This is a genomic window from Nonomuraea terrae, assembly GCF_004348995.1.
GTDB classification, from domain to species: domain Bacteria; phylum Actinomycetota; class Actinomycetes; order Streptosporangiales; family Streptosporangiaceae; genus Nonomuraea; species Nonomuraea terrae.
Genome location: NZ_SMKQ01000012.1, coordinates 1 through 55,663 on the forward strand (window position 1 = coordinate 1; position 55,663 = coordinate 55,663).

Consider the following 55,663-nt stretch of genomic DNA (forward strand, 5'->3'; position numbering starts at 1 on the left):
GTGGACGACCTAACCGCGAGACAGGCAGAAACGGCCGCAGCCTGTCCCACTCCTCATCAGTGAGCTCATGACGCCGGATCACCACACCATGATCCACCATCTAGATCACTTTGAAAACACGGCCTAGCGCGGGTCCTGCGGCAGGGCGTTGTAGGTGCCGTCCTGCGGGCGGGCCTTGGCCCGCTCAAGCGTGGCCTGGGCGGTGGGCGGGCTGCCGCCGAACTCGCTTTCCGGGGTGGCGATCGACACCATCCGGATCGACATCTCGATTTTCGGGGTGTCGCCGTCGGTTACCTCGACGAAGCGGTAGTCGTTGGCCGGACGACGGGGCCGACGAAACCGAGATCCACCATCACTGCACTCCCGCATGATCGAGACGAACGCCGGCCACCTAACCACCGACGAGGTGGCAGGTAAGACCTGCCGTGAGCCTGTCACTCACCAAGACATACCCAGCAGGATCTCTAGTTCAGACGCCAACTGCGGCACGAGCCGTATCGCAAAGGAGTGAAGAAGCATGGGCGCCTTCGAAGGCCGCAAGCTGATCGCCGTCGGCGGCAGCAGCGGCATGGGACGGCAGAGTGCTGAAGACGTCGTCGCAGCCGGCGGCTCGGCCGTCATCATCGGCCGCGACCAGGCCCGAGTGGACGACACCGTCAACACCTTGTCCAAGAACGGGGAGGCATGGGGCATCACTGCCGATCTTGCCAACCGCGATGACGTCAGGCGGGTCCAGGACACCCTGGCGGCCGAGCACGCTGACGCCACCCTCCTGGTGAACTCAGCCGGCTTCTTCATCCCCAAGGCTTACCTCGCCTACGAGGGCGCCGACTACGACGCCTACCTCGAGCTCGCCAGGTCAGCCTTCTTCCTCACCCAGACCGTCACCCGAGGCATGATCAGTGCCGGTGGAGGCGCCATCGTCAACATCGGCTCGATGTGGGCACACCAAGCCATCGCCGCAACCCCCGCGACCGGTTACTCGATGGGCAAGGCGGCCCTCCATGCGCTCACCCACAACCTGGCCATGGAGCTCGCGGAGCACAAGATCCGCGTCAACGCCGTGGCGCCTGCCGTTGTCGCGACCCCCTTGTACGAGGCCTTCGTACCCAAGGACCAGTTCGAGGCCACGCTCAACAGCTTCAACGGCTTCCACCCGCTCGGCCGTGTGGGAACGCCCAAGGACATCGCCTCTGCGGTGACTTACCTGCTCTCCGACGATGCCGGCTGGGTCACCGGCGCGATCCTCAACGTCGACGGCGGTGTCATGGCGGGCCGGAATTAGGCCTCACCCGGCCACGCGAGGTCCGGGCGCAGAGCAGCACGGACTCCTTGGCGAACAACACGAGAAGGCAACGCTCACAGCGAGGAGCTAGCACGATGGCACAGTTATACGAGCGCACGCCCGAGGCAGTCGAGCGACCGACGCCACGACAGCGGGCGCTCACCCAGGACGACGTCACTGAGCCGCGCTTCGAGAACGAGTTCTGGAACTCAAAGGAGCCGGGCGTCTACGTCGACGTGGTCTCAGGCGAACCGCTCTTCGCGTCGGTCCACAAGTTCGACAGTTACACGGGCGGGCCCAGTTTCACCATCCCGCTTCGAGCCGGGCAACATCGTAGAGCGCACCGACACCAGCCATGGAATGGCCGCACACGGCGACAGCCACCTCGGCCATCTTTCCCAGACGGCCCAGTCGATGCGGGTGGCATGCGCTACTGCATCAATTCTGCCTCGCTGCGGTTCATCGCCGCCAAGGACCTCGAGACCGAAGGCCATGGCCAGTACGCGCACCTGTTCGACGCGGCTCCCGGCCCGGCGGCATCCGGGGGAGGCGTCGCATGATCAACCAGCCCCAGACCGCGATCCTCGCCGGCGGTCGCTTCTGGGGTAGGCAGGACCTGCTGCGCAAGAAGGACGGGGTGTTGTCGACTCGGGCGGGATGCACCGGGGGCGAGAACGCGTACCCCACTTATCGGAACCATCCCGGCCATGCCGAAGCAGTCGAGATCGCCTGAGTACCAGGACTACTTGATCAAGCATCATACGTTCGACCTCAGTGGCAGTTGCCCCACCAAGAACACGCCAGCTGATAGAACGAATTGCCCTTTGAGGATCTGCATCCCTCTGGGCGCTGTTGAGGCAGGCAGTCCAGCTGGTGTTCCCGGATGGAAGCCGTTGGGTAACCAGCTGGTGCGGCTCCTGAGTGCCTCACCCCGAGATCACTGCAATCGACAACCCCGGAACGACCAGGCCAGGAGCAGACTCCACGAAGATGCGGAGTGCTTCTCGTTGGCTGGACACTCTAGCTAGGCATCCAAGGTATGAGTCAACCAAGGTGGACGCGTGGAAATTGAAGCGCAGAACGCATCCGACGATCACTGGAGTGATCACTGGGCTCGACTGGACGCCTTTCTCCAGACCGATCCGCGCGACGCGGGCTGTGACGAAGCCATGGAGATGCTGGACGTCTACGCGGAGCTGCTTGCTGCGGGCAACGACCCGAGCGAGCGGTTCCCGGGCGTTCATGCGCACTTTCTGGCCTGCGACCCATGCGCCCAAGACTTGGCGGGCCTGCTATCGGCGCTCAGAGGGCCGGCCCCTTCTCGGCCCGACTCGCCGTAGCACGAGTTGGTCTATTTAGTCCAAAAATCCTTCCTCAATCCAGGCATAATGGCGCATTTGTGTGGACTTAATCGTCCAGTATACGGTGACGTAGGCGTGATGTCGGGGGTGACCTGACCAGCGCGTACACAGCTTGTGCTGCTCTGACGAAAGAGGTTGCAGTGGACGACGCGGAGATCGATCGAGAGAATCGCCGGTGGGTGCGAGATCTCGCCGCTGCGGGCCCACGGAAAGAGGCGACATGCGCCGAGTTGTATCCCCTGCTGCTCCGCGTCGCGACTTCTGAGGCTCGTCGACGCGCCCCCCTCCTCAAGCTGGACGGCCCAGAACTCGAGGACATCGCCCACCAGGCCGCCGCTGACGCGCTGATGGCGATCACCGAGCGTTTGGACAGATTTCGAGGTGAGGCGCGGTTCACCACGTGGGCGAGCAAGTTTGCGATCTTCAACGTGGCCGCCATGATGAACCGCCACTTCTGGCGTCGCCACGAGGTCCCCTACGAACAAGAGGATTGGTCCAAGATCGCTTCGCGGTTCGACGTCGGCCCCGAGGACGAGGCACAAGTCCGCGAGTTCGCGGCCGCCGTCTCATCTGCGGTCAAAGAGAACCTGTCCGATCGCCAGCGACTTGTGTTCGTTGCGACGGTCCTCAACGGCATGCCGATGGATGTTCTGGCCGACGAGCTGGGCTCCACCCACAACGCGCTGTACAAGGTGCTCTTCGACGCCCGCAAGAAGCTCCGCGTCGCGCTGGTGGCCGATGGCTACCTGCCCGAGGCATCTGCGGTTCGGTCGGCCTGAGTCGCCCGTTTCCGGACGCGACATCAGGTTGCCGACGGCCTCCGAGGGTGTCATGCCTGTCGGCGTCTTCTGGGCGGGAGCCTCGCCACGGCGTTGTCGGTGCGTGAGCGGGCTCAGGGCAGAGGTGTAGCCATCTTGCTCGAGAACGACCAGGCGTGAACCGGGATCAGCGTTCGACGGGGCCTGGCTCGAGCGCGGAGGTGTCCAAGTCACCCTTGCGGAGCCGAAAGACCTGAAGACGCAGGTTGTAGTACTTCTCCGTTTCTCCGACCCACTCCATCCCGATGCGACGGGCGGCGTGTGTACCGCGATCGTTCTTGGGCCGTACAACGGCGAAGACCTCTTCCTCGCCGTTGCTGAAGGCATAGTGGGCCAGAGCGTGACCCGCCTCGGCCGCCAACCCCCGGCCCCACGCCCATGGAGCGAGCTGGTAGCCCAGCTCCAGGTCGTCGCCCTCCGGCGGCAGCGGAAGGATCTGCCCCGAGCCGGCGACACGCCCGCTCTCGGTCTCCTCGATCACCCACCGGCCACTCGGGCGCCCTTCGGATCCCACAGGTGCGGCGATCCATCGGGTGATCACCGCACGCATCTGGTCGAGATCCTTGACGCGATCCATCGCCGGGGCCAGCCACCGGGAGACCTCCGAGCTGCCGTAAATGTCGAGCGCCTCGGCTGCGTCATCTTGATGCCACGGACGTAGCCGCAACCGTGGTGTGCTGATGGTCGAACCGACGATGGTGACCTCGTGAGTCAACGCTGCTCCTCGATGGGGACGGGACGCGCCCGATGGGGCGCTTAGCGGTTGATTACCCTACGCCGTATCGGACGAGGTGGTCCATCTAGACCGCCAGCCGAACTCCTGAGCACCTTCTCCTCCTCTCCCGAGAATGCGCCGGGCCCGAGGCAGGCCCAAGGCTTGGGACAGTCGGGACCACGAGCACACGCTTGCCATACGGTGCCGCGATAGCCTAATTTGGACGAAATCGTCCTGTTGTCTCCTGGTCGACGGATCGCCCGAATTCATCAGGCCAACCATCCGCCGCAATCCGAGGATGGAGCACGCAGGAGCCATCAGCCACGGAACCGACTGCGCCGATGCTCGAGTAAGACGGCGCGACGGACCTGACACCAACCAGGCGGAACAACCGTTCACGCCGGCACCGCGTATGCGGCACGGAAACGACAGCCCAGCCGCGGTGAACGCCGAACCGCATGAAGAAGGAGCGGGAGATGGACGACACCAAGCAGTCGGCCGAAGACCTGGCGATCCTCGAGCGACTCAACCTTGACTACAACCGTTCGGACCAGGCCGGCGACGCCAAGCGCTTCAGTGAATTCCTCGCCGAGGATTTCATCGTGCAGACACCGGGCGTCACTCGCAACCGTGAGGAGTACCTCGCATACATCGCCAAGCCCCGACCCTTCAAGGATCTGGTTCTGCACGAAGCCAAGATCCGCATCCTCGGCGATGTCGCGCTGATCCACGGCAGGGCGGCATACACCATGATCGCCGATGGAGTGGAGCAGGAAGCTCTGTACACGGACGTGTACCAGAAGCGTGAGGGCGCCTGGGTCTGCGTCTCGGCCTGCGCGATTGCCCCGGGCGCCTGACCCGCCGCCGCCATGTCTGACATTGCAGCCCAGGCGCGCTACGAACACTTCGTCGAACTCCACCGTGGCCCCGACACCTTCATCATGCCCAACGCATGGGACGGCCCGTCGGCCCTGCTCTTCAAGGAGGCCGGGTTCAAGTCCATCGCGACCTCTTCAGCGGCTTTCGCCGCGACACTGGGCCGGCTCGACGGCATCCACGCCGTCAGCCGTGACGAGCACCTGGACCATGCCGCCCTACTCACGACCATGAGTGGCCTGCCGATCAACGGCGACTTCGAGGACGGCTACGGCGAGACTCCCGAAGATGTCCGGGCCACTGTCGACGCTGCCGTTGCCCGCGGTCTCGCCGGCATCGGAGTCGAGGACACCACTGGTGACCCCTCCAACGCGATTCGTGACTTCGATGACGCGGTTCGCCGTATCGAGGCTGCCGCCGCAGCCGCGCACGGACGGATCGTTCTGACCGGTCGTACGGACAACTTCTTGTGGGGGATTTCCGACATCGATGACACCATCCGCCGCCTCTCCGCTTACGCGGAGGCAGGAGCTGACGTCCTCTACGCACCGAACCTGCCGGACATGGCCTCCATCAGCGCAGTCATCAGGGCTGTCGCCCCCAAGCCGGTCAACCTCCTCGTCGGCCCCCAAGATGCGGCTACCTTCGCGGAACTCCAGACGATCGGTGTCCGCCGGATCAGCCTCGGGGTCGACCCCTACACGCACGCCCTCGCGGCTACACAGGCGGCTGCGGCGAAGCTTGCGGACGGAGACCTGACGGCACTCGCATCACATCTCAACTTCGGCCACATCATCGACCTCATCAAGGGCTGACACGGCCGCGCAGCCGCGCACTGGGCTCATGGAGCTATGACTGCCCGCGTGACCCGCGCACATACACCCTGGGGTGCTTACAGAGCAGATCCCGGCCAAGAGCGTGCAATGAGCGAGGAAAATACATGATCGAAAACGAAGAGGCGACGCTGACACACCGCGCACCGCAGGTGCGCGTGGTCACGGCATCGTCGTGCAGCGCGGCCGTCCCGACCCAGCCGGCAGCCACCCGCGCTGCCGCCGCTGCTGCGGAGCCCGGTAGCAGGCGGGGCTGGGCGTCCGTCGGTGCGGTCGCGCTCGGCGCGTTCGTCATCGTCATGACGGAGACGCTGCCAGTGGGGCTGCTGCCGCAGATCGCCGACGGACTGGATGTCTCGCTCGGCCTCGCGGGGCTGATGGTGCTCGTGCCGGGCTTCAGCGCCGCGGTGTCGGCGCCACTGTTCTTCCTCGGCTCCGGCCGCTTCAACCGGCGCTCGGTCATCGTCGTCCTGGGTCTGACAGTGCTGGTGTCGAACGCGGCCGTCGCGGTGGCGCCGAACTTCATCCTGGTGCTGATCGCCCGTATGCTCTTCGGCGCCACCCTAGGAGCCTTCTGGACCGTGGTCTCACCGGTCGGACCCAAGCTGGTGGGCTCGGCCGGCGGCACCCGCGCCATCACCATCATCGCGGCCGGTATTTCGGGTGGGACGGTGGTGGGGCTGCCTGCGGGACAGTTCCTCGGCAACCTCGTCGGCTGGCGTGCCACTTTCGCCATCGCGGCGGCGGCGACACTGCTTGTCGTGGTTGTGCAGGCGGTCGTGCTGCCGGGTATTCCGCCGGACGGGCGTACGCACCTGCGTGATCTCGTGGGAGTCGTGAGGCGGCGGGCCGCCCGGTTCGGGATGGCAGCGGGCGCGGTGGTGTTCATCGGACAGTTCGCCGCCTGGACCTATGTCACCCCGTTCCTGATGGACCACACGCGTCTGTCCAGCGGCGTGATCTCCCTGCTGTACGTCATCTACGGCTTCGGTGGCATCGTCGGCTCACTCATCGCCGGATCGCTGTTCAAGCGCGGAGTGATCGGCAGCTTCGCCGGGGCGGCGACGGTGGTGGCCGCATTGCTCATCGGGCTGGCGAGCGTGGGCACCATGCCCTGGCCGGCTGGCCTGTTGCTCGTGCTGTGGGGCTTGTTCTGGGGAATCGTGAACCCGGGAACGCTGGTCTGGATACTCGACGCGGCCCCGGAAACCCCGGAGGCCGCGTCGGCGGTGAATGTGACGAACCTTCAGGTAGCCCTGGCGGCAGGGTCCGGCCTCGGCGCGATCCTTGTTTCGTCGACAACCTTGCAGACGGTGTTCCTCACGGCGGGCTTCATCGTCCTTGCCTCCGCCGTGCTCGCCGCGGTGGCGGGGCGGTTCGTCACACTCGTCCGGAGGGGATGAGGAGACCGAAGCGAGGCAAGGGTCGGGCGCTCAGCCCCCGGGCACACTCGGGAGCCACAGTGATCGGGCTCGCTGAAACGGATCTCGCTGTGCACGACGTCAACATCCGCATGTGACGTTGCTCTGATCCACGACCGCCGTACCTACGCCATGCTCGCGGATGGCGCGGAGCAGGAAGCTCTGTACACGGACACGTACCGGCGTAGCCGCCTCCTCGTGATCCTCCCCGGCACGCCCGGCTCCGGACGACGGAACACCTCCCGAGGACTCAGCTGAGGAAGCGCGCACGCGTGATGTGACGCCAGGACGCGCTCAAGCATGCCTGAGGGATCGCCTCAGTGCGGCCTGGCTCACCGCACGGTGCGCGGCTACGTCGACGTGCGCACCCCGAAACCTCCAGAAGCGCCGGCATGGTCCAGAACGAGAGAAAGACGGCTCGATGCAACACGTGATCCCAGCGACCAGCCTGGGCAGCCGGGACAGAACGCTCCGGCTGGCATTCGTTTCCGCGGTGGTCTCCCTGGTGGCCGCGTTCGCCGCAGTGGGCTCGACGATCCCTCTTTTCAACATTTACCGAGCCGAGGACGGGTTCACCAACGCCGGCATCTCGCTGACCGTCGTCGCCTACTCCGCCGCTACTCTTGGCACACTGCTGGTGCTGGGACGACTGTCCAATCAGGTGGGCCGACGGCCCACCGCGATCGCCAGCCTCGGACTGCTGGTACTGGGTTGTCTGCTGCTTTTGAACGTGCACGACATCGGCATCTTGATCGCCGGTCGGCTCCTGATGGGTCTTGGCGCCGGGCTGGCCAGCAGCAGCCTCACCGCCTACATCGTTGACGCCGCACCGGCCAGGCCGGCTTGGCTGGCCTCCGTCGCCTCCAGCCAGACAGTCATGCTCGGTCTTGCCGTCGGCGCCATCGCCTCCGGAGCCCTGGTCCAGTTCGGCCCCTGGCCGCGCGAGCTCATCTACCTAGTTGCCGTCGGTCTGCTCCTGCTGTCTGCCGCTCTCATCGCCATCAGCCCGGATACCGTGACTCCGGCGCCGGGCGGTTGGCGATCACTGCGCCCCAGCGTTCGCGTACCGGTCCGAGTCAGGCATCTGCTTCCCGTCGCGGCCGCGGTGTTCCTGGCCACCTGGGCGACCGGGGCGTTCTACCAGGCCCTCGTGCCCGCACTCGTCGGAGATCAACTTCACACCACCAGCCCGCTCATCCTCGGACTGGTGTTCGCCGCCTACATGGCCCCCAGCGCACTCGGCGCCCCCCTCGGCAGCCGGTTCACACCCGCGGCAGCCCAACGCCTCGGCATGATCGCCTTCCTGGCCGGATGGATCGGCATGATCACAGCGATCACCACCGGCGCACTGCCGTTGTTCATCGCCGCAACCATCGTTGCCGGGGCCGCTCAAGGCATCGCCATCGGCGCCGCCACCCGTGGCCTGCTCAGCGGCAGCAGGCTGACCGACCGCGCCCCGATCTTCGCCGTGGTCTATCTCCTCAGCTACAGCGGCGCGACCATTCCCAGCCTCATCTCGGCTCAACTCTCCAACGTCTTCTCAGTGCCGCACATCGCGCTCGGGTACGGCGCACTTGCCCTCATCGCCACCCTGTTCACCGTCATCGCCGCACGCGACCCGCACACGGCCACGACCAGCCCGCCAGATGAGTAAGCATGACAAACCTCACCGTCACTCAGACGTCACTCGACGCCGAGCAGCGCGCCGCCCGCACTCGTCCACGTTTGTCCATCGTCGCGCGGATCGCACGCGGCATGGCGAGTTCGCAGCGGAGTCAGCCGACTGATGCGCCCGTTATGTGTCGCTTGAGGAACGTGTGCTCTTCGCGTCGGGCAGCCGGAGCACCCATTCGCCTTTGCCCTGATTTTCTGGGCCCTTGCGCAACATCGTCGTCTTCGCCGGGTATGCAGCGCTGATGAGCACCACGCCCATCGCCGACCTCGCGTTGGTGTCCGATCGCCATTCCGCCGGTCTGATCAGCCGGGACGGATCGGTCGAGTGGCTCTGCTTTCCCCGGTTCGACGGGCCCTCCGTCTTCGCCCGACTGCTGGACGACGAGGCCGGGCACTGGGCGATCCGCCCGGCCGTCCCGTACGAGACGACGCGCCGCTATCTACCGCACACGATGGTGCTGGAGACCACCTTCCGCACCAGGAGCGGCACGGTGGTCCTCACCGACGCCCTGCTCACCGGCCCGGACGACGGCGGCCACCGGCTCGGCGCCGGGGTACCGCACCTACTCGCCCGACGGGTGTCCGGTGTCGGCGGCGAGGTGCCGATGGAGATCGAGTACCGGCCACGGCCGGAATACGGCCTGATCCACCCGATCCTGTCCGTCGTCGACGGCGGCGTGACCGCCCGCGGGGGCGCCGAGTGGCTCGTGCTGACCACGCCGGTCCCCCTCGCCATCGGCGACTGCGGACACGGCGTGTTCACGGTGCGAGAGGGCGAGACACGGCACTTCGGGATGCATCGCTCGACGCTGCAGGAGACCCCCGCACGGGTGTGGGGCCAGGCGGAACTGGCGGCCCGGCTGGACGACACGATCATCGCCTGGCAGTCGTGGTCCAGCCTCCACCAGGCCTACGACGGGCCGTGGCGCAACCTGGTGCACCACAGCGGGCGGGTGCTGGAGGCGCTGACCTTCCAGCCCAGCGGCGCGATCGTCGCGGCCGCCACGACATCGCTGCCCGAATGGGCCGGCGGTGAGCGCAACTGGGACTACCGGTACACGTGGGTACGGGACGCGTCACTGACCATGTACGCCCTGTGGGTCGCGGCCTGCCCCGACGAGGCGAGCGACTTCTTCGCCTTCCTCACCACCGCGGCCCCGTCCCTGGGCAAGGACCGCGCGCTGCAAATCATGTTCAGCGTCTGCGGCGAGCACGACCTGAGCGAGCGCATCCTGCCGCACCTGCGCGGCTGGCGCGGCAGCCGACCGGTACGCGTCGGAAACGACGCGTGGGGCCAGCAGCAGATCGACGTGTACGGCGAACTGCTCGATGCGGCCATGCGCCTCGAACACCAGATCAGCGACATCGACGACGACGTCCGCCGCTTCCTCCTCGTCTGCGCCGACACCGCGGCCGAGCGCTGGATGGAAAAGGACCGGGGCATCTGGGAGATACGCGGAGAGCCGCAGCACTTCCTGTACTCCAAGCTCATGTGCTGGGTGGCGCTGGACCGCGGCATCGCCCTCGCCGGCCTTCTGAGGGGGCAGGAGCGTGTCGAGTCCTGGCGGCAGACCCGCGCCGAGATCCGCGAAACGCTGCTGCGCGAGGGCTGGAACGAGCGAGTGGGGGCGTTCACGCAGGCCTTCGGTTCCGACGAGCTGGACGCCAGCACCCTCATGGTGCCGATCACCGGCTTCCTTCCCGCCGACGACCCGCGAGTGCTTTCCACGATCGACGCCGTCGCGGACCGGCTCACCGACGGCCAGGGCCTGATCTACCGCTACCGCACCGCGGGCGGCATCGACGGCCTCGCCGGCGAGGAGGGCGCCTTCCTGCTGTGCTCGTTCTGGCTGGCGCAGGCGCTCGCCATGTCCGGGCAGGTCGGCCGGGCCAGGGAGGCATTCGAACGAGCCGCCGCGCGCGCCAACGACGTGGGCCTGCTGTCGGAGGAGGTCGACTCCGGGAGCGGCGAGCTGCTCGGCAACTTCCCGCAGGCGTTCAGCCACATCGGGCTCATCAACGCCGCCTGGGCCATCGACGAAGCCGAACGGACCGCGCGGGCCGGCGCGGGTCGCGGGAACGGCAATGATCGGATGGCGTGAGGTCACCGCCGAGTTCGCCGGGACGGCGCTCCTGCTCATGCTCGTCGTCAGCGCGATCGTCGCAGGCTTCGCACCCGGCTCGCCGCTCGTCGATACGGTGCCGAACGAGGACCTGCGGCGGCTCGTGACGGGCGTCCTGTCCGCTACCGCGGCGGCGGCGATCGTCTACTCGCCGCTTGGCCGGATCAGCGGCGGCCACCTGAACCCCGCGGTCACGGCCGCGTTCTGGTTGCTGGACAAGATGACGTCCGGTTCGGCGCTGAAGTACGCCGCGGCACAGGTGGCGGGCGCGATCACCGGCGCGCTGGCGGCGCTTCTGGTGTGGGGCGGCGCGGCGGTCAGCGTGCGGGTCGGCGCGACCGTACCCAAGCTCGGCGGCGCGGCCACCGCGCTGGTCGTCGAGGCCGTGATGACGTTCCTGCTCCTCACGGTGATCCTCACCTTCGTCGACCGGCCGAGCCTCATGCCGTACACCGCGGCCGCCGCGTCATCGCTCGTGGCCGTACTGGTGTTCACCGAGGCGCCGGTGTCCGGGACCAGTCTGAACCCCGCCCGCAGCATCGGCCCCGCGCTGGTCAGCGCCACCTGGACGGGACTGTGGGTATACCTCGTGGCACCGACACTCGGCGCGCTCACCGCGGCGCTGCTGCACCGGCGCCTGTGGGGGACCGTGGCCTGCGCGAAGCTCATGCACGACCCCACCTACCCATGCCGCTTCCTGAACTGCGCCTACACCTCACCCGACGAGCGCATCCGGCGGCCCGTCCGCACCCGCTCCGCAGCTCTGTCGCCCCTCCTCGGCATCGGCCGGTGGCGACCGCGCGCCCGTCACCACCGCTCACGGAAGCACCGAAGATGAAGCCGATCGCCGTATATCCCGGAAAGGTGAACAACACCCACGTCAGGGACGCCACCTGCCTGCAGACCAAGGCGGCACACGGCCAGGAGCAAGGCCCGGCTGTCCCCGTTCGAGGAGCTCGTCACCGCCGCACATCGGGCGGCCCAACGCTGTTCGAGATGATCGAAGGTTCCGACCGGCTGGGAACCGATTCCGATGATCACGATCACCTTCGTATCGGCGGGGAGGTGCCCGGTCGTGCCCACGTCGCCACGTCGGGGTCAAGGGTTGCGATCAGCAAAGCCAGCGGGGCTGTTCGCCGGCGGCGAGCGCGCGGGGGCCGGCGGTTCGCCGGCTCATCCGTCGTGCACGCGAGCGGGCGCGGACCTTCAGGCTCCACCCTGTCCCTTGACGCCACGGCGCTGTACGGCTTCCGCCTGCGCGCTGCGGTGGGCGGACGAGTGCAGCCGGGTGAGGACGTCCTTGGCGGACGTGGCGTTCCGGGGCGTGGTATCAGCGAGGGACGGGATCGGGACGCGGCCGGCGCTGCGCCCGGCCCACTCCCCCAGGGCGACGGCCATCACCGAGGCGCCGGCGTTCACGAGTTGCCCCCGGTGAAGCGACGTCGCTTCGGGGCCCGCGATCACCAGCAGGCCGCCGACGACGGCCGCGGCGGCGCCAAGCCGTACGCCGTTACGGCTGACGCGCACGGCTCTGGGCAGGCAGCTCAGGAGCAGATGGGCGCCGGTGAGGTCGCCGGCCACGTGGGCGTCCCAGGGCACGGTCCCTGACTGGTCCATCACGCCGACGCCGATGTCGGCATGAACCAGGCCCTGACAGGACCCTCGTGACACCACGACGACGCAGTGCCCCTCGGACTGCAGCTCGACAACCGCGTCACCGAGCTCGGGACCGCCGGGAACCAGCCGCTCGATGGCGAGCCGCTGGGCGAGCGCTTCGTCGTCTCCCGCGAGCATCACGGTCGTCGCCGCCTTGGCCGTGTCGACGACGGCCTCAGCCATGGGGTCGATCTCGCGGGCCAGTCCGGCGACCGCGACCAGGCGGCCTTCCCTGGTCACTCCGATCGGCAGCAACCCTCGCGCTCGCCACTCGGGAGCCTCCGCCGGGAGGTGCTTGTCCAGATCGGCGACCGGTTCGACAACCGCGTCCTCGCCGGTCCGAGTCCTGGACGGGTCGGCGAAGTCGATCAGCGAACAGCACCGGGCATAGAGCTCGCCGGTGTCCAGGCCGGCGCTGAGAGACACCAGCCGGTCGATCGTCCACGAACCGGTGGTGATGGCGTCGGCATCGAGGATCACCGTGTCGACGCGGTCCATGTGGCGCAGCGTTTCGGTTTCCAGGACGATGGAGCCACGCCGCCCCAGCGCGCGGCTGACCGCGCACGCGAAGGCGTCGCGGCTGACGGCGGCGACCGTTGGCGTGGCCGAGATCAGGATGGCCAGAGCCCGCTGCCTGCTTCGCGTGGCGACCCGGGTGACGGCGTACCCGCCCGCCGCCGCCGGGCTCGCCACGTCCGCGTAACGCTCGATCGGGCCGTGGGGCCGGTGGCACGGCCGTGGCCGCGCCACCGTCTTGATGTGCCGGTAGGCGCCTGCCTGCTGAGCGAGCCGCTCCTCCAGCAGCTCCCAGGCCTGCCGGCCGGCTCGCGCCTCGACGTAGTGGCCGGCGGACACGAGCGCGTTCACGACCAGCGCGACCGGACGCAGCGTCAGCGTCTGCGTGATCATGGTCGCCGAGGTGAACAGGGCGTTCGTGGCGCGGCGGCCGAGGAGCCGGTCCAGTTCCTCGCGCAGGATCGGCGTGGAGTCCGCCAGGTGCAGCAGCGCAGGGACGGCAGGGGTGAGACGCGGGAGCCCGGCTGCCCTGCCGGCGAACGCCAGTCCGATCCCCGTGACGCCGGCGGCCAGCCGTATCGTCGCGCGTACGTGCTCCTCGGCCAGCCGGATCGGCGTGTGGCGCGCCCGCTCCTCCTGTTCGTCGAGTTCGGCGACGATCGCCATCAGCTTGTCCTGGTCGACCTCATCTGGATCGCAGCCCACGAATACGCAGCCGAGACGCCCGTTGACCTCCGCTCGATCGACTCCGGGTTGTTCGAGCAGCATTTCCTCGAGTCGCCCGGCCGCGGTCTCCGTACCGGGTCCGCCGATGCCGTGCAGGTCGATATGGAGCCCTCCCGGGCAGGTGGCCAGCCGCCGCGGGCAGGGGACCGCACCCCGTAGAGGGTCGGGCAACACCCCACGGAGCAGCGTCACTGACGTCATGAGAACGCGGGTCAGCAACACGCTGTTATCCTCCTCGCGGACGAGGGGGGCGTCCTGATGTGCGTGATGGTGCCGCCGGCGTGTGAGGCACCTCTGGTGTGCGGCCGTGCCGCCGTCCCTCATAGCTCTTCCTCGATCAGGTACGCCGGAAACTCCAACGGCCCACAAAGAGGACAAGCGGGTCAATGCTTATGGGCGGCCACCGGTCGGCCGTCGCTGGTCGGTTTGCCAGCCTGGTCACGGTGACCTGCATGCCCACCGCGTACCTGATGCTGACCATCCCGATGTCGACCAGGCGCGAGCACGCTGCCGGTGGCCGGTGGTCACCCCAAGCGTCGACCCATGGCACCGCCGGACCGCACCGGGATGTCGGGGGTACGCGACCTGCAGACGGTGCCCCCGCCCACGACAGCGAGCACGGCGGCTCCCGAGAAGGATCACAGACCTCACGATCCGTCTGAAGATTCGAGACGAGGCATCCCTCAACGCCGAGAAAACCACCATCAGGTGAAGCGTGCGAGGACGGGGCGAGCAACTGGCACACCCCGTCCCCGCCTTCGCCGGCATCGATCTCCTCCACGTGCGGACATGGCCGTGAGCACTACTCGTGCTCGGCGGTGACCGGATGGAGGGGAGCGGCGACGCACTCGGAGCTTCCCTCCAGCAGTGGCAGCCGGAGAACGAACCGGGCGCCGCGAGGAGAGTCCTCGATGCGCAGAGTTCCCTGGTGGGCGTGGGCGATGTCGCGGGAGATCGCGAGCCCGAGGCCGCTGCCGCCGGCCTCACGACGACGTCCGTCCTCCAGACGTACGAACCGCTCGAAAACTCGCTCACGGTCGGAGGGTTCGATGCCGGCCCCGTCATCGGCCACCACCAGGACCGCTTGGCCATGGGCCCAGGTGACGCACACGGCGACGTGGGTCTCGGCGTGCCGCCGCGCGTTGGCCACCAGGTTGCTCACCAGCCGGATCAGTTGGATCCGTGAGCCACTCACCCACACGTCACCGACCACCCGAACCTGCACCGGCACATCGTGCGAAGGCATGCCCGCCTCCTGCTCGACCAGCGCACCGAGGTCGATCGGCTCGTACGGCGTCAGCTCACCGTCATGCAGCCGGGCCTGCAGCAACAGGTCCTCCACGATCGCCTCGAGCCGGTCGCCGGTCGACAAGGCCCCGCGGATCGCGTCACGAGGATTGACACGATCGGGGTAACGGAGCGCCTCCTCCAGTTGCAAGCGCAGGCCGGCGATCGGATTCCGGAGCTCGTGGGCGGTGGTGGAAGCGAGCTGGTACTGCTCCTCCACCTGGTGCAGAGCCCGGCTCGTCATCCGCCACGTCAGCCGCCCTCCCACTACGGTCATCATGAGTGCGGCCACCGCGATGACGTATTCGAGATCATGCGCCATCAGGTAGGAGGGCTCAGCCGCTCCCGCGTAAACGACGGAGGCGTCGGCAGACGGTGAGATCCTGTCGGCCATCAGCAGGACACACCTCTTCCTCGAACACTCGGTCCGCCGCTGCAGCGGATGGGTGGGCGTCGGCCTCAACCCGCTCAGCGGCGGCCGACCCGCCGCCTGAGGGCTGGAGCCGACGACTTTGCCCCGGGCATCCACCAGTTGGATGAGATCGATGCCGGCGGAAGGAGGGATGGGGTGCGGCAGCTCACCAGCCCGCGCCTGGGCACTCCACCGGTCGGCGACCTGCTCGGCGTTGAGGAACACCTCGTCCCGAACCTTGTACCGGATCGCCAGCTCCAGGCTCACGCCGACCACGGCCGCGACCACGAGCACGAGCAGCGTCACCGCCGCTGTGTAGCGCACACGCATGGAGCGCAGCGGCAAGGTACTCGGCACCGCTCTTCCGGCGCGGCCGATCAGCCTGTCTGAGCGACCACGGCCCTGCGGCCCGGGGCCGGTCTCGGCCTGCCGGCACATCCACGGCCTCGTCTTCCCAGTTGATCGCTGGCCCATACCGGCGTCGATGGACTCAGGAACAGCCATCTGCGAACTCCTTGTCGGGTGGCCGCCACGCACAACACTCGGAGGAACCGCCTGTCGGCCGCGTCAGCCTGGATATGGGCTGGAGGTCCGCCGGGGACATCTGTCAGAGCTGCGTGGTCCTGACCACAGAGGCGCCCTCTCACCTGGTCGAAGCATCGCACCAGGTTACATTTTGGACGATTGCGTCCAGTTTGCGCGATTTACCCAAGCATGTCAAATGGAGTCAAGGTCGAGGCTGTGACGCGCCAGAGCTGCGCTGATGCGACGAAGGCCTCGGCAAGGCAGCTGGAGAGAACCACCCGTTGGTCGACTGCCTGCCCGACAGGCTGAACGGCGGCGTCGTAACGCGGCCGGCGAGAAGACAGGGTCGATCTCATCGCGCCTAAGACATCTCGATTCACCCGACCCGGATCGCCCGACAGATCAGGGCGAGCAGAATCGGAGCCGGCGGGCGAGCTCGTCGGCCGACTGGGCATCGGTAGCCACCCTGGCCGTCGTCAGGTCGGCGACCAGCGCATCACGCCACTTCTCGAGCTCCTGCATCGAGCGCAGCTGCTCAAGCATCTGCTTCTGCTCGGAGAGCATGCGGTTCGCCTGCAGCGCGATCACCTCAGCGACCGGCGCGTTCTTGTTCGGAAAGTACTGATACGACTGTGACTTGCTGATGCCGCGGGTGCCCATCACCTGTGCACTCAAGATCCACCCGTGCGCCCGGATGTATGCAGCCGTACGCGGCCGCCTCCTTGACCGGTGATCCGATCTGCCTTAAAACTGGCCTAAATCGTCCGTTTTTCCTCCGGAAGCGGTACAATCCCTGAAGCAAGTTCGCCCCTGCCGCGTTGAGGCATACGTAGCTGACACGCCGTGATGCTCGAGGGCAGCCGCCAAGGACACGTTGCCTGGCCAACCACGCAACATATGCAAAGGAGACCTCATGGACGACTACGTCCCGGGACTGCTGCCACCAGATGAGAGTCTCGATGACGAGGAACTCGGCGAGGACGGCGACGGCCCGGGTTACCTGCCGGTGGATCGCCCGATCGGAAGCCTGGCCTGGGGGTTGACCGCTGACGAAGCTCGCACCCATGAACCCTTCAGTCAGAGATTTGCCCGCGAGGTTCCCGACATCGCGGCTGATGAGGTCGGTGACGGGATCGGTGACGCATCCGATACTGATGGTGAACTCATCGACGACCAAGTTGGCAACTTGAGGGCGGGTCGGCTCGTCTGGGCCATCCAAGATGCCGGCGACCCGTCGTCGGATCTTCGAGCCGAGGACGTCGGCATCGATCGGGCGGGTGCTTCCGCGGAGGAGGCCGCGATTCATATCGTCTCCGACGACCCGTTCGAAGTGTAGGAGCTCAGCGCAGGGTCGACCGGATCCGCCAGAACGACACATGAGCTGTGGACCATCGCTCGCGAATGGGAGAACATGACGTCCGGCACCACCCGAGGATTCGTCGGGAAACGGCGGGATCGCGGCCAGGGTCTTCCACCGGGACAACACCTCACAGACGCATTCCCGGTGCTCTCGACTGGACCAACGCCACGAGTGAGCAGGAATGATTGGGAGCTCTTCATTCGCACGGGTCCCGACACATCGATGCGATGGACATGGCAGGACTTCATGGCACTGCCCATCAGCGCTATCGTCGCCGACATTCACTGCGTCACAAGCTGGTCAAAACTAGAAACTCGATGGCGCGGAGTCTCGCTTGACGTCCTCCTGAAGGATGTACAAACAAGTGATCACTACGTGATGGCGCACTCCTACGGCGGTTACAGTACGAACCTCGCGCTGGACGATCTTCGCGGCGACAAGGCATGGATCGTCTTCGAACACGATGGTGTTGAACTCACTGCTGAACATGGCGGACCGGCGCGACTTCTCGTACCGCATCTCTACTTCTGGAAGAGCGCGAAGTGGATTCATGGATTCGTTACGCAGGAGCGCAATATGCCCGGACTTTGGGAGCGTAACGGCTACCACCTGCACGCTGACCCATGGCGAGAGGAGCGGTACTCCCGTTGGTCGTAGAAATCACCGCCGCCATCAGAGGTGGCACTGTTACACACCCTCCAGCGATACGGCGGTAGCAGATGAACGGACACCTCGATGGGAACTCCCTCGCCGGCCGCTTCACCTGCGAAGTCCGCCACGGAAGGTCTTACTGATGCTCAACAAGCATCCGGCCTCCGACCGATCAGCTTGTGAACTACCGGCCCGACGAGAGGATCAAGCACATGGACGAAGGCTGGGATCAGGAGCTCGACACGCTGGTGAGGACGATCCCGGAGGGCTGGTCACGTGCGGAGATAGCTGGACAAGCTTGGGGCGTTACGCGTACTACGCACGCAGGAGGCAAGGTGATCTCGCTTAATGCGGAGCGACTCAGTGACACCGAGCAACTCGGGGCAAACGTGTGGATCACCTCTGAAGGGCTGGTCCTCAGGCCGTGTGAGGTGCCAGCAGAAAAGGTCATGCGGTTCCTTCGTGCTGCGGCGAAGGTGTACACCGATTAGGCGACTGGGTCCCCCGAGTGGCCGCTACGATGCCGCGTCCCGCTTGCCGCTCAGCATGTGCAGGTGCGCTATGGCCATGTCGATTGCGGAAGCCATTCGTGTGACGTCGCGGGATGCTTGCGCTATCAGGTAGCCACCCTGTACGGCTGCCAAGAGACCTGTGGCGAGTTGTGCAACGTCGGCTTCCTGCGGAAGGATGCCCGCCTTCTGAAACCGCCGGAGGAGATCTTCAAAGAGTTCCTGCCACGCCGCAAACAGGTCGTCGAGCTTCTTGCGCGCGATCTCGTCCTGATCAGAAACCTCGTTGGCCAGCGAACCCAATGGGCACCCGTACCTGCCCTCGTGCAGGGCGTTGTTCTCGACGAGGGCATCCCGCCAACGCCGCAGGCCTGTGAACGTCATCACCTTGTTCAGGCGTTCCCGTTCAACGGCGATCGTGCGCTCCCCCACAAACTCGATGACCGCCCGCACCAGCGCTTGCTTGTCTTCGAAGTGTCGGTACAGCTGGGATTTGCTGACGTTGCTCGCAACGACGACGTCGTCGAGGGTCGTGCCCCCGACACCTCGTACGCGCATCAGGTCGGCTGCCGTAGCGATGATTCGAGACCTCGTCTTCGCACCACGCGCCGTCAACCGCGCGACCGCAGTCTCGCTCGACCCCTCCTCCACAGTGTCATGCTACTGAAAGTTCTGGTGTACGAATCAGTCCAGTCATCGGTACCGGCCGTTGTAGCGGACTCCGCTCCGGGTATCAGTGAAGCTGACACCGACCGGCACTCCGGCCTCGACGATCCACTGGACCATGTACGTCGCCCGGTACGTCGGCGGCCAGAATGATGCGAAGGTCCCGTCATCGACGACAGACCACTCGCCAGCTGATGACAGACCCCTGTCGACGTAGGTCGTTCGCCCCTCCGCCGTGAACGTTTGAGTTGCACCGTCGGAGAACACGAACTGTGACGAGGTCAGGGCGGCGATCATGTCCACCGCATCGACCGGCTGGCCATCGGCAACGTTCCCATGGGAGGGAATGCAGTCCATCGAACTCTCCTGACATCGGGCACGACACGGGCTAAGGGGCAACACGGGGCCACTCGGTTACGCCGACCAAATACGGACGATATCGTCCACTATATGCCTCCGAAGAGGCGTCGACCCGGACAACCAGCGCATGACGAGGCTCCCCCTCGGTGGCGTCAAGCGCTCGAACCATACGATGCTTGCCGAAGAAACCACGGCAGCCTACGTTGGACGCAATAGTCCGTTTTGTAACACGGGCGCAAGCGCTGGAAAGGTGTGGATGGCGGGAGTGTCGCTGCCGGCCGGCCCAGCAGCCCGTTCTCCCAACCAGCTCCATGCCCTCGGCACGGACCTAATCGACCAGCCGGGCCACCCACCCCCGATCCGTCGACTCGTTCGGCTTCTTGCGCGCCGCTGCGGCGTCCTCCAGGTCGATCCCCATCGATGCCTGGATCACAGTACTCATCAGGTGTGCATCGCTGTGGAGGAGTGCACACCCTGTGACGCTCATGGTGCCTCTAGGAGCCGCTGATGTAGTCGGCGAGCCGACGCTCGAGCTCGGCCTTCGGGTGAGCGCCGAGGATCGTCTTCGCCAGGCTGCCGTTGTGGAACACCGCGATGGTGGGGATGGCCATGACGTTGTAGCGTGCGGCGGTCTTCGGGTTCTCGTCGACGTTGAGCTTGGCGACGGTGAGTTTGCCCGCGTGCTCGGCGGCGATCTCATCCAGGATCGGCGAGATGATCCGGCACGGGCCGCACCACGCAGCCCAGAAGTCGACGACGACAGGGAGATCTGCCGCCAACACCACCTTCTCGAACGAATCGTCGGTCACCGTGATCACCTGCGTTTCCATCAGGGTCTCTCCTCCGTTTCGGCCTTGGACATCTGCGGTGCGCAGAACCTCTACCTCGCTCGAATCTCACCGAGACGACACCTGACGTTCGAGCGTGGCAGCGGGATCCGCGTCACCCGCCTAGTTGGTGGCTGCGAGCTTGGACGGTCTTTCGTCCTGCGCCCCTTTCGTTGGCCGGGCTATGGATGCACCGCATCGCCGACAAAACCACGCACGCCAGGGTCACGCCTTGCCGCTGGTCAACGCGAATGCCTGTCTCAGCCGTGTGCGGGATGAACGTCAGCGACTCTTCTAGGTAGAGCTGGATCTGCTCGGCGTCTGCTGCCCGAGTGCGAGTCGATACCGGCACTGTTGCTGTGACGCCGACTGATTGCTCGTCCGTCGTCGCGGTTGGTGGCAAGCAGAGCAACTGATGGATAACCCGAAGCAGAGGTCGGAACGGGTGGCTTGGATGTGGAAGAGCAGATCACCAGGAGGATCGCCTGGGCGAGGTTTTGGAGGTTCGCCTGTCGCATGTGCTGTTCGATCATCGGCGTGGTCGGTCAGACCTCGATCCGAACCTGGCGCCCATCGAAAGCGACATAGCCACTGAAGTCGCGGCCAACACGAGCCGCCGCCGACTTGTTGACGTCCGGATAGGACCAAGCCCCGTCATTGAGCACCGTCTCGCCAACCAGGACGTCGTGATACTGCGCCCTTCCCTTCCAGGGACAGGTGTAGGGCGTTGCGCTGTCGCGGAGCACGCCGGCCACAACTGAGTCCGGCGGGAAGTAGACATTCCCCTCCATCATGACTACCGCCTCGTTGGCGGCCTCGGCCACGACGGTCTCCCCTGCCACTGCCTTCATTCCGTTTCCCCTCATCGATCCATTCGCCCGCGTGACCGGCCGAGCGGACATCAGAAAGCACCCACCCGGGACCCCTCGATGGCCTCTCCAAGTCGAGACCATCGCCGGAGGCGACAGGCCGTAGCCGGGCGCTCGAGTCACTGCAGTCAGAGTCACTTGCGCGTTCGACCTGACGTTGGTGTCGGAAAGGGCTCTCCTTCTTACCCGCGTCTTGAGAATGCGCAGCCGGACGGATGAGCTCATCGCGTTGGCCGGCCGGCAGTCCCGATTAGACCGGACCTGGGGTGCGCGGAAACAACCACGAGCTGGAGCCCGAGATGTCGAGCCATGTGCCCCGTGGTGTGCGGGCCACTCGGGCGACCATCGCCTCACACTCGCGACAGCGCAGCACGGTTCCCGGTCCGCCCAGATAAGCCTGCAGCTGTCCGAATGCTTGTGTGGCGCCGCAGCTGCAGCAGCGGACAGTGACGGTGGTCGGGTCGCTCGCGAGGAGCCCGGCGAACTCGCCGGCAGCGGCGTTGCCGTCCAAGACTCCGCCTGAGTCAGCGCCGCCATCGGACACGGCCGGGGTCGAGAGATCCGAGGTCATCGATCAACTCCTGTGGGTCCGAATCGTTCCGTACGTAGGCGATCGTCGGGGTATCCCGCCTCGTGGAGCAGGCCTGTGGCGTGGTCGACGAAGCCAGAGGGGCCGCACACGTAGACCCGGGCCGCCAAGGGCTCCGGCCACGCAGACGGAGGTTGGATGTCCTCGACCGCGAGGTGTGAGGCGGGACGGAGGTGCCCGTCGGGGACCTTGCGCGTGTAGACGAGGCGCACTTCGGCGGACCCTCGCGCGGACAGATCGGCCGACATCTCTTCCAGTTCAGGCCCGTACATGAGGTCGCGAGGGCCGCGAAGCGAATACACGAGCATCGTCGGCGTCGCATCCCCCGCTCGCTTCCGGGCTCGCAGCATGGTGACCAGCGGCACCACCCCTGATCCGCCGGCGATCAGGAGTACCGGGCCGTCCCCGATGGATGGGTCCCCCGGCTCCCAGACGAACCATCCACCGATGGGCCCGCGTACGTCGAGTTCGTCACCGATCTCCATGCTCTCCACCAGGTACGGCGAGACCTCGCCATGGGGTAGGAGGTCGACGGTGACCGCGACGCGGTCGGGCGTGGCAGGCTCAGCCAACGAGTAGCTCCGTTGGGCCGAGTAGCCGTCTGCGGCTGTGAGACGTATGTCTACGTGCTGACCGGGCAGATGTCCGGTCCAGCCGGGGACACGTAGAACAAGTGTCCGGGAATGCCAGGACTGCGAGTGCAGACCGATGAGCGTTGCCTTGCGCCAGTGATTCCCGGCTGACGGAGTCTCTTCTACGGAGCTGTCGGCCGGGTCGTCGGTCGTGTTCGTGTCAGTCACCGGCGTAACGCTCCTCGCGCCACGGGTTCCCGTAGTGGTGGTAGCCGAAGCTTTCCCAGAAGCCCGGCTCGTCGAAGCGCTGCATCGTGATGCCGTTCACCCACTTCGCGGACTTCCAGAAGTAGAGATGCGGCACCAGTAGCCTGGCCGGACCACCGTGCTCGACGTGAAGCGGCTCTCCCTCGTACTCGTACACGATCCAGGCCTTGCCCCCCACCAGGTCCTCCAACGGGAGGTTCGTGGTGTAGCCCTCGTACGAATGCACCATCGCGTATTCGTTGTTGGTTGCGATGTCCTCGAAGAAGGTGTCGAGCGACACGCCCCGCCACTGGGTCCCGAGTTTCGTCCACCGGGTCACGCAGTGGATATCAACGTTGATGTCCTCGGAGGGCAAGGCCCTCATCTCATCCCAGCTCCACCGCCTCGGATTGCCCATCTCAGGCGTGATGGTGAAGCTCCATACGTCCGTCGAGATCAGTTGCGTCGGCCCAGCCGTCAGCACGGGGAATCCGTGGGTCAGATGCTGGCCGGGCGGCAGATCGACGGCACGCGGATCGTGATGGCCGAAGAAGCCACGCGAGACTGTCACCATGTGCTCTCTTCCAGACCCAACGGTCTCTAGTGGTGGGCGTCTCACGGTCGGGTCGAAGGGGGCAGCGACCTTGTAGTGGACGATTTCGTCCAACGTAAGGTTCCGCTGCAACTGGTGTCAACGCGCGCGCAGTACGTCGAGAGCTGCTGAACATCATCGTGCGCGACGCGGAGGCGGTCGGGCCGATCGTCGACCTTGAGGTTCAGGCCCGCATAACCGCGGTCGCGCAGCCGGCGCTGCAGGACGTCGACGTTGAGCCCCGACGTAAGGCTCCGAGTGCACGCTCGGGCCACAGACGTTTCCCTCGCCCCGATCAACCACGAGGGGCCGTTGCGAGCGTATTGGATTGCGAAATTGGACTATATAGACCAGACTCCGGCAAGGCGACCGAGAGGGACAGGCCGTCGCCGTCAGCGGGCAATGTCGTGGTGCGACCAGGCGAACCGAGAAGGTGACCTCCATGGCTGATGGCAGATGTCCTGACGCTGTGCGATTCGGCGGCGACCTCGGACTGGCATCTGAACACCTTCAGGATTCGTTGGCCGCCCATCGGGCGGCGACGCCGGGAGCGGCGCCCTCCGTCAGAAGCGCAGCCACATGCACCGGGCCTTGCTATCTAGATGCAGATCGTGTGAACGAGCAGAGCACCATCCGACCCGAGGAGGAGCATGTCATCAACAGCATCCGACCTTGAGCGTATCCGCTCCGAGATCACCGCGGATCCCGACAATGCCTGGGCTGCGGCGGCGAACTACCAGCCGATATACGTTGCCGACACCGCGGCACGCATAGCGATTGTGGGACAGGCGCCAGGACGCAAGGCACAGGAGTCAGGCATCCCGTGGAACGACGCAAGTGGAGCCCGTCTCATCGACTGGCTGGGAGTCGACGAGACAACGTTCCGCGACCCATCACGCTTCGCTCTCCTGCCGATGGACTTCTACTACCCCGGCAAGGGGCGCCACGGTGACCTTCCTCCCCGCCGGGACTTCGCAGCCCGATGGCACCCGCGGATCCTCCAGGCGATGCCTCACATTAAGCTGACACTGCTCATCGGCAGCTATGCGCAACAGCACTACCTGGGCACTCGTGAGTCGCTCACGGCGACAGTTCGACGGTTCGCGGACCATCTCCCGGCAGTCCTGCCGCTGGTGCATCCGTCCCCGCTCAACTTTCGATGGCTCGCGAAGAACCCCTGGTATGAGACAGAGGTCCTCCCCCAGCTACGTCAGTGCGTGCGAGCGGCCCTGGCGTAACAGGTGACCCAAGACCGCGAGTTCAACCGGGCTGTCTCGGACCTGTGCGGTCGAGAGCCGCCGAATGCTCGGCGGTCTTCAGGTAGCCCTGTGCGTGGCCGCGGATGCCGGAGGCGTCCAGTGCGGTCTCGTGAAACAGGATCGCCTCGGGCACCCGAGTCCAGCTCCCCGGTGACCGGGTGCCCGGGTGCCCGGCAGTCACACGAGCATGCAGGCGTACGACGCCACCAACAGCACGGCACAGAAGGCGCTCAAAACGCGCTGCCCAGGGCGGAGACGGCTAGAGGTTGATCATGTGGCCGGCGATGCCTTCGACGGCTTCCTTCATCGCCTCCGACAGTGTCGGGTGAGCGAAGATGTTGCGGGCCACCTCGTCGGCCGTCAGGTCCCACTGCTGGGCCAGCGTCAACGCCGGTAGCAGCTCGGTGACCTCCGGGCCGATCATGTGCGCACCGAGCAACTCGTTGTGAGTCGCGTCTGCGACGACCTTGACGAATCCGACGCCTTCAGCCATGCCACGGGCCTTGCCGTTGGCAGAGAAGGGGAATTGCGCGACCTTGACGTCGTATCCCTTCTCCTTCGCCTGGGCCTCGGAGTATCCGAAGGAGGCGATCTGCGGCCGGCAGAACGTCGCCCGCGGAATCATGTCGAAGTTGATCTCCATGGTCTCCATGCCGGCGATCGTCTCCGCGGCGACCACACCCATCGCCTCGGCGGTGTGAGCGAGCATCAGCTTGCCGGTGCAGTCACCGATCGCATAGACGCCCTCGACGTTGGTGCGACCGCGAGCATCGACCGCGATCGCACCACGGTCGGTGAGCGCGATGCCGGCAGCCTCCAGGCCGAAGCCCTGCGTCCGCGGCGCGAAACCAAAGGCTGCCAGGAACTTGTCAGCCTCGATCAACCGCTCGTCGCCGCCGCCGGACGGGGCCACCGTCACCCGCACGCCGGAGCCGGTGTCCTGGACACCCTTGACCGTCGTGGACAGCAGCACGTTGACGCCGAGCTTCTTGTACGCGCGAAGCAACTCCTTGGACACATCGGCGTCCTCGGTCGGCACCATTCGGTCCAGGAACTCCACGATGGTGACGTCGACCCCGAAGTTCTTGAGCACGTAGGCGAACTCCACCCCGATCGCGCCCGAACCGCCGATGACGATCGACTTCGGCAGCTGGTCGGTGAGGATCTGCTCCTCGTAGGTGACCACGTTCTCGGAGAGCGTGACCCCCGGAACCAGTCGCACCGTGGCACCAACGGCGATGATCAAGCTGCCGAAGGTGTAGGACGAGGTCTGATCGTCCGTGGAAACGTCGATCGACGTGGGCCCGGTGAGTGTTCCCCAGCCTTCGATCTCAGTGATCTTGTTCTTCTTCATCAGGTAATGCACGCCCTTGGCGCTCGCCTCCGCGACACGGCGGCTGCGCCTGTGCGTGACGCCGAAGTCCATGGTGGCATCACCCGTGATGCCGAAGGTGTCCTTCTCCTGGGTGATGATGTGGGCGATCTCCGCGTTGCGCAGCAGCGCCTTGGACGGAATGCAGCCGACATTGAGGCAGACACCGCCCCAATACTTTTCCTCCACGACGGCGACCGACTTGCCGAGCTGCGCGGCGCGGATAGCGGCGACGTATCCCCCTGGGCCGGCACCGAGGACAAGGACATCGAAATAGGTCACGAGCTGAAGCCTAGACTGCCGCCGTTCGCACCATACGTCGCACTGGCCCTCCGACGGCGATCTCTCGATGCATCGGGAACGGCAGCTTGGTGACGACGTGGCCGAGGTTTCGCAGCGCAGGGGATCGCCGCTGCCCGACGCCTTCCAGCCCACCTACTTGGCCGCTGACTCACGTCCTTGCCGGCATCCGACCGGCCGTGATCCTGGCCACCCGCCGAGCCTTCAAGCCACCAGACGGGCCACCGAAGGGCAGTCAGAGCGGCGGCGACGCCTGGCCTCGAACCCAGCGCACCGGGGCCGCACTCCACGTCACAGATCGTTCCGCTCAGCCGGGTAAGAAACCGACATCCGGCGGCACTTAACGGGAGAACCGAAGTGCCGCCTCGGCGAGCGACTGAATACAGAGAGGCGTCCCAATGAAGGCGATTGTGGTGACGGATGAGGCCGCGGGAACGGCCGGGATGACGCTGGCGGAGCGGCCCGAGCCGGAGGCGACGGGAAACGACGTGCTGGTTGAGGTTCATGCGTCGGGATTCACCCCCGGCGAGCTGACGTGGCCCGGAACCTGGACCGATCGCCTCGGCCGCGACCGCACGCCTTCGATCCCCGGACACGAGGCAGCTGGCGTGGTCACCGCGCTCGGCTATGGCACGAGGGGGCTGTCGGTGGGACAACGGGTGTTCGGCCTCGCAGACTGGACTCGCGACGGCACCCTGGCCGAGTACGTGGCCATCGAGGCACGCAACCTCGCGCCGCTGCCGGGCGACGTCGACTTCACGGTGGGCGCGAGCCTGCCGATCTCGGGCCTGACCGCGTGGCAGGGACTGTTCGTGCACGGCCGCTTCGAGGCCGGCCAGAGCGTCCTCGTCCATGGTGCGGCCGGCGGAGTCGGCTCGATGGTGGCTCAGCTCGCCAAAGAGGCCGGCGCCTACGTCATCGGCACCGGACGTGCCGCCGACCGACAGACCGCCCTCGACTTCGGCTCGCAGGAGTTCGTCGACCTCGACAACGACACGCTGGAAGACGTCGGCGAAGTCGATCTGGTCTTCGACGTGATCGGCGCCGACATCGCCAGACGGTCCGCGGGCCTGGTCCGAACCGGCGGAATGCTGGTGACCATCGCCGGTCCGCCCGAGGCGCAGCCGGCCGAGGGTCTGGCGGTCGACTTCGTCGTCGAGGCCGATCGCGCCCAACTGAGTGAGGTCGTCCAGCGGGTCAGGGATGGCCGGCTGCGGACGAACATCGGCACCGTCGCGACCCTCGACGACGCCGTCGCCGCCCTCAACCCGACCGAGCGAACCAGGGGAAAGACGATCATCCGTGTTCGCCCCTGAAGGACTCGGCACAAGACGAGCGGGCCCCGGCCGGCGAACGAACAATCAACGAATGGACACCCCCATGACCGACCCAACCCGCTACGTCTTCGAGCACTCCGATGGGAAAGACAGCCTCAGTGAGGACCAGGCCGTACTCATCGACGAGATGATCGACGACCCCCATGCTCCCGCGTTCGACTTCGCAGTCGTCAATGACGAGAAGGCCGGCATCTACGAGGCCATCGTCGGCGACCGCGAGATCGCCGGCCTGCCATACAGTGTCGCCGGCGACGACCGGCTGGTGTTGCTGGCGACCTCGGTGTACCCCGAATTCCGCAAGCAGGGCATCGCCACCGAGCTGATCAGACGCGTCCTCGACGACGTGCGCGCGCAAGGCAAGACGGTCACCATCATGTGCCCGGTCGTACGCACCTTCATCGAGCACAACCCCGAGTACGCCGACCTCATCGACGCCAAGCACCCAGGAGTGACCAAAGGCCACCGATGACCTTGGTTACTCCGGGCCGTTGGTGGTCGGCGCCGTCGACCAGCTCACCAAGGTCTCCGAGTGCGCTGCGGGTGCTCGGGTTCTACCTCCTGTGGCGTGGAGCCCATGGCTGGTGCCGGCCACGTTCCGGCGCTGTTGGCCTCAGAGTGGCTGCTGACCAGCGGGACCAGGCGCAAAAGGTCCATCTACGCGCTCGGCACTGGCAGCCGGAGTGACGCGTTGGCTCATGTGAGCACGTGCGGCTGGGCCGAGCCGCACGTCAGGCGAGGCCGTTCTGTCGCATTCCGATCTCCCTCAGAAGACCGAGTGGATGCGCACAGCCTTCGCCAAGCGGTCGCCGATCCGCTTAGCAGCGAAGTTCGGTCAGTAGAGTCGCCCGAAGCATCACCCTCGTCGGACCGGTTCGCGCCGACCCGCGCGGGCGAGTCGGCCGCGCCTGTACGCTTCCGTCCCGGAAGATCGTTGTACCAGTTCAGCGACACCCTCTCAGGGCCGAGAAACCGTGCCGGCGAGGGCACGCCCATGCCGAGATGCGCGCACCCTCTCAGCCGGGCGTTCAATCGGTGGTGGCGGTGCGTTTGGGGAGCACCCAGCCTGGACGCGGGAAATGGCAGGTGTACCCGTTCGGATACCTGATCAGGTAGTCCTGGTGCTCGGGCTCCGCCTCCCAGAATGGCCCTGGGGACTCGATCGTCGTGACGGCCTTACCTGGCCACAGACCCGACGCATCGACATCGGCGATCGTGTCACGGGCGACCTGCTCCTGCTCGGGAGTGAGCGGGAAGATCGCGGAGCGGTAGCTCGTACCGATGTCGTTGCCCTGCCGGTTCAGGGTGGTCGGGTCGTGGATCTGGAAGAAGAACGCCAGGATGTCGCGGTAGGTCGTCTGCGCGGGGTCGAAGACGATCTCGACCGCTTCGGCGTGGCCGGGGTGATTGCGGTACGTTGCGTGATCGTTCTCGCCGCCGGTGTATCCGACGCGTGTGTCCAGCACGCCTGGCTGCCGGCGAATGAGGTCCTCCATGCCCCAGAAGCACCCACCGGCCAAGACAGCCGTCTCGGTGCCCGGTTTGCGGGTGATCTGCCCGGTGTCATGAATCCCGTTGGTCACGATGCACGCTCCTCTGTGCTGGTGGTGTCGATGGTCTCGAACAGCGAGCGGTACTCGCCGTAGCCCTGCGTCTCGAGCTCGGCGACCGAAACGAAGCGCAATGCGGCCGAGTTTATGCAGTACCGCTGGCCACCGGCGTCGGCAGGACCGTCATCGAACAGGTGCCCGAGGTGACTGTCCGCCCCGGCGGACCGCACCTCCGTGCGGGTCATCCAGAGTGATCCGTCGGTCTTTGTGCGAACGGCATCAGCCTCTATCGGCTTGGTGAAGCTCGGCCACCCAGTGCCGCTGTCGTACTTGTCGGTCGACGAGAACAGGGGCTGGCCGGAGACCACGTCCACGTAGACGCCGGGCTCGTGATTGTTCCAGTACTCGTTGCGGAACGCTGGCTCCGTCCCGTCCTTCTGAGTGACGTCGAACTGGCTGTCGGTGAGACGGCTCAACGCCTCCGGAGTCTTGCGGTAGTCGTGCGACACGGTATCTCCTCTTCTGACGTCGGTGATTGCGGCAGGCACTGGAAACAACACCGCACAGATACGATTTGGTCCTAGGCCCTGAGAGCTCACGGTGACTTTGATTTCAGGCTCGGATTGGCGGGTCAGGTTCGGAAGTCACGTGGCCGGGCACGTCGATGAGGTAGCTCTGATCACCCGAGCCCCGTACCTGCAGATCATGGCCCCGCACAGCGCCCGAAAGGCCGTACGCCCCCTCTGCGCACGTTCCGCACGCAGCAAGGTGCGATGCCGATCCCGGATAGTGTTCGGCGGCATCGGCTCCGGCCCGAGTAGCTCGACGTAGATCGCCACTACCTCTTGGTCAGTTGGCAGGGCAGCCATCGGCTCCCCTCCTGGATACCCGTTAGTGGTCAGGAAAGCGCGGATCTTACGACGCGCATCGAAAACGGTCTTGTAGATCGCCCCCGCTTCGACCCAGACAGAGACACCATCGCATCCAGCGGAACACCGTCGACAACGATCGCGGCGAACAAGCGGCGCTGATGATCGGTCAACGTCTTGTCTACGGCTCTCCGCAGGGCCGTGATCGGTCCCGCTGCTGTGCCTGCGCGAGCGGGTCGGCAGCGAACCGTGCGGGGAGTCGTTTCCCATCCTCAGCGTCTATGGGCACAGATGGCCGGCGCCAGAAGTGGCGCCCGAGCTCTGCTGGAACGCCCCAGCTGCTGATCATCGCCGACAAGGGCTACGTCTCCGCCGAACTGGACACCTTCCTGGCCGAACACGGGGCACGCCTGGTGCGCCCGTCCTACCGCAACCGCACACCACGTCCCGGCGAACACCTGGGTCATCACGTTCCGGTCCCCCGATACGAGCGCGCCGATGCGCCTCAGGGATCGCGACCAGCAACATCCCCCTCAGGATGGACATCTGCACCGGCGCGTAGCCGACCAGCCGGGCTCGCCGTCGGTGCGCCCGGCGGAATAGATGACCGCTTCAGCCCGTTAACAGGACTAAATAGTCCATTTATGGCGAGGAGCAGCGCCATGAAGTGTGGCGCCGATATCCGAGGGACAGAGATGTCGCACCAATATCGCAAGAACCCAGAGGCCGTCGCCCAGCTCACCGCCGAGCAGTATCGGGTGACCCAGGAGAACGGAACGGAATCCCGGTTCAAGAACGAGTTCTGGCACCACAAGGAGCCAGGCCTGTACGTCGACGTCGTGTCCGGCGAGCCGCTGTTCGCCTCGGTCGACAAGTACGACAGCTTGTCCGGCTGGCCCAGCTTCACCGCGCCGGCCGAGCCCGGCAACGTGGTCGAGAACTCCGACACCAGCCACGGCATGATCCGCACCGAGGTCCGGTCGAAGCACGGCGACAGCCACCTGGGCCACGTCTTCGACGACGGCCCCGCCGCGGACGGCGGACTGCGCTACTGCATCAACTCAGCCGCCCTGCGGTTCGTCCCTCTCGACGACCTCGAGCGCGAGGGCTACGGAGAGTACCGCAGGCTGTTCGACAACGCCGACGAAGGAGCATGACGATGACCACGACGCAGAAGGCCATCCTCGCCGGGGGCTGCTTCTGGGGAATGCAGGACCTGATCCGCAAGCTCCCCGGAGTGATCTCCACCCGTGTCGGCTACACCGGCGGCGACGTGCCCAACGCGACCTACCGCGACCACGGCACCCACGCCGAGGCCATCGAGATCGTCTACAACCCCGACTGGACCACCTACCGCGACCTGCTGGAGTTCTTCTTCCAGATCCACGACCCCACCACCCTCGACCGCCAGGGCAACGACATCGGCACCAGCTACCGCTCAGCGATCTTCTACCTCGACCAGGAGCAGAAGCGCGTCGCCGAGGACACCATCGCCGACGTCGACGCCTCCGGCCAGTGGCCCGGCAAGGTCGTCACCGAGGTAAGCGCCGCCGGGCCGTTCTGGGAGGCCGAGCCCGAGCATCAGGACTACCTGGAGCGCTACCCGGCCGGATACACCTGCCACTTCGTCCGCCCCGGCTGGAAGCTCCGCCGCGGGGACGCCCCCGCCGTCGGCTGACGTGAAACCGCCACAAGCGTGCACCTTGTCGCGTGTGTGGCTATCAGTTTCCGCGGGTAGTGGTACGCCTCAAGATGCGCGCACACTCCGCACAGCGAGCAAACCTCGCGCCACTTCACCCCGTCGCACCACTTCACGCCGGGGACCGACAGCAGAAATGAAGCTGACGGCAGCGATCCCCCACGAATTGCCAGTGCGAGATCGAAAGGAAGCACCCAGCCCGCAGCGCCTTGACACCCGGAACGGAACCGATCATGAGTGAGATCTTGCATAGGCTTTCCGCCCAGGGCGTCTCCATCTGGCTGGACACCATCAGCCGGGAGCGCCTGCGCAGCGGCCATCTCGCCGCGCTGGTCTGCGACAAGAACGTGGTGGGGGTCACGTCCAATCCGACCATTTTCGCCGCGGCGCTGAGTGAGGGGGACGCCTACGACGACCAGTTGCACGATCTGCAGGTGCGCGGCGTCGGCGTCGGCGAGGCCGCGCGCGCCATCACCACTTACGACATCCGCTGGGCCTGCGACGTGCTGCGCCCCGTCTACGACGCGACCGGCGGCGTCGACGGCCGCGTGTCGATCGAGGTCGATCCGCGCCTGGCCAAGGACACCGAGCGGACCGTCGCCGAGGCCCGCGCGCTGTGGTGGCTGGTCGACCGGCCCAACCTGTTCATCAAGATCCCAGCGACCGTCGAGGGGCTGCCCGCGATCACGGCCGCCCTGGCCGAGGGCATCAGCGTCAACGTGACGCTGATCTTCTCGCTGGAGCGCTACCGTGCGGTCCTGGACGCCTGGCTGTCCGGCCTGGAGGCCGCCAGGGCCAAGGGCGTCGACCTGTCCAGGATCGAGTCGGTCGGGTCGTTCTTCGTGAGCCGGGTCGACACCGAGGTGGACAAGCGCCTCGAGGCGATCGGCACCGACGCCGCCAAGCTTCTGGCCGGCAAAGCCGGCGTGGCCAACGCGCGGCTGGCGCACGCCACGTTCAACGAGATCACGGCGAGCTCGCGCTGGCAGGCCCTCAGTGCCGCCGGAGCGCGGCCGCAGCGCCCGCTATGGGCCTCCACCGGGACCAAGAACCCCGCCTACTCCCCGACGCTCTACATCGACGACCTGGTCACGTCGGGCGTCGTCAACACCATGCCGGAGAAGACCCTCGACGCCGCCGCGGCGCAGGCCACGGTCAACGGCGACACAGTCCGCCCCTTCTACGAGGACGCCTGGAACACCATGGCGGCCCTCAAGGAGGCCGGCATCGACTACGACGACGTGGTAAGGGTCCTCGAGGAGGAGGGCGTGGAGAAGTTCACGGCGTCCTGGAACGAGCTGATCGACACCGTGTCCGCCGAGCTCAACAAGGCGTAAAGGTAGGGCCTCATACAGTGCGACGACATACCCACTCGCCGGTGAGGACCTGCCGGCGAGGGGCGCGGCCACCAAAAGAGGCCGGCGGCCTTCAGGCCGCACGGCCTGCCGCGGAGCGAATCCTGTACTGACCGCTTCGACGATGGTCGAACCATCGCGATTCGCAACATTTCTGCAATGCCACGCGGAAGCTCGGGCAAGCGCCCACCGGTTCCGGCGCCGGCGTTGCTCACACTCGGAAGGTTGCATCATGGCCCTCGTGTCACGAGGATTTTCTGGACGTCGCCGTGACGACGACGTGAAGCTGCCGCCGGGGCAGTACCTCACCGAGGACTTCCCCGTGCTGTCGGCCGGGCCTACGCCGCAGGTGCGAACCGAGCGGTGGGAGTTCACGATCACCACGGAGACCGGCGAGGAACACCGCTGGGACTGGGCGGCCCTGCGCGCGCTACCCGCCGAGCATTTCACCACCGACCTGCACTGCGTCACCAAGTGGTCGAAGCTGGGCACCATGTGGGAGGGGGTCTCGCTCGACACGCTGTTCGCCGACGTCGAGACCACCGCCGACTACGCCCTGGCGCACTCCTACGGTGGCTACACCACCAACCTGCCGCTGGAGGACCTGCTCGACGGCCAAGCGTGGATCGCCTTCAGCTACGGCGGCGAGGACCTCACCGCTGAGCACGGCGGTCCGGCCCGGCTCCTGGTGCCCCACCTGTACTTGTGGAAGAGCGCCAAGTGGCTGCGGGGGATCCGGCTGGTGAACGAGGACACGCCGGGGTTCTGGGAGGGCGTCGGCTACCACAACTACGGAGACCCATGGCGCGAGCAGCGATACTGGGGCGACTGACCTGGCGGGTCGCCACGGTGACGGCCCGCCGCGAGGAGAGCCCGACCGCACGCACCATCGTGCTCCGCGTGCCCGGCTGGCCCGGCCACCTCGCCGGTCAGCACGTCGACCTGCGGCTCACGGCCTCCGATGGCTACTCGACCCAGCGTTCCTACTCGATCGCGTCGGCCGCCGACGGTGAACGGGGCGAGCTCACCGTGGAGGAGATCCCCCGGCAGAGAAGTCTCGCTACCTCACCCGGGGTTTTGGAGGTGGGCGACCCGCTGGAGCTGCGCGGGCCGACTGGCGAGTGGTTCCTGTGACGGCCGGGCCTGCCCACACCGGTGCAGCTCATCGCGGGCGGCTCGGGTCTGGTGCCGCTGATGGCCATGATCCGCGCCCGGGCCGCAGGGCCCGATCCCGGCATCGCGCCGTTTCGGCTGCTGTACTCCGTGCGCGAGCCTGGAGCTCTGCTGTATGCCGGGGAACTGGGGGAACGCGCCACGGACGGCACCGGCCTGGAGAGTGCCTACGCCTGCACCCGGCGGGCTCCGGAAGGGCACGAGCGTCCTCCGGGGCAGGTGGACGCGGCCCTGGTCCGCGCCGTCACCTGGCCGCCGGAAAGCATGCCGCTGACCTTCGTCTGCGGCCCTACCGGCTTCGTGGAGAGCGCCGCCGGCTTGCTGGTCGCCGCCTGCTACGACCCGGCCTTGATCCGCACCGAACGATTTGGCCCCACGGGAGGAAGCCAATGAGCACCAACGACGACCACCTCGACGCCAACGCGGCGGGCGGGGCGCTGCGCGAGCTCTTCAGCGTCGACCTCACCGCGGCCGGCACCTTGTGTGCCACCTGCGCGCACAGCTTCACCTTCGCGGAGGCGCTTCTTTACGCGCGGGCCCCCGGTCTGGTGGGCCGCTGCCCGGCCTGCGGAGAGGTCGTGTTCCGCCTGGTCCGCGGGCCCGGCCGGGCCTGGCTCGACCTGCGCGGCAGCACCTGTCTCGCCATCCGCATGCCTGAGGGGCGTTGAGATGTGCGCGATGGGAGTGGATGTGATGTGCGAGGATCCGGCCGACGGCGCATGGGGTGGTTGAGGCGTCGATCCCGATGGCCTTCATGGGCCGCGGAGCGGCCCGGCTTCGAGTGGGTGGTGTGCATCCGCCTGCGTAAGGTCAGGCGTCAGTGCTGCCGGCTTCATGTCCTGGCTGCAGGTGTGGATATTTCATGTCGAAGGCGGGCCGCTCGGACCTGATCCGGGGCAGCGAAGAGAAATTGTGCCGCGGCGGCGGGCAGGACGTGGCCCACTCCAGCGAGTTGCCGAACTCCCAAGGGTCGTCGACCGTCACCTTGGCCGCCACCCGGGACGTGCGCCAGATGTTGAAGAGGAACACCAGCGTGGAGGCGCCCAGCAAGAACGAGCCGACCGAGGAGATCATGTTCAGGTCGGTGAACCCGTCGGCCGAGCCGTAGTCAGCATAGCGGCGTGGGAACCCGATCGCCCCGAGCCAGAACTGCACCAGGAACGTCGCCTCGAAGCCGATGAACAGCGGCCAGAAGTGCAGCTTGCCGAGCCGGTCGTTGAGCATCTTGCCGGTCATCTTCGGCCACCAGAAGTAGAACCCGGCGAACATCGCGAAGACCACCGTGCCGAAGACGACGTAGTGGATATGGGCCACCACGAAGTAGGTGTCGCTGACGTGGAAGTCGAGCGGCGGCGAGGCCAGAATAACGCCGGTCAGGCCACCGATGAGGAACGTGACCAGGAAGCCGATGCAGAACAGCATGGGCGACTCGAACGACAGGTGGCCGCGCCACATGGTGCCGATCCAGTTGAAGAACTTCACACCAGTGGGCACGGCGATGAGAAAGCTCGTCATCGAGAAGAACGGCAACAGCACCTGGCCCGTGACGAACATGTGGTGCGCCCACACGGTCATGGACAGCCCGGCGATCGAGATGGTCGCCGCCACCAGGCCGATGTAGCCGAAGATCGGTTTGCGGCTGAAGACGGGGATGACCTCGGAGATGATGCCGAAGAACGGAACCGCGATGATGTACACCTCCGGGTGGCCGAAGAACCAGAACAGGTGCTGCCACAGCATGGCTCCGCCGGTCTCCGGGTCGTAGACGTGCGTGCCGAACTTACGGTCGATCTCCAGTGCCAGCAACGCGGCGGCGAGCGTGGGAAACGCCAGGAGCGCCATCAACGCCGTGAGCAGGGTGTTCCAGGTGAAGATCGGCATCCGGAACATCGTCATGCCGGGCGCCCGCATGCAGGTGATGGTGGTGATGAAGTTGACCGACGTGAGGATCGTGCCCAGGCCGGACAGCACGAGCCCCATGATCCACAGATCGGCCCCGATTCCCGGGGTGAAGGTGGCGGTCGACAGCGGCGTGTAGGCGACCCAGCCGAAGGACGCCGCGCCGCCATCCGCGAAGAAGCCGCTGACCACCATCAGCCCGCCGAGCAAGAACATCCAATAGCTGGCCGCGTTGAGGCGCGGGAAGGCCACGTCGGGCGCGCCGATCTGCAGCGGCATGATCACGTTCGCGAACCCGGCGAACAGCGGGGTCGCGAACAGCAGAAGCATGATGGTGCCATGGATGCTGAACAACTGGTTGTACTGCTCGCGCGTGACGAACTGCAACCCCGGTCCGTACAGCTCTGCCCTTATCACCATCGCAAGCAGGCCGGCGAATAGAAAGAAACTGAACGACGTGGCGAGGTAGAGGTAACCGATCACTTTGTGGTCGGTCGTGGTCAACCAGGAAACGACCATTCGTCCGGCGCCGCTCTGCCCGCGTGGCACAGGCATAGGCCGATCCCGACGAGGCTCGGTCCTAGCCATATACATATCTCCTGCCACTGGACACGCTAAGGGGATCTCAGCCGGTTTTCCCCGCCCACTGTGTCGCCAACCGATCCGGGTGTGCCGGTTCCTTCACAAGTCCCGTACGGCGCCGGCCGCTCATGAACCATGAATGCCTGGCCGAGGGTGAAGTTCGTCCGTAATGGCACGCCCAAGGATCGGTCATGTGATTGCCATCCGGGAATCTCTTGAGTTCCTCCCGCCGGCGGTCAGGCAGCTCAGGAGCAAGCCGTTCCATCTCTCGTCCTGCGCGAGCACCTCGATTTCAGGCTGATTCTGAGACAGAATTTGCGCCCCAGGTAATGACGCCTGAGCCGATGGGGCTGGGGCCGACTTCGGGAACCGCCGACGACACGCACACGCAGACATTTTGCCAACGGTCGAAGCTCCCGTATCCCACACTAGAGCTACAGGTGCGCCGTGGATGATACGTTCGGCGGACGACCGTTTCGTTTCGCAGAACGACAAGCGTCTACGCCTTTTCAGGAGAAGAGAAGGCGGGGAATCGGCTTTGCGGGATTCCGACCCGCGATCGTGCGAAGACAACGAGGCAGAGCGAAGCGCGGAAAACGTCACCAACTGCGAGAGGGGATCGCAGCATGGGAACATGTCGCGCCACAGCCGACCGCATCCAATGCGCGGCCGCTGTGACACTGAGATACGGGCTGGTGCTCAACCTGCTGCTGATCGGGCGGCTCAAGTTCGAGGACTACGAGGTGGACAACATCCGTCCACTGCTCGTTGCCAGCCCTCCGTTCAGCCGTCTGGCTCGAAGATACGGTGAACGAAGGCTCGCCAGGTTCATCGGCGTCAGCGAAATCCTGATCGGTGCGCTGATCGCTGCCCGACCGCTGGCTCCCAAAGCCTCCGCGCTCGGTAGCCTTGCCGCTACGGGGATGTTCGCCACCACGTTGAGCTTCCTGGCCACCACACCGGAAGCATGGCACCAACGCCGAACGGAACCCAAGCTGTCCCCCGCCGGACAGTTTCTGATCAAGGACATCGTGCTGCTGGGAGCGGCACTCTTCACAGTCGCGGAATCTCTGCGGAATATCCGACAGCTCTGACGCCCCGCGGCACGCCGACGCCGGGATCGACCGTCGCCCTGCCCAGCGGCGGCACACGGCTGATCATCAGCACCTCGCTGGCCACAGAGGCCATCAGGCGGCACCGCCCACTTCGACTGGGCGGCGAGCCTGAAACTTCCCCGTGCCCGTCATTGGGGCAGGCGGGGTCGGGTCCCCGCGGTGGCCGCACCCACCACGGGCACGGCAGCCCGAGAAAGGGACGATGATGAGCGACCGGTCGGCCCTGGATCCCCGCCGGCGAGGGAGGAAGGGCGACCACACGTCCAGCAGGCCGTGTCCTGGTCGCCTGGCTGACCACGACCGGCCACAAGGGTGATCAGGACCTTTACCTGATCACGTCAGTGGTCCTTTTTCTGATCGGCGGCATGTTCGCGCTGGTGATGCGGGCCGAATTCGCCCGGCCCGGACTGCAGTCCGTGACGAACCAGCTGTTCACCACACACGGCACGATCATGCTCTTCCCTGTTCGCGACTCCGCTGTTCGCCGGCTGCACCAACTCGGGTGGCGCGAGGTCATCCGGATCGCCCACGACCTGGGCCTGGACCTCGATCAGTTCGAGAAGGAACTCATCTCGGCCGAGGTCACCGGCCGGGTGCATGACGACATGCTCGACGCCGAGCCCTTGAATATCACCGCCGTTCCTACGCTCCCCATCAACGGCTGGAGGCGCGTCGACCCGTCCGACGCGCAATCGCTGCTACGAGCGCTGACGACCGCGACCGACCCACCGGTCGCCGAGACAACGGATGCCGTAGTGGCCCCACGATCTACGGCCACCCACGACCGGGCAGGTGATTCGCCTGCCGCTTTCGTGGATCGCGACTCACCGGACAACGCTTGCGTGCAGTCATCTGCGCGTAGCGGACTGAGGCAAATTTTGAACTAAAAAGTCCATATTATGTCGGGCCCGCAACCTGCCTACCTGCTGCCTAGGCGGGCACATGGAACCTGTCTAACGGACTAAATAGTCCCATGACCGTGGCAGAATACGTGAGCGGTTCGACTGGCCGGGAGGGATCGATGAGGACATGCTTCGCGGAGGTCTTGGCCCGCGAAAGCGCTTCTCTGGCTGAAGTCACCGACGGGGTGATGCTGGCCAACTGGCGTCGCCGCGTCGTCAAGGAGCTCATGACCCCGCGATCACCGTACGCGTTGGCACTGCGACAATCGGGTGATGTGCCTGAGCGAGCCGACTTGCTCGATCGCTGGCGCGAGCTCATCGCCGAGACTTTGGAACGGTTGCTGAAGTCCGGCGCCACAGGGAACGCACTCTGCTCTTCCGCGCAGACTCCGAGGGCCGATATCGACGCCCAGAAGGCTGCTGTGCTGATTCTTGCGGCGCTTCATGGAGGCAGCACCCTGAGTCAGATCGCACGAGACCCTTGGCCTCTCAACGCCGCGCTCGACTTCGCGCTCGCGCCCTTTGCGGCAACCGAGGATGACGGCCCCACAAGGACGAGGAACGAGTAGCCCGATATCAGTAACATGAATGTGTGATGACGACCGCTGACTCGCAGACTGGCAGACGCCTGACGGCGCGCGGCGCAAAGACGCGGGCAAGGATCGTCGCCGCAGCAGCCGAGCTGATGTACGTCCAGGGAGTCGGGGATACCACGCTCGACGACGTGCTCGCGGCGAGCGGAGTGAGCAAGTCGCAGTTGTACCACCATTTCGACGGCAAGGACGCACTCGTACGGGCCGTCATCGACCACGTGGGAGAACGCGTCATCGAGCGTGAGCGCGATGCCCTCGGCCACGTCTCGACGATCGCAGGCCTGCGACGCTGGCGGGATTCCTTGGTCCAGAACAACGCCCTTCGGCATGGCGCCTACGGCTGTGCACTCGGCTCGCTGGCCTCCGAGGTCACCGATCATGACACTCTCGCGCGCCAAGCCCTGTCCAACCTGTTCACCGAATGGCAGGGACTGCTGGCAGGCGTGTTGCGCAGGCTTCAAGACAGTGGTGTGCTTGCGCCCGAGGCGTCGGTCGACCAACTGGCAACGGGGCTCATGGCAGCCCTCCAGGGCGGGTACATGCTGGCCCAGACTGCGCGCGATGTCACACCGATGGCAACCTCGGTTGACATGGCACTCGCGCACATCGAGAGCCTGTCTGCCGGTTGAGTCCACGTTGCCGCCAGGCAATTGGAGCGGTGCATCCACTCACCAAGAGCTTGGATTTGGTGTCGGAGTTCGAGTCAGAGGGCAGTCCGTGAGTCAACTGCCCCTTTGATCGGTTGCGCTGCATGAGGAGGGCTGGTCACGGGCTCAGCGTCCACACCCCTTCCAGCTCGCGGAGCGCGCGGTTGGCCGCCGGGACGGAGCCGCCCGTTGACCCGGCCATCGACCGTAGTCCGGAGATAGCGTCGTCGTCGAGCTCACCAGTCGTCCAGCCCGTCTGGGTCATAGGAGTAGTCCAGCGAGATTCCGGGTCGGATCTTGTGGAGGTCGGCCCGGCCCATCCGCAGCACCTCGAGTCTTACGCCGTGGTGCGCCCAGTCGAAGTCATCGACGACTGTCATTCCGAGACGTTTGGCAACAGCGAGGCTGCCGGCGTTCTGCGCCGGCGCCGCAACGAAGACCTCATCGACGTCGGCGGTAAGAAATGCCTGGTGTGCCAGAGCATGCCCAATCTGGCCAGCCACACCGTGGCCACGGGCCTCGGGCCGCAGATGCCACCCCATCACAAGCTGGGGATCGCGCGGACTGAAGGGAAGCAGAGTCGCGCCGCCGAGGAGCCGGCCGTCGTCAGTCGCCTCCACTGCCCACAGACCCTGTGGCACAGGACTCCGTGACGACTGCAGCTCCCAGTCTCCCAACAACTCCCGCATCTCGGCGAGGTCACGCACAGGCTGTCGCCTGCCGATCGCCTTGGCAATTCTCGGGTCCCCGTAGATCTCGAACGCCCCTTGGGCATCTTCGGCAGACCAGGACCGCAAGATGAGGGTCGGAGTGACGATGCGCTCAGGCTCGATGGAGACGTGATGGTCGTCCATGATGTCAGCGCCCGCTGTTCGCGTCTCGTGCGGTGCGGGTGGCGGTGAAGGCCGAGCGGCTGGTGTCGACGGTGTCGTTCCACCCGGGATGGGCCCGGGCGTAGTCGGCAGCAAACCCGCAAGAGAAGCCAACCTTGGTCCGACTCCGGCTGAGGTCTTCCAGGGCATGGCGGGCCAGCGCCGAGGCGATGCCCCGATGCCGTTGGTCTGGGTCCACGTACGAGTGGGTGCGCGTGACCCGTCCGCCGGGCGTCTCGTAAGCCAGCGTGCCGTCGGCCCGGCCATCGGTCAGCGCCTCGTGGAGGCGGGTGGTCTCGTCCTTGCGCACCTCAACGGCGGCTGGTGATGGCTCCATGTTCTCTTCTCACCTCGTCAGTCTTCGGTCGGTGGCCCGAGCAGCCTTCCTCAAGGGCACCAACGGACTATCAAGTCCAACGTATGCTACTCAGGCCGTGCCTACGAGAATATAGACGCCGTAACTGGACTTAATAGTCCGCTCAGAGTGTAGTGCGCGGTGTAACTACACGTTGGAAAGGGTGAGCCGATGAGCAGCGAAGAACAGGTGCCGGTAACCGAGGCGCTGATGGACAACACCGATCAAGGCCGCTTTGAGCTCCACCGCGACGGCGACCTGGTCGGCTGGCTCTACTACACCCACCTGAAGCCCAACCGGTATGCCCTATTGCACACCGAGGTGGAGTCGAGTCATCGACACCAGGGCGTGGCGGGCGCGATGGTGCGGCAAGTGCTCGACGAGATCCGTGCCCGCGCAGGCACGATCACCGCTATCTGCCCCTTTGTGGCCGACTACCTCGCGCGAACGACCACATATGCCGATCTGATCGACGCCCGACACCCCGGCTACTCCGATCGTGCTGCTGCCGAGTCAGCGCGCGAGAAGGGCGGCGGCTGAGACCACCAGACCGCGCCGCGCAGCAGCGCCGTCGCGGTCCTGCCGGGGCGCAGCACGCTGCTGCTCTACACCGACGGCCTGGTGGAAGTGCCCGGTGAGCACCTCGACATAGGGCCGGAACGACTGCGCCGCAGCGGCGCTCGTCTGGCCCGCGAGCCCCTCGAGGCCTTCTGCGACAAGCTGCTCACCCTGCCACCCATGCCGTGCAAGGACGACATCGCCATGATCGCCGTGCGACTGCCCGGCATTCTGAGCCCCACGGCTCCGGAAGCGGGGTGTCAATAACGCTCGTGCCGTCTTTCCGCGAACCTGCCCAGCGACTCGCTCGTTATCTTGAGTTGTCAAGCGAACTGGCTGGCGATGACTGCCGGGCCATGATCTTTGACGGTGGAGATTGCCCGGCGGGCCGAACTCGTCGAAGGCGAAGGTCCGCTCGGAGCGGTGCATCAGGGCGTACTCCATCCAACCGGCACGAACCCGGTGATCGTTTCCGGTCACAGCACTAGAGCGAAGTGTCTTCGGCTGGGAACGGGCGGACGGTGTCGCGGACGACGATGTGGGTGCCGAGCATCACGTGGTCGGCCACGCCCGACTTGGTGCGCTTGTGTTCGAGCGCCATGCGTACGGCGGTGCGGCCCAGCTCCTCGTGCGGCACGTGGACGGTGGTGAGGTCGATGTCGGCGGCCGTGGGCAGGTCGTCGAAGCCCACCATGGAAACGTCGTCGGGGATGCGCAGCCCGTGCTCGCGCAGCGCCTGGCGGGCGCCGGCGGCGATGAGGTCGTTGCCGGCGAAGACGGCGGTGAAGTCGCGCGGCCCCGCGTCGAGCCGCTCGCGGATCATGCGGTAGCCCTCGTGACGCTCCATCGTGCCGTCCATCTCCAGGCCGGGGTCGTGGGGCACGTGGAAGTCGGCCAGGGCCTTGCGGTAGCCGGCGATGCGGCTGTCGGGGGTGGTGTAGCCCTCGCGCCGGCCGAGAAAGAGGATGCGCCGGTGGCCGGCCGACAGCAGATGGCTGGTGATGGCGTGGGCGCCGCCGGTGTTGTCGTACTCGATGACGAGGGCGGGCACGTCGGGGCCCAGCGCGGGGCGCCCGCACAGGACGAGCTGCGAGCCCGCGAGGGCGAGCGCTCGGGCGTATTCGGCCATGCGCTCGCGGTAGGCGTCGTCGTTGACGACGTTGCCGACGAGGATCACGCATTCGGCCTGTTCCTGCCGCATGAGTTGGACCGTGGCGAGCTCGCGCTCGGGGTCGCCACCGGTGGTGCCGACGATGCAGAGCTTGCCTTCGAGCGCGGCCTGCGTCTGGACGCCCTGTGCGACGTGGGCGTAGTGGGGCGAGACGACGGAGTTGACGATGATGGCGACGCTGCGACTGCTCGCGCCGGCCAGGCCGCGGGCGTTGGCGTTGGCCACGTAGTCGAGCTCGCGGACCGCCCGCATGACCTTGCTACGGGTGGCGGGGGCGCTGGGGTAGGTGCCGGACAGGATCCGCGACACGGTGGCGACGGACACGCCGGCGTGCGCCGCCACGTCGCGGATCGTGGTCGGCCGCCGCCCTTCGTCGTCGGACACCGCACGCCGAGCCATCCCGCCTCCACCTGACACTCGACTTCACTGGTAAACCGCTTACACGCGATGCTGTCGCTGTCTGACGTACCTCTTCGACACTGTACATGTGCTCAAAGCCGATGAGGAGCCACATCGGAATGGTCTGGGGCAGGACACCTGTGGAAACGCATTCTGCGACTCACTGATCCTCTTGACAGTTCGATCACGTCATGCTGCCATCGGCGTTAGGTAAACGGTTAAACACGTGGCCGTTCCCACCGCGTTACGCCAACCCCGAGTGGAGCCCCCCATGGCGATGATGTCCCGACGGAACCTGCTCTTGAGCGCGGCGGCGGTCGGCGCCGCCGGGCAGATCGGCTGGTCCTCGAAACAGGCGCATGCCGAGGTCACCCGACCGGCCCGGGCGAGCGGCCTCCTCCAGGACGGCGTCCAGCTCACGTGGCTGGAGGGCGGCGCGCCGCGGCAGCTCGCCGGCGGATCCACGTGGGGGGTGGCGTGGCCGAAGGGCACCGTGCCCAAGGAGCAGGCCTTCGCGTTGCGCACCGCCGCCGGGCAGCAGGTGCCCGTCCAGACGTGGGCCACCGCGTACTGGCCGGACGGGTCGCTCAAGTGGACGGCGCACGCCATCGGCCCGGAGGTCCCCCCAGCCGAGCAGTACGTGCTCACGGCCGGCGCTCCCGCCGCGCCGGTGACGGCCGTGACGGTCAAGGACGGCCGGAACGAGGTCGAGGTGGACACCGGCGTCATCCGGTGCCGGATCCCGAAGAAGGGCGACCAGCTGGTGAGCTCCATCCGGCGCGGCGACACCGAGATCGCCCGCGGCGGCGAGCTGGTCTGCCTGCGCCAGGACGATCCCGGCGACGACGAGGGCGGCTCGGGGAAGACGGAGAAGTTCACCGGCCGGACGGGCAAGGTGACGGTCGAGCAGTCGGGCCCGGTCCGCGCGGTGGTCAAGATCGAGGGCGAGCACCGGCACGGCAACCGGTCGTGGCTGCCGTTCACCGTGCGGCTGTACTTCTACGCCGGCGGCGACGGCATCCGCGCGGTGCACAGCTTCGTGTACGACGGCGACGCGAACGAGGACTTCATCCGCGGCCTGGGCATCCGCTTCGAGGTGCCGATGCGCGACGAGCTGTACAACCGGCACGTACGGTTCGCCGGCCGGGGCGACGGCGTGCTGTCCGAGGCGGTGCGCGGCATCACCGGGCTGCGCCGCGACCCTGGTGCGGCGGTCCGCCAGGCGCAGGTCGCCGGGCAGGCCACCCCGCCGGTGGAGACGTGGGACACCCGGGTCAGCTCCCGGCTGCACCTGATCCCGGCTTTCGGCGACTACTCGCTGCGCCAGCTCAGCGCGGACGGCTTCCAGATCCGCAAACGCACCAAGGCCGGGCACAGCTGGATCCCCGTCGACGCCGGCGGGCAGGCCTCCGGCCTGGGGTACGTCGGCAGCCCGAGCGGCGGCTTCGCGTTCGGCATGCGCAATTTCTGGCAGCTGCACCCCACCCAGCTCGACATCCGCGGCGCGGCAGGAGAGAAGGCGGAGGTGACGGTGTGGCTCTGGTCGCCCGAGGCCGGTCCGATGGACCTGCGCTTCTACCATGACGGCCTCGGCCAGGACACCTACGCCGAGCAGCTCGAAGGGCTGGAGATCACGTACGAGGACTACGAGCCGGGCTTCGGCACCCCGTACGGCATCGCGCGGACGACGGAGCTGATGTTCTGGGCCTTGGAGGCCACCCCCGCCGCCGCACGCGTCGCGGAGCTGGCGGCGGCCGTGCGCACGCCGCCGCTGGTCGTCGCCCCGCCCGCGCACCTGCACGCGGCCGGGGTGTTCGGCGACTGGGTGCCGTTGGACCGCTCCTCCCCTGCCAAGGCGCTGATCGAGGACCGCCTGGACCTGTTGTTCGACTACCACAGCAAGCAGGTCGACCAGCGTTCGTGGTACGGCTTCTGGGACTACGGCGACATCATGCACAGCTACGACGAGGACCGGCACGTCTGGCGCTACGACGTCGGCGGCTACGCCTGGGACAACTCCGAGCTGTCCACCGACCTGTGGCTGTGGTACCACTACCTGCGCACCGGCCGGGCGGAGGCGTTCCGCTTCGCCGAGGCGATGACCCGCCACACGGGCGAGGTCGATGTCTACCACCTGGGCGAGTGGCGTGACCTGGGGACGCGGCACGGCGTGCAGCACTGGGGCGACAGCGCCAAGCAGGCCCGCATCAGCAACGCCGGCTACCGGCGCTTCCTCTACTTCCTGACGGCCGACGAGCGGATCGGCGACCTGCTGCACGACCTGGTCGACTCCGACAAGGCGTTCCTCGTGCTCGACCCCCTTCGCAAGCTGCGCACCGAGCCGTACGAGCCTGACCCGCACGCCCTCCTGGTCGGCACCGGGACGGACTGGAGCGGCCTCGCGCTCGCCTGGCTGACCGAGTGGGAGCGCGGCGGTGACCCCGTCGCCAAGGAGAAGCTGCTCAACAGCATGCGCACCATCGCGGCGATGCCGAACGGCTTCGTCCGCGGCAGCGGCCTGTACGACATCGACGACGGCACCTTCCGGCCGGACGAGACCGCGGTCAGCGTGGGCTCGCTCAGCGCGGTGTTCGGGCTGGTCGAGGTGTGCAGCGAGCTCATCGGCCTGACGGGTGACGAGGCGTTCACCCGGGCGTGGCTGCAGTACTGCCGCCTGTACAACGGCACCGCAGAAGAGCAGCGCGCCGAGACGGGGCAGTCGTTCGGCAGCCAGAACCTGCGTCAGGCCCACTCCAGGCTCACCGCCTACGCCGCCGTCAAGCTCGGGGACGACGACCTGGCCGCGCGGGCGTGGCGGGAGTTCGACACCGGCCACGCCGGCTACCCGAAGAACCACACGTTCGAGTCCGTACGGATCGAGGGCTCGAAGGTGCTCAAGCCGGTGGAGGAGGCGAACCTTTCGACCAACGCCTCCGCGCAGTATGGCCTGGCCGCCATCCAGTGCCTCGCCCTCATCGGCGACAAGCGGTAGGAGGAGGGCGGCCCGACTACGTCCACGGCGCGGGCATGATCGAGCTGCGCCGGCCGAACACGAGAAGCTGATCCCAGGAGCCCCGCCATGCCACTGCGCCTCCCCCCACCCGACGAACGACTGTCCGGCCACACCGGCTGGACCCGGACGCACTGGGAGGCCATGGCGGATCACCTGCTGGACTCCGTGCTGCCGTACGCCACCGACGGCTTCGCCCAGTTCCGCCTGCCGGGCAGGGCGAGCCGGTCGGGGCCGGTGAGCGACGGGCTGGAGGGTTTCGCCCGCACGTTCCTGCTGGCCGCCTTCCGCATCGCCGGCGCGGGCGGCGACGTGCCGGCTGCGCTGCTGGAGCGCTACGCCGCCGGCCTGGCCGCCGGGAGCGACCCCGCGCACCCGTACGCCTGGCCGGCGCTGACCGACATGTCGCAGCAGCTCGTCGAGGCGGCCTCGGTGGCGCTGGCGCTGCACGAGACCCGCCCCTGGCTGTTCGACCGGCTGCCCTCGGCAGAGCGGGAGCGGGTGGTGGCGTGGCTGGCCGGGTTCGTCGGCCGGCGCACGCCGGACAACAACTGGGTGCTGTTCCGGGTGATCGTCGAGCAGTTCCTGGCGGAGGTGGGCGGGCCGTACGAACCGGGCGAGATCACCGGCGGGCTGGAGCGGATCGAGGACTGGTACGCCGGCGACGGCTGGTACTCCGACGGCAAGGGCAAGAACTTCGACTACTACGGCGGGTGGGCGCTGCATCTGTACCCGTCGCTGTGGGCGCGGATGGCCGGCGACACCGCCCGCCAGGAGGTGTACGCGACGCGGCTGCGCCGCTTCCTGGAGCAGTACCAGCACTTCTTCGCCGCCGACGGCGGGCCGGTGCACCAGGGGCGCTCGCTCACCTACCGGTTCGCCACGGTGGCGCCGCTGTGGCTGGGGGTGCTGACCGGTGCCTCTCCCCTGCCGCCCGGCCGGACCCGGCGCATCGCCGGCGGTGTGTTGCGTCACTTCGCCGAGCGCGGGGTGCCGGACGAGCGCGGCCTGCTCACCCTCGGCTGGTACGGCCCGTTCCGGCCCATCGCGCAGGACTACTCGGGCCCGGCGTCGCCGTACTGGGCGAGCAAGGCGTTCCTGGGCCTGCTCCTGCCTGCCGACCACCCCGTCTGGACGGACCCGGAGGAGGCGGCGCCGGTCGAGCTGGCCGACCAGGCGCTCACCATGCCGGCGCCCGGCTGGCTGCTGCACGCCACCCGCGCCGACGGCGTCGTACGGCTCGTCAACCACGGCAGCGACCGCGACCGCGTCCAGGACCCGAACGGGCCGCCCGATCCTCACTACCTCAAGCTCGCCTACACCAGCCACACCGGGCCCGAGCTCGGGGATAAGGCACAGGGTGTGGACAACCACCTGGCCGTCATCGCCCCCGACGGGACGGCCTCGCTCAGGCGGCGCATCGAGCCTCTGGCGGTGTCCGACCGGTTCGCCGCTTCGGCCTACCGGGACGGCCCCGTCAGGGTGGTCACCGCCTCGGTGGTCGACGGCGCCGCGGAGATCAGGATCCATCAGGTCACGGCCCCCGCCGGGCACCGGGTGCGCGACGGCGGACACGCCCTGGCCGCCGACGTCCCACTCGGCCTGCGGCAAGGCGACGGCGTCGCGCTGGCCCTGCGTCCGGACGGGCTGAGCAGCGCCGTTCGCGCCTTGCACGGCTACACCGGCTCGGGGCTGATGACGGCGCAGGGGGCCAACGCCTTCGGCGCGCACTCGGCCACGCCGTACGTCATCGCCGGCGCGCACCCCGGCGGCACCGCGATCTACGTCAGCCTGGTACGGCTCGCGCGGACGGCGCAGGAGCCGCCCTCGCCGGGCGTGCGGGTCGAGGGTGACGTGGTCGTCCTGGCCCTGCCCGGCGGAGAGACGGTGACGGTCCGCCTGGGCGACGTCCCCGGGTGCGAACGCCGTCGATGACCGGGGCTTCGGCGGCGGGCAGGCCACCGAAGCCGTCAGGGGTCACTGGGCCGCCGCGTGCTCCTTTGCCAGTTCCTCGGCCATCCGGTCGCCACCCGTCTGCCGCCACTGGGTGACGACATCCTTCCACGCCGACAGCGGCTTGCGGCCGAAGGCGATCGCCGCGATGCCGTCGCCGATGATCTGGTCGAGCTGGGCTCCCTTGCTCACCTGGGTGGCCGAGCGCAGCCCCTGGCCTGGGTTGGCGACACTCTTGGGCAGGCTCGCCTTCTGCCAGTCGTAGACGGCCTGCGCCGTGTCGGGGTAGCCGGGCAGGTAGAGGACCGACGGCGCGGCGCCGAGGTACTTCACGGGCAGGGAGGAGTTGTTCTCGGTGTCGAACAGGTCGGTGGGCTTGATGCCCCTGTCGTCCTTGGTGAAGTGCACGCCCTCGACGCCGTAGTTGGCCAGCTCGTACTCCTTCGTGCCGAAGGGCGCGCTGAGGTAGTTGCAGATGCGCAGCAGCAGCTTGATCCGCTCGGGGGCGGCCTTCTTGAAGGTCACGTAGCCGAACAGGCCGGCGCTCCGCCAAGGCGTGGCCTGCGGGCCGTAGGGGCGGCCCAGGTCGAGCTCGAACCTGCCGTCGATCTTGGAGAGTGTGGCTGGCGCCACCGAGCCGAAGCCGTCCTGGATCGAGGCGACCGTGCCGTTGTGGAAGTGGCTCTGCATGTCGGTGGAGCTGACCGTGAGGCTGTCGGGATAGACCGTCTTGGCCTCGACCAGCTTGCGCATGGTGTCGACGGCCTGCTCGAACTGCGGCGTGCTGATGGTGTGGACGAACTGACCGCCCGTGGCCGTCCAGGTGTTCGGCGCGCCCAGCGAGCCCGCGTGGTAGGTGATGGAGCCCAGGCCGCCGAAGAGGGTCTTGTACCAGCCGAGCCCCCACTTGCGGTCGCCGGTGAGCTCCCGCATCGCCTCCAGGTACTGCTCGGTCGTCCAGTCCTTCGGGATGCCGGCCTCGTCCATGGCGGTGCGGTTGACGAACAGGCTGTTGGCCGGGGTCGGCCGCTCCAGCGGGACGCCGTAGAGCTTGCCGTTGATCCGGCCCATGCCCTTCCAGGCGTAGGTCGGGATGTTGGCGAGGTTCGGGTACTCCTTGACGGCGTCGCCCCCGACGAACTCCGACAGGTCGGCGCACTGCGCCTGAATGAACTCCAGGGAGTGCGGCAGCGCGAGGTTCGTGAACATGATGATGTCCGGCAGGTCGCTGCCCGAGGCCATCAGCGTGGTCATCTTCTGGCCGTACTCGGGGTCCGGCACGACGGTCACCTGGAGGTCGACGTTCAGCGCCTTGTTGATCTCCTGCCAGAAGCGGTTCTGCGCGACCGGCGCGGGCGGCGGCCCGAACGTCACCACCAGCGCGGTCACCTTGGAGCCGTCGCCCACGGTGTCGTTCACCGACTGCGTCAGCGTCTCGGGATACTTCAAGTAGAGCGGCTGCACGCCGGTCTCGTCGCCTGGGGCGTCCGGCTTGGGCCCGGCGAAGGGCACGTACGCGGGCCACGGGACGAGCTGCTTGCCCGCGTTCGAGACGCTGCCGGTGGCTCCGCCGCTTCCGCCCCCGCAGGCGGTGATCAGCGGCGCGGCGGCCACGCCGAGCGCGCTCATGCCCGCCATCCTGAGCAGGCCGCGGCGGTTGATGCTGTTGTCCATGGCAATTCCTCGCTGGGGGGTCGGTGAGGTGTCACGCCTTGAGTGCGCCGGTGAGCACGCCCTTGGCGAAGTAGCGCTGCAGGAACGGGTACACGCACACGATGGGCAGGGTCGCCAGCATGACGACGGCCATCTGCACGGACTGTGGAGAGGCCGTGGCCAGCTCCCCGGAGGTCTCCGCGAGCGAGGCGCCGCCGGTGACGTACTGGCGCAGGACGGTGCCGATCGGCCATTTGGTCTGGTCGTTGAAGTAGATGATCGCTTCGAAGAAGCGGTTCCAGTACGCGACCGCGTAGAACAGGCCGATCACCGCGATGACCGCCTTGGACAGCGGCAGCACGACCTTGCGCAGGATAGCCAGCTCGCCGGCGCCGTCCATGCGGGCGGCGTCGAGCAGCTCCTGCGGGATCGACTGGAAGAAGCCCCGCATCACGACCAGGTTGAACACGTTGACCAGGAACGGCAGGATCAGCGCGGCGTACTGGTCGACCAGGCCGGCGCTCTGCACGACCAGGAACAGCGGCACCATCCCCGGCGGGAACAGGAAGGTGAACAGCACCAGCAGCAGCATCGGCTTGCCGCCGTAGACCTGCGGCCGGCTCAGCGTGTACGCCAGGCCGATCGTGCACGTCAGGCTCAGCGCCGTGCCCACCAGGGTGATGCCGGCACTGACCAGCAGCGCGCGGGTGATGATCCCGCCCTGGAGGATCTCGGCGTACGCGCCGAAGGAGAACTCCTCCGGCCAGATCACCCAGCCACCGTTCTCGATGACGTTCTGCGGGCTGGCCAGGCTGGTCGCCAGGACCGTCCACAGCGGGAAGATGACCAGCGCCACCACCACGGTCAGCGCCACCGCCTTGGCGGCGCGCACGGCGGGGCCGGGACGGCCCATCCAGGCCGGTGCACTCGCGCTCATGCCTTGTAAACCCCCTGCTCGCCCAGCCGATGCGCGACCTTGTTGGCGGTGTAGATGAGCACCACGCCGATCACGCCCTTGAACAGCCCGACCGCGGCCGCGTAACCGAAGTCGCCGCCCGCGAAGCCGGTGAAGTAGACGAACGTCTCCAGCACCTCGCCGGTTTCGGGGCCCACCGACTGGCGCTGCAGGAAGAACTGCTCGAACCCGATCGACAGGAACTCACCCAGCCGTAGCACCAGCAGCAGCACGATGACCGGCCTGATCGCCGGCAGCGTCACGTGCCACAGCCGGCGACCCCAGCCGGCGCCGTCCAGCGCCGCCGCCTCGTACTGCTGCTCGTCCACCTGTGACAGCGCGGCCAGGAAGATGATCGTGGCCCAGCCGCATTCCTTCCAGATGAGCTGCGCGACCACCAGCGGGCCGTAGGCGTCGGGGTTGCCGATGATCGAGATCTGGCCCGCGCCCAGGTCGGACAGCCAGCCGTTCACCACGCCCGCGCCGCCCAGCATCTGCTGGAAGAGCGCGATGACGATCACCCAGGACAGGAAGTGCGGCAGGTAGACCACGCTCTGCACGAACCGCCTGAGGGTGTCGCCCACGATGCTGTGCAGCAGCAGCGCCAGGGCCAGCGGGGCGGGGAAGAAGAACACCAGCTGCAGGGCGGCGATGATCAGCGTGTTCTTGACCGCGTTCCAGAACGCGGGGTCGCCGAACATGCGCTCGAAGTGCGACAGGCCGACCCACTCGCTGCCCGAGACCCCGAGGAACGGGATGTAGTCCTGGAAGGCCAGGACGTTTCCGGACAGGGCACCGTAGTGGAAGACGAGGAAGTACAGCAGACCGGGGACCGCGAGAAGCAGCAGGACGCGGTCGGCCCTGATGCGCTGTAAGCGGCCGGTGCGGGGGCCGCCGCCGGCGGGCGGATCCTGGGTCTTCTCGGTCGGAGGGCTGGTGCCACCAGCGCCGCGGCGGACCCGCGTCATGCTCACGTCCAAGGCCTCTCTTGCGGTGCCAAGCCCGAAACAGAATGTTCATCAACATAAAACGGTTACATGCCTCCGTCAATAGCATGGCCGGGGGCGCGGATTCCGGATAAGGCGTCAGTTCAGCGGTAACGTCACAACGATGGTCTCGCATGCGGCCGCCTCCTGTGGTGAAGTAGCCTCAACGGTGGAACCGTTTTCATCGCGCCCTCTCGACGGATAGGAGCACACTCCGTGCCTCGGCGACCCGTTGCGGTCTTCGCCATCGCCCCCTGGGCGTTCGGCGGCATCTTCCCCTCCGACCTCGTCACCCGGTTGCGGCAACTGGTCGACATCGACCCGGCGACGACGTTCACCTCGTTCGAAGGACCGGCCGCCGCCGCGGCGCTTGCGGAGGCGGAGATCCTTCTCACCGGGTGGGGCTGCCCCCGGGTCGACGCCCGGGTGCTGGCCGCCGCGCCGCGGCTGCGCGCCATCGTGCACGCCGCCGGCACCGTCAAAGCCGGCGTCGACCCCGTCGTGTTCGAACGCGGGCTCGTCGTGTCGTCGGCCGCCGAGGCCAACGCCGTCCCCGTAGCCGACTACACCATCGCCATGCTCGTCCTGGGCGCTAAACGGGTCTTCAGCCGCGCGCGGCGGTACGCCGCGGCCGTCGAGGGCGAGCCCAAGGACTGGCTCTCCGGGGACGGCACCGGACTGAACGGCCGCACGGTCGGGCTGATCGGCGCCTCCCGGGTGGGCCGCCACGTCCTGCGGCGGCTGCGCGCGTTCGACGTCGAGATCCTCCTGTACGACCCGTACGTGAGCGCCGCCGAGGCCGCGCGCCTCGGCGCCGAGCCCGTGAGCATGGACGACCTGTGCCGCCGCAGCGACCTCGTCACCGTGCACGCCCCCGCCCTGCCCGAGACCCGCCACATGCTCGACGCCCGCCGGCTGGACCTGCTGCCCGACGGCGCGATCGTCATCAACACCGCCCGTGGATCGCTGATCGACACCGAGGCGCTGACCCGATCGTGCGCCACCGGCCGGATCTCCGCCATCCTCGACGTCACCGACCCCGAGCCACTGCCGCCAGGCCACCCGCTCTTCGCCATGCCGAACGTCCTGATCACCCCGCACCTGGCGGGCGCGCAGGGCCGCGAGCTCCGGCTTCTCGGCGAGTTCGCCGTCGCCGAGGTGAGCCGCCTCCTCGGCGGTGTGCCGCTGCTCGGCCGCGTGGAGCCGGAGCAGCTCGCGTACATCGCCTGACACCCCGTCTTGCGGTCACCACTCCGGGTCACGAGATGACCACACCACCACGGCAGAACATGAAGTACACCGGCTGCAGGGCTCGTACGGCGGCGGCCTTCGCCAGCAGAGGGTGGTGCGAGGGCGGAGGCAAGAGCAAACTTGACGAGCGGACCCGTCAGGATGCCGGAAAGCACGAGAAGGATGGCGACCAGGACGACCGCGTGGGAGACACAGACCGCGTACACGTTGACGGGCAGGAAGCCGCCGAAAGCGCGGTAGGCCGGCGAAGCGGCGAGCGAAGAGGCCGAGGACGCCGAGGCCTGATCTGGAACGAACGCCACCTGCGGCGCGCCCTACGCCAGTACGAACGGTTCTACAACCGGCATCGAGCCCATCAAGCCCTGAACCAAGCCGGTTCGAGGACGAGCGCCTTTTGTCGATTGTCAGGCAAAACTAGGACCCTGTCCGTCTTATCCTCCCGCGTTTAGGCCGTCACCGCCTGGTCGACCACATCGGGCGCCAGTACATGCTCAATGACCATGACGGCCGCGCCGGTGACGCCGGCGCGGTCGCCGAGTTCGCTGGTCAGGATGCCGAGGTGCTGCGTGGCCAGGGGCAACGACCTGCTGTAGATCACCTCGCGGACCCCCGCGAGCAGATGCTCGCCCGCCTCGGCGATGTCGCCGCCGACAACGATGAGCGAGGGGTTGAAGAAGTTGACCACCCAGGCGAGCACCATGCCTATCTCCCGGCCCGCCTGCCGGACCGCCTGGACCGCACGCACGTTGCCCGCGCGCACCAGGTCGACGACGTCGCGGCTGACGGAGGCGTCCTCGCCCGCCTCGCGCAGGCGGGCGGCCAGAGCCCCGCCGCCCGCCACGGCTTCGAGGCATCCGATGTTGCCGCACCGGCAGACGACCTCCTCGAACGACGGGACCCGGATGTGCCCGATGTCGCCGGCCGCTCCCTGGGCGCCGCGATGGATGCGGCCTTCGCTGATGATCCCGCAGCCCACACCGGTGCCGACCTTGACGAAGATCATGTGTTGGACCTGCGATCTCACCGCCCAGTACTCACCCAGCGCCATGATGTTGACGTCGTTGTCGACCAGCACGGGGGCGCCGAGCCGGGCGCTCAGCCACTGGGGCACCGCGAATCGGTCCCAGCCGGGCATGATCGGCGGGTTGACCGGCGTGCCGGTGCCGTGTTCGACCGGCCCGGGGAGGCCGACGCCGATGCCGCAGACGTCGGCGAGGCTGCGGCCACATTCGCCGAGCAGCTGGCGGAAGGTCTCGATGAGCCAGGTCAGCACGGGCTCCGGGCCCCGGTCGATAGGCATCTCGGCAGTGCGTTCGGCGAGCGGGATGGTCGCGAGGTCGGTGACGGCGAGCCGGGCGTGAGTCACGCCAAGGTCCGCAGCGAGCACGAGCCGTGCGCTCTGGTTGAAGGTGAACGTGGTCGCGGGACGTCCGCCGGAGTGGATCGCGTCGTCGGTGGGCGCGACCAGGCGCTGGTGCATCAGGGCGTCCAGCCGAAGCGAGAGCGTCGAGCGGGCCCATCCGGTGAGCTGGGCCAGCTCGGCGCGGGTGCGCGGCCGTCCGTCGCGCAGGATCGAGAGCAGGGCCCCTGCTCCGGCGGCCGAGCCGCCGGCGTCGATCAGCGTGCTCTCAGTCAACACCTGCTCCGTTCGTTGAAAACCGGATCTTTCCGGTCACATCATAGTTATGCCATAGCTACCCGCCAGTTTTGCTTGACCATCGACATAAGACGCCTTTAGCATCCGGCAACATGAGGGACATAAGCCAGAAACCGCCCAATGATCGGAGGATGCGCATCATTGGGACAGGTTTCATGGGGCGGGTGCAGGTCGGAGCCCCGCAGTCAGCAGGTGCGGCCACTCTCCGATTAGCCGGGTCGCCACGCGAGAAGACGCAGCAGGGTGGTCTCGCCCGGACGGCGAGCCGGAGGTGGAGCCCGTGCTGAGCATGCGTGGCATCGGCAAGAGCTTCCTCGGCGTACGGGTGCTGTCCGGCATCGACCTGGACGTGACCGCCGGCGAGGTGCACGCCGTCGTCGGAGAGAACGGCGCCGGCAAGTCCACCCTCATGAAGATCATCTGCGGGGTCCACGCTCCGGACGAGGGCACCATCGAGATCGACGGGCGGCCGACCTCCTTCGGCCACCCCCTCGACGCGCAGCGCTCCGGCATCGCGATCATCTACCAGGAGTTCAACCTCCTGCCCGAGCGCACCGTCGCCGAGAACGTCTTCCTTGGACGCGAGCCGGTCCGGCGCGGCCTGGTCGACCGGACGGCGATGGAGCAAGCCACCGAACGGCTCCTCGACGAGCTCGGCGAAGGCTCCTTCGGTCCGCGTGAGGCCGTCAAGCGGTTGTCGGTGGCCCAGCAGCAGGTCGTCGAGA

At 67.0% G+C, this 55,663-nt stretch carries 58 protein-coding genes and 1 pseudogene (1 of these 59 cut by a window edge); 34 read left to right on the forward strand and 25 right to left on the reverse strand.

The window, feature by feature from the left end; genetic code table 11:
• Positions 1-123: 123 nt before the first annotated feature.
• Positions 124-264, reverse strand: coding sequence for a hypothetical protein (locus E1286_RS47620; RefSeq protein ID WP_165969616.1), 141 nt, complete (start codon positions 262-264; stop codon positions 124-126).
• A 253-nt stretch (positions 265-517) separates the two neighbouring features.
• Between E1286_RS47620 and E1286_RS06825 the strand changes: the two genes are divergently transcribed.
• The 5 genes from E1286_RS06825 to E1286_RS06845 all read left to right on the forward strand — a co-directional run bounded on the left by E1286_RS06825 (position 518) and on the right by E1286_RS06845 (position 3,425).
• Positions 518-1,285: an SDR family NAD(P)-dependent oxidoreductase gene (locus tag E1286_RS06825; protein WP_132609845.1), complete on the forward strand. Its 768-nt coding sequence runs from the start codon at positions 518-520 to the stop codon at positions 1,283-1,285.
• A gap of 95 nt (positions 1,286-1,380) precedes the next feature.
• Positions 1,381-1,845, forward strand: a complete 465-nt coding sequence (locus E1286_RS06830; protein WP_132609847.1) for a peptide-methionine (R)-S-oxide reductase — start codon at positions 1,381-1,383, stop codon at positions 1,843-1,845.
• On the forward strand, positions 1,842-2,018 hold the full coding sequence (locus E1286_RS06835) for a peptide-methionine (S)-S-oxide reductase (protein ID WP_132609849.1): 177 nt from the start codon (positions 1,842-1,844) through the stop codon (positions 2,016-2,018). The genes E1286_RS06830 and E1286_RS06835 overlap by 4 nt, the downstream gene beginning before the upstream one ends.
• A gap of 328 nt (positions 2,019-2,346) precedes the next feature.
• On the forward strand, positions 2,347-2,625 hold the full coding sequence (locus E1286_RS06840) for a hypothetical protein (RefSeq protein ID WP_223189639.1): 279 nt from the start codon (positions 2,347-2,349) through the stop codon (positions 2,623-2,625).
• A gap of 161 nt (positions 2,626-2,786) precedes the next feature.
• A complete protein-coding gene (locus E1286_RS06845; protein WP_132609851.1) occupies positions 2,787-3,425 on the forward strand; it encodes a sigma-70 family RNA polymerase sigma factor in 639 nt (212 codons plus the stop codon).
• 166 nt (positions 3,426-3,591) lie between these two features.
• On the opposite strand, the gene E1286_RS06850 is transcribed toward E1286_RS06845, so the two are convergent.
• Positions 3,592-4,179 carry a GNAT family N-acetyltransferase gene (locus tag E1286_RS06850; protein ID WP_246074530.1) on the reverse strand — a complete coding sequence of 196 codons (588 nt, stop codon included), beginning with the start codon at positions 4,177-4,179 and terminating at the stop codon, positions 3,592-3,594.
• A gap of 476 nt (positions 4,180-4,655) precedes the next feature.
• Here E1286_RS06850 and E1286_RS06855 point away from each other — a divergent pair, with 476 nt between their 5' ends.
• The 6 genes from E1286_RS06855 (at position 4,656) to E1286_RS06885 (ending at position 11,944) form a co-directional block, all read left to right on the forward strand.
• A complete protein-coding gene (locus E1286_RS06855; RefSeq protein WP_132609853.1) occupies positions 4,656-5,036 on the forward strand; it encodes a nuclear transport factor 2 family protein in 381 nt (126 codons plus the stop codon).
• 12 nt (positions 5,037-5,048) lie between these two features.
• Positions 5,049-5,870, forward strand: a complete 822-nt coding sequence (locus tag E1286_RS06860; protein ID WP_132609855.1) for an isocitrate lyase/PEP mutase family protein — start codon at positions 5,049-5,051, stop codon at positions 5,868-5,870.
• Between the two features lie 125 nt (positions 5,871-5,995).
• Positions 5,996-7,291 carry an MFS transporter gene (locus E1286_RS06865; protein ID WP_132609857.1) on the forward strand — a complete coding sequence of 432 codons (1,296 nt, stop codon included), beginning with the start codon at positions 5,996-5,998 and terminating at the stop codon, positions 7,289-7,291.
• A gap of 439 nt (positions 7,292-7,730) precedes the next feature.
• Positions 7,731-8,963: an MFS transporter gene (locus E1286_RS06875; protein ID WP_132609859.1), complete on the forward strand. Its 1,233-nt coding sequence runs from the start codon at positions 7,731-7,733 to the stop codon at positions 8,961-8,963.
• Positions 8,964-9,186: 223 nt separating this feature from the next.
• Positions 9,187-11,085, forward strand: a complete 1,899-nt coding sequence (locus E1286_RS06880; RefSeq protein WP_223189641.1) for a glycoside hydrolase family 15 protein — start codon at positions 9,187-9,189, stop codon at positions 11,083-11,085.
• Positions 11,069-11,944, forward strand: coding sequence for an MIP/aquaporin family protein (locus tag E1286_RS06885; protein WP_132609861.1), 876 nt, complete (start codon positions 11,069-11,071; stop codon positions 11,942-11,944). The genes E1286_RS06880 and E1286_RS06885 overlap by 17 nt, the downstream gene beginning before the upstream one ends.
• Positions 11,945-12,312: 368 nt before the next feature.
• Here E1286_RS06885 and E1286_RS06890 read toward each other — a convergent pair whose 3' ends face one another.
• The 3 genes from E1286_RS06890 to E1286_RS06900 form a co-directional block, all read right to left on the reverse strand.
• Positions 12,313-14,196 (reverse strand): hypothetical protein, encoded by a 1,884-nt coding sequence (locus E1286_RS06890; RefSeq protein ID WP_132609863.1) that lies wholly within the window; start codon positions 14,194-14,196, stop codon positions 12,313-12,315.
• A gap of 610 nt (positions 14,197-14,806) precedes the next feature.
• Entirely contained in the window at positions 14,807-16,033 is a 1,227-nt protein-coding gene (locus E1286_RS06895) for a sensor histidine kinase (RefSeq protein ID WP_165969617.1), read from the reverse strand.
• A 597-nt stretch (positions 16,034-16,630) separates the two neighbouring features.
• A complete protein-coding gene (locus E1286_RS06900) occupies positions 16,631-16,903 on the reverse strand; it encodes a hypothetical protein (protein ID WP_132609867.1) in 273 nt (90 codons plus the stop codon).
• Between the two features lie 238 nt (positions 16,904-17,141).
• Between E1286_RS06900 and E1286_RS06905 the strand changes: the two genes are divergently transcribed.
• From E1286_RS06905 to E1286_RS06915, 3 genes are all read left to right on the forward strand, one after another.
• Positions 17,142-17,564 carry a DUF5709 domain-containing protein gene (locus tag E1286_RS06905; RefSeq protein WP_132609869.1) on the forward strand — a complete coding sequence of 141 codons (423 nt, stop codon included), beginning with the start codon at positions 17,142-17,144 and terminating at the stop codon, positions 17,562-17,564.
• Positions 17,565-17,639: 75 nt separating this feature from the next.
• Positions 17,640-18,245: a molybdopterin-dependent oxidoreductase gene (locus E1286_RS06910; protein ID WP_132609871.1), complete on the forward strand. Its 606-nt coding sequence runs from the start codon at positions 17,640-17,642 to the stop codon at positions 18,243-18,245.
• A gap of 206 nt (positions 18,246-18,451) precedes the next feature.
• Entirely contained in the window at positions 18,452-18,730 is a 279-nt protein-coding gene (locus tag E1286_RS06915) for a peptide methionine sulfoxide reductase (protein ID WP_132609873.1), read from the forward strand.
• 24 nt (positions 18,731-18,754) lie between these two features.
• Here E1286_RS06915 and E1286_RS06920 read toward each other — a convergent pair whose 3' ends face one another.
• The 7 genes from E1286_RS06920 to E1286_RS06950 form a co-directional block, all read right to left on the reverse strand.
• Positions 18,755-19,399 (reverse strand): TetR/AcrR family transcriptional regulator, encoded by a 645-nt coding sequence (locus E1286_RS06920; RefSeq protein WP_223189643.1) that lies wholly within the window; start codon positions 19,397-19,399, stop codon positions 18,755-18,757.
• A gap of 42 nt (positions 19,400-19,441) precedes the next feature.
• Positions 19,442-19,771 carry a hypothetical protein gene (locus E1286_RS06925; RefSeq protein WP_223189645.1) on the reverse strand — a complete coding sequence of 110 codons (330 nt, stop codon included), beginning with the start codon at positions 19,769-19,771 and terminating at the stop codon, positions 19,442-19,444.
• 497 nt (positions 19,772-20,268) lie between these two features.
• Positions 20,269-20,592, reverse strand: a complete 324-nt coding sequence (gene trxA / locus E1286_RS06930; RefSeq protein ID WP_342776161.1) for a thioredoxin — start codon at positions 20,590-20,592, stop codon at positions 20,269-20,271.
• A gap of 554 nt (positions 20,593-21,146) precedes the next feature.
• Positions 21,147-21,695 carry a DUF427 domain-containing protein gene (locus E1286_RS51900; protein WP_425464740.1) on the reverse strand — a complete coding sequence of 183 codons (549 nt, stop codon included), beginning with the start codon at positions 21,693-21,695 and terminating at the stop codon, positions 21,147-21,149.
• Between the two features lie 25 nt (positions 21,696-21,720).
• Complete coding sequence (locus E1286_RS51905) at positions 21,721-22,041, reverse strand: DUF6510 family protein (protein ID WP_223189649.1); 321 nt, start codon at positions 22,039-22,041, stop codon at positions 21,721-21,723.
• Positions 22,038-22,859, reverse strand: a complete 822-nt coding sequence (locus E1286_RS06945; protein ID WP_132609879.1) for an FAD-binding oxidoreductase — start codon at positions 22,857-22,859, stop codon at positions 22,038-22,040. Before E1286_RS06945 ends, E1286_RS51905 begins: the two co-directional genes overlap by 4 nt.
• Positions 22,852-23,544: a molybdopterin-dependent oxidoreductase gene (locus tag E1286_RS06950; protein ID WP_425464741.1), complete on the reverse strand. Its 693-nt coding sequence runs from the start codon at positions 23,542-23,544 to the stop codon at positions 22,852-22,854. Before E1286_RS06950 ends, E1286_RS06945 begins: the two co-directional genes overlap by 8 nt.
• Before the next feature lie 575 nt (positions 23,545-24,119).
• On the opposite strand from E1286_RS06950, the gene E1286_RS06955 reads away from it, so the two are divergent.
• Positions 24,120-24,707, forward strand: coding sequence for a uracil-DNA glycosylase family protein (locus E1286_RS06955; RefSeq protein WP_132609881.1), 588 nt, complete (start codon positions 24,120-24,122; stop codon positions 24,705-24,707).
• Positions 24,708-24,987: 280 nt separating this feature from the next.
• Here E1286_RS06955 and lpdA read toward each other — a convergent pair whose 3' ends face one another.
• Positions 24,988-26,382, reverse strand: coding sequence for a dihydrolipoyl dehydrogenase (gene lpdA / locus E1286_RS06960; protein ID WP_132609883.1), 1,395 nt, complete (start codon positions 26,380-26,382; stop codon positions 24,988-24,990).
• 416 nt (positions 26,383-26,798) lie between these two features.
• Between lpdA and E1286_RS06965 the strand changes: the two genes are divergently transcribed.
• Both E1286_RS06965 and E1286_RS06970 read left to right on the forward strand, forming a co-directional pair.
• On the forward strand, positions 26,799-27,716 hold the full coding sequence (locus E1286_RS06965; protein WP_132609885.1) for an NADP-dependent oxidoreductase: 918 nt from the start codon (positions 26,799-26,801) through the stop codon (positions 27,714-27,716).
• Between the two features lie 64 nt (positions 27,717-27,780).
• Positions 27,781-28,206, forward strand: a complete 426-nt coding sequence (locus E1286_RS06970) for a GNAT family N-acetyltransferase (protein ID WP_165969618.1) — start codon at positions 27,781-27,783, stop codon at positions 28,204-28,206.
• 556 nt (positions 28,207-28,762) lie between these two features.
• Here E1286_RS06970 and msrA (E1286_RS06975) read toward each other — a convergent pair.
• Together msrA (E1286_RS06975) and msrB (E1286_RS06980) are read right to left on the reverse strand one after the other, a co-directional pair.
• Entirely contained in the window at positions 28,763-29,317 is a 555-nt protein-coding gene (gene msrA / locus E1286_RS06975; RefSeq protein WP_132609889.1) for a peptide-methionine (S)-S-oxide reductase MsrA, read from the reverse strand.
• Entirely contained in the window at positions 29,314-29,793 is a 480-nt protein-coding gene (msrB, locus tag E1286_RS06980) for a peptide-methionine (R)-S-oxide reductase MsrB (protein WP_132609891.1), read from the reverse strand. The genes msrA (E1286_RS06975) and msrB (E1286_RS06980) overlap by 4 nt, the downstream gene beginning before the upstream one ends.
• A gap of 683 nt (positions 29,794-30,476) precedes the next feature.
• Here msrB (E1286_RS06980) and E1286_RS51910 point away from each other — a divergent pair.
• The 8 genes and pseudogenes from E1286_RS51910 to E1286_RS07010 form a co-directional block, all read left to right on the forward strand.
• A pseudogene (locus tag E1286_RS51910) lies at positions 30,477-30,614 on the forward strand (IS982 family transposase); the annotation flags it as partial.
• Between the two features lie 234 nt (positions 30,615-30,848).
• Positions 30,849-31,310 carry a peptide-methionine (R)-S-oxide reductase MsrB gene (msrB, locus tag E1286_RS06985; protein WP_132609893.1) on the forward strand — a complete coding sequence of 154 codons (462 nt, stop codon included), beginning with the start codon at positions 30,849-30,851 and terminating at the stop codon, positions 31,308-31,310.
• A 2-nt stretch (positions 31,311-31,312) separates the two neighbouring features.
• Positions 31,313-31,831 carry a peptide-methionine (S)-S-oxide reductase MsrA gene (gene msrA / locus E1286_RS06990; RefSeq protein ID WP_132609895.1) on the forward strand — a complete coding sequence of 173 codons (519 nt, stop codon included), beginning with the start codon at positions 31,313-31,315 and terminating at the stop codon, positions 31,829-31,831.
• Between the two features lie 254 nt (positions 31,832-32,085).
• Positions 32,086-33,189: a transaldolase gene (gene tal / locus E1286_RS06995; RefSeq protein ID WP_132609897.1), complete on the forward strand. Its 1,104-nt coding sequence runs from the start codon at positions 32,086-32,088 to the stop codon at positions 33,187-33,189.
• Between the two features lie 250 nt (positions 33,190-33,439).
• Positions 33,440-34,039 (forward strand): sulfite oxidase-like oxidoreductase, encoded by a 600-nt coding sequence (locus E1286_RS07000; protein ID WP_132609899.1) that lies wholly within the window; start codon positions 33,440-33,442, stop codon positions 34,037-34,039.
• Complete coding sequence (locus E1286_RS49955; protein WP_246074533.1) at positions 34,009-34,341, forward strand: FAD-binding oxidoreductase; 333 nt, start codon at positions 34,009-34,011, stop codon at positions 34,339-34,341. Before E1286_RS07000 ends, E1286_RS49955 begins: the two co-directional genes overlap by 31 nt.
• A 21-nt stretch (positions 34,342-34,362) precedes the next feature.
• The gene (locus E1286_RS49960; protein WP_246074534.1) at positions 34,363-34,773 is read left to right on the forward strand and encodes a ferredoxin reductase domain-containing protein; all 411 of its coding nucleotides are present in this window, start codon (positions 34,363-34,365) and stop codon (positions 34,771-34,773) included.
• Positions 34,770-35,048 (forward strand): DUF6510 family protein, encoded by a 279-nt coding sequence (locus E1286_RS07010; protein ID WP_132609901.1) that lies wholly within the window; start codon positions 34,770-34,772, stop codon positions 35,046-35,048. The genes E1286_RS49960 and E1286_RS07010 overlap by 4 nt, the downstream gene beginning before the upstream one ends.
• 142 nt (positions 35,049-35,190) lie before the next feature.
• On the opposite strand, the gene ctaD is transcribed toward E1286_RS07010, so the two are convergent.
• Positions 35,191-36,834: an aa3-type cytochrome oxidase subunit I gene (gene ctaD / locus E1286_RS07015; protein ID WP_425464742.1), complete on the reverse strand. Its 1,644-nt coding sequence runs from the start codon at positions 36,832-36,834 to the stop codon at positions 35,191-35,193.
• Positions 36,835-37,556: 722 nt separating this feature from the next.
• On the opposite strand from ctaD, the gene E1286_RS07020 reads away from it, so the two are divergent.
• The 4 genes from E1286_RS07020 to E1286_RS07035 all read left to right on the forward strand — a co-directional run bounded on the left by E1286_RS07020 (position 37,557) and on the right by E1286_RS07035 (position 40,100).
• A complete protein-coding gene (locus tag E1286_RS07020; protein ID WP_165969620.1) occupies positions 37,557-37,955 on the forward strand; it encodes a DUF417 family protein in 399 nt (132 codons plus the stop codon).
• 386 nt (positions 37,956-38,341) lie between these two features.
• A complete protein-coding gene (locus E1286_RS51670) occupies positions 38,342-38,863 on the forward strand; it encodes a DsbA family protein (protein WP_223189651.1) in 522 nt (173 codons plus the stop codon).
• Between the two features lie 86 nt (positions 38,864-38,949).
• Positions 38,950-39,447, forward strand: a complete 498-nt coding sequence (locus E1286_RS07030; RefSeq protein WP_132609905.1) for a hypothetical protein — start codon at positions 38,950-38,952, stop codon at positions 39,445-39,447.
• A 26-nt stretch (positions 39,448-39,473) separates the two neighbouring features.
• Entirely contained in the window at positions 39,474-40,100 is a 627-nt protein-coding gene (locus E1286_RS07035; protein ID WP_132609907.1) for a TetR/AcrR family transcriptional regulator, read from the forward strand.
• 136 nt (positions 40,101-40,236) lie between these two features.
• Here E1286_RS07035 and E1286_RS47625 read toward each other — a convergent pair whose 3' ends face one another.
• The 3 genes from E1286_RS47625 to E1286_RS07045 are packed head-to-tail and all read right to left on the reverse strand — an operon-like array spanning position 40,237 to position 41,327.
• Positions 40,237-40,383, reverse strand: a complete 147-nt coding sequence (locus tag E1286_RS47625; protein WP_165969613.1) for a hypothetical protein — start codon at positions 40,381-40,383, stop codon at positions 40,237-40,239.
• Positions 40,355-40,972: a GNAT family N-acetyltransferase gene (locus E1286_RS07040; protein ID WP_165969621.1), complete on the reverse strand. Its 618-nt coding sequence runs from the start codon at positions 40,970-40,972 to the stop codon at positions 40,355-40,357. Before E1286_RS07040 ends, E1286_RS47625 begins: the two co-directional genes overlap by 29 nt.
• Before the next feature lie 4 nt (positions 40,973-40,976).
• Positions 40,977-41,327: a GNAT family N-acetyltransferase gene (locus E1286_RS07045; RefSeq protein ID WP_132609911.1), complete on the reverse strand. Its 351-nt coding sequence runs from the start codon at positions 41,325-41,327 to the stop codon at positions 40,977-40,979.
• Positions 41,328-41,516: 189 nt separating this feature from the next.
• Between E1286_RS07045 and E1286_RS07050 the strand changes: the two genes are divergently transcribed.
• Positions 41,517-41,885: a GNAT family N-acetyltransferase gene (locus tag E1286_RS07050; protein ID WP_132609913.1), complete on the forward strand. Its 369-nt coding sequence runs from the start codon at positions 41,517-41,519 to the stop codon at positions 41,883-41,885.
• On the opposite strand, the gene E1286_RS51915 is transcribed toward E1286_RS07050, so the two are convergent.
• Positions 41,859-42,383 carry a hypothetical protein gene (locus tag E1286_RS51915; RefSeq protein ID WP_425464743.1) on the reverse strand — a complete coding sequence of 175 codons (525 nt, stop codon included), beginning with the start codon at positions 42,381-42,383 and terminating at the stop codon, positions 41,859-41,861. The genes E1286_RS07050 and E1286_RS51915 overlap by 27 nt on opposite strands.
• Positions 42,384-42,387: 4 nt before the next feature.
• Positions 42,388-43,473 (reverse strand): LacI family DNA-binding transcriptional regulator, encoded by a 1,086-nt coding sequence (locus E1286_RS07060; protein ID WP_132609915.1) that lies wholly within the window; start codon positions 43,471-43,473, stop codon positions 42,388-42,390.
• Positions 43,474-43,744: 271 nt separating this feature from the next.
• Between E1286_RS07060 and E1286_RS07065 the strand changes: the two genes are divergently transcribed.
• Together E1286_RS07065 and E1286_RS07070 are read left to right on the forward strand one after the other, a co-directional pair.
• Positions 43,745-46,465, forward strand: a complete 2,721-nt coding sequence (locus E1286_RS07065; protein WP_132609917.1) for an exo-rhamnogalacturonan lyase family protein — start codon at positions 43,745-43,747, stop codon at positions 46,463-46,465.
• Positions 46,466-46,552: 87 nt separating this feature from the next.
• Complete coding sequence (locus E1286_RS07070; RefSeq protein ID WP_132609919.1) at positions 46,553-48,418, forward strand: DUF2264 domain-containing protein; 1,866 nt, start codon at positions 46,553-46,555, stop codon at positions 48,416-48,418.
• A gap of 42 nt (positions 48,419-48,460) precedes the next feature.
• On the opposite strand, the gene E1286_RS07075 is transcribed toward E1286_RS07070, so the two are convergent.
• The 3 genes from E1286_RS07075 to E1286_RS07085 are packed head-to-tail and all read right to left on the reverse strand — an operon-like array spanning position 48,461 to position 52,012.
• Entirely contained in the window at positions 48,461-50,110 is a 1,650-nt protein-coding gene (locus E1286_RS07075; RefSeq protein ID WP_132609921.1) for an extracellular solute-binding protein, read from the reverse strand.
• 31 nt (positions 50,111-50,141) lie between these two features.
• The gene (locus tag E1286_RS07080; RefSeq protein WP_132609923.1) at positions 50,142-51,026 is read right to left on the reverse strand and encodes a carbohydrate ABC transporter permease; all 885 of its coding nucleotides are present in this window, start codon (positions 51,024-51,026) and stop codon (positions 50,142-50,144) included.
• A complete protein-coding gene (locus tag E1286_RS07085; RefSeq protein ID WP_132609925.1) occupies positions 51,023-52,012 on the reverse strand; it encodes an ABC transporter permease in 990 nt (329 codons plus the stop codon). The genes E1286_RS07080 and E1286_RS07085 overlap by 4 nt, the downstream gene beginning before the upstream one ends.
• A gap of 234 nt (positions 52,013-52,246) precedes the next feature.
• Here E1286_RS07085 and E1286_RS07090 point away from each other — a divergent pair, with 234 nt between their 5' ends.
• A complete protein-coding gene (locus E1286_RS07090) occupies positions 52,247-53,260 on the forward strand; it encodes a hydroxyacid dehydrogenase (protein WP_132609927.1) in 1,014 nt (337 codons plus the stop codon).
• 466 nt (positions 53,261-53,726) lie between these two features.
• Here the strand turns inward: E1286_RS07090 and E1286_RS07095 are convergent, their stop codons facing one another.
• A complete protein-coding gene (locus tag E1286_RS07095; protein ID WP_187368130.1) occupies positions 53,727-54,917 on the reverse strand; it encodes an ROK family protein in 1,191 nt (396 codons plus the stop codon).
• Positions 54,918-55,227: 310 nt separating this feature from the next.
• Here E1286_RS07095 and E1286_RS07100 point away from each other — a divergent pair, with 310 nt between their 5' ends.
• Positions 55,228-55,663, forward strand: partial view of a sugar ABC transporter ATP-binding protein gene (locus E1286_RS07100; RefSeq protein ID WP_187368132.1) — the beginning only. It continues 998 nt past the right edge of the window; only the first 436 of its 1,434 coding nucleotides appear in the window; the start codon lies at positions 55,228-55,230; the stop codon falls past the right edge of the window.

Excerpts from the sequence above, each read along its gene's own strand:
- E1286_RS07045 (WP_132609911.1), bottom strand. The coding sequence starts at position 41,327 with ATGGAGCCATCACCAGCCGCCGTTGAGGTGCGCAAGGACGAGACCACC.
- E1286_RS06915 (WP_132609873.1), top strand. The coding sequence starts at position 18,452 with ATGGACGAAGGCTGGGATCAGGAGCTCGACACGCTGGTGAGGACGATC.
- E1286_RS51900 (WP_425464740.1), bottom strand. The coding sequence starts at position 21,695 with ATGAGCTCATCCGTCCGGCTGCGCATTCTCAAGACGCGGGTAAGAAGG.
- E1286_RS07060 (WP_132609915.1), bottom strand. The coding sequence starts at position 43,473 with ATGGCTCGGCGTGCGGTGTCCGACGACGAAGGGCGGCGGCCGACCACG.
- E1286_RS51905 (WP_223189649.1), bottom strand. The coding sequence starts at position 22,041 with ATGACCTCGGATCTCTCGACCCCGGCCGTGTCCGATGGCGGCGCTGAC.
- E1286_RS07075 (WP_132609921.1), bottom strand. The coding sequence starts at position 50,110 with ATGGACAACAGCATCAACCGCCGCGGCCTGCTCAGGATGGCGGGCATG.
- E1286_RS06860 (WP_132609855.1), top strand. The coding sequence starts at position 5,049 with ATGTCTGACATTGCAGCCCAGGCGCGCTACGAACACTTCGTCGAACTC.
- E1286_RS06830 (WP_132609847.1), top strand. The coding sequence starts at position 1,381 with ATGGCACAGTTATACGAGCGCACGCCCGAGGCAGTCGAGCGACCGACG.
- E1286_RS06925 (WP_223189645.1), bottom strand. The coding sequence starts at position 19,771 with ATGGACTGCATTCCCTCCCATGGGAACGTTGCCGATGGCCAGCCGGTC.
- E1286_RS06875 (WP_132609859.1), top strand. The coding sequence starts at position 7,731 with ATGCAACACGTGATCCCAGCGACCAGCCTGGGCAGCCGGGACAGAACG.
- msrB (WP_132609893.1), top strand. The coding sequence starts at position 30,849 with ATGTCGCACCAATATCGCAAGAACCCAGAGGCCGTCGCCCAGCTCACC.
- E1286_RS06955 (WP_132609881.1), top strand. The coding sequence starts at position 24,120 with ATGTCATCAACAGCATCCGACCTTGAGCGTATCCGCTCCGAGATCACC.
- E1286_RS06865 (WP_132609857.1), top strand. The coding sequence starts at position 5,996 with ATGATCGAAAACGAAGAGGCGACGCTGACACACCGCGCACCGCAGGTG.
- E1286_RS49955 (WP_246074533.1), top strand. The coding sequence starts at position 34,009 with ATGGCGCGAGCAGCGATACTGGGGCGACTGACCTGGCGGGTCGCCACG.
- E1286_RS06825 (WP_132609845.1), top strand. The coding sequence starts at position 518 with ATGGGCGCCTTCGAAGGCCGCAAGCTGATCGCCGTCGGCGGCAGCAGC.
- E1286_RS07010 (WP_132609901.1), top strand. The coding sequence starts at position 34,770 with ATGAGCACCAACGACGACCACCTCGACGCCAACGCGGCGGGCGGGGCG.
- E1286_RS07080 (WP_132609923.1), bottom strand. The coding sequence starts at position 51,026 with ATGAGCGCGAGTGCACCGGCCTGGATGGGCCGTCCCGGCCCCGCCGTG.
- E1286_RS07035 (WP_132609907.1), top strand. The coding sequence starts at position 39,474 with ATGACGACCGCTGACTCGCAGACTGGCAGACGCCTGACGGCGCGCGGC.
- E1286_RS07000 (WP_132609899.1), top strand. The coding sequence starts at position 33,440 with ATGGCCCTCGTGTCACGAGGATTTTCTGGACGTCGCCGTGACGACGAC.
- E1286_RS07085 (WP_132609925.1), bottom strand. The coding sequence starts at position 52,012 with ATGACGCGGGTCCGCCGCGGCGCTGGTGGCACCAGCCCTCCGACCGAG.
- E1286_RS06855 (WP_132609853.1), top strand. The coding sequence starts at position 4,656 with ATGGACGACACCAAGCAGTCGGCCGAAGACCTGGCGATCCTCGAGCGA.
- E1286_RS51670 (WP_223189651.1), top strand. The coding sequence starts at position 38,342 with ATGTTCGCGCTGGTGATGCGGGCCGAATTCGCCCGGCCCGGACTGCAG.
- E1286_RS07065 (WP_132609917.1), top strand. The coding sequence starts at position 43,745 with ATGGCGATGATGTCCCGACGGAACCTGCTCTTGAGCGCGGCGGCGGTC.
- E1286_RS07050 (WP_132609913.1), top strand. The coding sequence starts at position 41,517 with ATGAGCAGCGAAGAACAGGTGCCGGTAACCGAGGCGCTGATGGACAAC.
- E1286_RS06885 (WP_132609861.1), top strand. The coding sequence starts at position 11,069 with ATGATCGGATGGCGTGAGGTCACCGCCGAGTTCGCCGGGACGGCGCTC.
- tal (WP_132609897.1), top strand. The coding sequence starts at position 32,086 with ATGAGTGAGATCTTGCATAGGCTTTCCGCCCAGGGCGTCTCCATCTGG.
- E1286_RS06910 (WP_132609871.1), top strand. The coding sequence starts at position 17,640 with ATGACGTCCGGCACCACCCGAGGATTCGTCGGGAAACGGCGGGATCGC.
- E1286_RS07030 (WP_132609905.1), top strand. The coding sequence starts at position 38,950 with ATGACCGTGGCAGAATACGTGAGCGGTTCGACTGGCCGGGAGGGATCG.
- E1286_RS06970 (WP_165969618.1), top strand. The coding sequence starts at position 27,781 with ATGACCGACCCAACCCGCTACGTCTTCGAGCACTCCGATGGGAAAGAC.
- E1286_RS06905 (WP_132609869.1), top strand. The coding sequence starts at position 17,142 with ATGGACGACTACGTCCCGGGACTGCTGCCACCAGATGAGAGTCTCGAT.
- E1286_RS06895 (WP_165969617.1), bottom strand. The coding sequence starts at position 16,033 with ATGCGTGTGCGCTACACAGCGGCGGTGACGCTGCTCGTGCTCGTGGTC.
- E1286_RS06965 (WP_132609885.1), top strand. The coding sequence starts at position 26,799 with ATGAAGGCGATTGTGGTGACGGATGAGGCCGCGGGAACGGCCGGGATG.
- msrA (WP_132609895.1), top strand. The coding sequence starts at position 31,313 with ATGACCACGACGCAGAAGGCCATCCTCGCCGGGGGCTGCTTCTGGGGA.
- E1286_RS07070 (WP_132609919.1), top strand. The coding sequence starts at position 46,553 with ATGCCACTGCGCCTCCCCCCACCCGACGAACGACTGTCCGGCCACACC.
- E1286_RS07040 (WP_165969621.1), bottom strand. The coding sequence starts at position 40,972 with ATGGACGACCATCACGTCTCCATCGAGCCTGAGCGCATCGTCACTCCG.
- E1286_RS06835 (WP_132609849.1), top strand. The coding sequence starts at position 1,842 with ATGATCAACCAGCCCCAGACCGCGATCCTCGCCGGCGGTCGCTTCTGG.
- E1286_RS47620 (WP_165969616.1), bottom strand. The coding sequence starts at position 264 with ATGTCGATCCGGATGGTGTCGATCGCCACCCCGGAAAGCGAGTTCGGC.
- E1286_RS47625 (WP_165969613.1), bottom strand. The coding sequence starts at position 40,383 with ATGACCCAGACGGGCTGGACGACTGGTGAGCTCGACGACGACGCTATC.
- ctaD (WP_425464742.1), bottom strand. The coding sequence starts at position 36,834 with ATGCCTGTGCCACGCGGGCAGAGCGGCGCCGGACGAATGGTCGTTTCC.